The organism is Paraburkholderia sp. TE9906 (genome assembly GCF_056279605.1).
Genome location: NZ_JBWCCT010000003.1, coordinates 454,056 through 511,726 on the forward strand (window position 1 = coordinate 454,056; position 57,671 = coordinate 511,726).

The 57,671-nt window shown below is 63.7% G+C and carries 43 protein-coding genes, 2 tRNA genes and 3 pseudogenes (2 of these 48 cut by a window edge); 22 read left to right on the top strand and 26 right to left on the bottom strand.

The window, feature by feature from the left end; all coding sequences use genetic code 11:
- The 4 genes from ACZ9H4_RS09870 to ACZ9H4_RS09885 all read left to right on the top strand — a co-directional run.
- Positions 1-1,512, top strand: the 3' portion of a protein-coding gene (locus ACZ9H4_RS09870; RefSeq protein WP_476119038.1) for a glycosyl hydrolase 2 galactose-binding domain-containing protein. Its footprint begins 1,032 nt before the window's first position; the window shows 1,512 of its 2,544 coding nt (coding positions 1,033-2,544); the start codon falls outside the window, past its left edge; it ends in the stop codon at positions 1,510-1,512.
- A gap of 629 nt (positions 1,513-2,141) precedes the next feature.
- The gene (locus ACZ9H4_RS09875; RefSeq protein ID WP_006048767.1) at positions 2,142-2,876 is read left to right on the top strand and encodes a Crp/Fnr family transcriptional regulator; all 735 of its coding nucleotides are present in this window, start codon (positions 2,142-2,144) and stop codon (positions 2,874-2,876) included.
- Positions 2,877-2,912: 36 nt separating this feature from the next.
- Positions 2,913-4,298, top strand: a complete 1,386-nt coding sequence (locus ACZ9H4_RS09880; RefSeq protein ID WP_476118913.1) for an undecaprenyl-phosphate glucose phosphotransferase — start codon at positions 2,913-2,915, stop codon at positions 4,296-4,298.
- A gap of 2 nt (positions 4,299-4,300) precedes the next feature.
- Positions 4,301-5,254 (top strand): glycosyltransferase family 2 protein, encoded by a 954-nt coding sequence (locus tag ACZ9H4_RS09885; RefSeq protein WP_408154312.1) that lies wholly within the window; start codon positions 4,301-4,303, stop codon positions 5,252-5,254.
- Positions 5,255-5,585: 331 nt separating this feature from the next.
- On the opposite strand, the gene ACZ9H4_RS09890 is transcribed toward ACZ9H4_RS09885, so the two are convergent.
- The 6 genes from ACZ9H4_RS09890 to rnr form a co-directional block, all read right to left on the bottom strand.
- Positions 5,586-6,008 (bottom strand): helix-turn-helix domain-containing protein, encoded by a 423-nt coding sequence (locus ACZ9H4_RS09890; protein WP_408143024.1) that lies wholly within the window; start codon positions 6,006-6,008, stop codon positions 5,586-5,588.
- Positions 6,009-6,051: 43 nt separating this feature from the next.
- The gene (locus tag ACZ9H4_RS09895; protein ID WP_476118915.1) at positions 6,052-6,162 is read right to left on the bottom strand and encodes a type II toxin-antitoxin system HigB family toxin; all 111 of its coding nucleotides are present in this window, start codon (positions 6,160-6,162) and stop codon (positions 6,052-6,054) included.
- Between the two features lie 382 nt (positions 6,163-6,544).
- Positions 6,545-7,762: a glycosyltransferase family 4 protein gene (locus ACZ9H4_RS09900; protein ID WP_408154316.1), complete on the bottom strand. Its 1,218-nt coding sequence runs from the start codon at positions 7,760-7,762 to the stop codon at positions 6,545-6,547.
- A 533-nt stretch (positions 7,763-8,295) separates the two neighbouring features.
- A complete protein-coding gene (gene rpiA, locus ACZ9H4_RS09905) occupies positions 8,296-8,991 on the bottom strand; it encodes a ribose-5-phosphate isomerase RpiA (protein WP_476118916.1) in 696 nt (231 codons plus the stop codon).
- Between the two features lie 72 nt (positions 8,992-9,063).
- Complete coding sequence (gene rlmB / locus ACZ9H4_RS09910; RefSeq protein WP_121319478.1) at positions 9,064-9,807, bottom strand: 23S rRNA (guanosine(2251)-2'-O)-methyltransferase RlmB; 744 nt, start codon at positions 9,805-9,807, stop codon at positions 9,064-9,066.
- Between the two features lie 195 nt (positions 9,808-10,002).
- Positions 10,003-12,507 carry a ribonuclease R gene (gene rnr, locus ACZ9H4_RS09915; RefSeq protein ID WP_476118917.1) on the bottom strand — a complete coding sequence of 835 codons (2,505 nt, stop codon included), beginning with the start codon at positions 12,505-12,507 and terminating at the stop codon, positions 10,003-10,005.
- Positions 12,508-12,812: 305 nt separating this feature from the next.
- On the opposite strand from rnr, the gene ACZ9H4_RS09920 reads away from it, so the two are divergent.
- Together ACZ9H4_RS09920 and ACZ9H4_RS09925 are read left to right on the top strand one after the other, a co-directional pair.
- Positions 12,813-12,899: transfer RNA gene (locus tag ACZ9H4_RS09920), tRNA-Leu, on the top strand.
- 230 nt (positions 12,900-13,129) lie between these two features.
- Positions 13,130-13,216, top strand: a tRNA-Leu gene (locus tag ACZ9H4_RS09925).
- A 176-nt stretch (positions 13,217-13,392) separates the two neighbouring features.
- Here the strand turns inward: ACZ9H4_RS09925 and ACZ9H4_RS09930 are convergent.
- Together ACZ9H4_RS09930 and ACZ9H4_RS09935 are read right to left on the bottom strand one after the other, a co-directional pair.
- Complete coding sequence (locus tag ACZ9H4_RS09930; protein ID WP_476118918.1) at positions 13,393-14,727, bottom strand: chloride channel protein; 1,335 nt, start codon at positions 14,725-14,727, stop codon at positions 13,393-13,395.
- A 218-nt stretch (positions 14,728-14,945) separates the two neighbouring features.
- Positions 14,946-15,311, bottom strand: a complete 366-nt coding sequence (locus ACZ9H4_RS09935) for an MAPEG family protein (protein WP_476118919.1) — start codon at positions 15,309-15,311, stop codon at positions 14,946-14,948.
- Between the two features lie 412 nt (positions 15,312-15,723).
- Here ACZ9H4_RS09935 and ACZ9H4_RS09940 point away from each other — a divergent pair, with 412 nt between their 5' ends.
- From ACZ9H4_RS09940 to ACZ9H4_RS09975, 8 genes and pseudogenes are all read left to right on the top strand, one after another.
- On the top strand, positions 15,724-16,971 hold the full coding sequence (locus tag ACZ9H4_RS09940) for an MFS transporter (RefSeq protein WP_408143014.1): 1,248 nt from the start codon (positions 15,724-15,726) through the stop codon (positions 16,969-16,971).
- A gap of 357 nt (positions 16,972-17,328) precedes the next feature.
- Positions 17,329-18,231 carry a TetR/AcrR family transcriptional regulator gene (locus tag ACZ9H4_RS09945; protein WP_476118920.1) on the top strand — a complete coding sequence of 301 codons (903 nt, stop codon included), beginning with the start codon at positions 17,329-17,331 and terminating at the stop codon, positions 18,229-18,231.
- Between the two features lie 419 nt (positions 18,232-18,650).
- Positions 18,651-21,149 (top strand): annotated as a pseudogene (locus tag ACZ9H4_RS09950) (acyl-CoA dehydrogenase).
- A 172-nt stretch (positions 21,150-21,321) separates the two neighbouring features.
- On the top strand, positions 21,322-22,758 hold the full coding sequence (locus tag ACZ9H4_RS09955) for a 3-oxoacyl-ACP reductase (protein WP_476118922.1): 1,437 nt from the start codon (positions 21,322-21,324) through the stop codon (positions 22,756-22,758).
- Positions 22,759-22,760: 2 nt separating this feature from the next.
- Positions 22,761-23,705 (top strand): MaoC/PaaZ C-terminal domain-containing protein, encoded by a 945-nt coding sequence (locus ACZ9H4_RS09960; protein ID WP_476118924.1) that lies wholly within the window; start codon positions 22,761-22,763, stop codon positions 23,703-23,705.
- 170 nt (positions 23,706-23,875) lie between these two features.
- Positions 23,876-25,177, top strand: a complete 1,302-nt coding sequence (locus tag ACZ9H4_RS09965; protein WP_476118926.1) for an acetyl-CoA C-acetyltransferase — start codon at positions 23,876-23,878, stop codon at positions 25,175-25,177.
- A 136-nt stretch (positions 25,178-25,313) separates the two neighbouring features.
- Positions 25,314-27,158 (top strand): AMP-binding protein, encoded by a 1,845-nt coding sequence (locus ACZ9H4_RS09970; protein WP_476118927.1) that lies wholly within the window; start codon positions 25,314-25,316, stop codon positions 27,156-27,158.
- 90 nt (positions 27,159-27,248) lie between these two features.
- Positions 27,249-28,274, top strand: coding sequence for a DUF1571 domain-containing protein (locus tag ACZ9H4_RS09975; RefSeq protein ID WP_476118929.1), 1,026 nt, complete (start codon positions 27,249-27,251; stop codon positions 28,272-28,274).
- On the opposite strand, the gene ACZ9H4_RS09980 is transcribed toward ACZ9H4_RS09975, so the two are convergent.
- From ACZ9H4_RS09980 to ACZ9H4_RS10000, 5 genes are all read right to left on the bottom strand, one after another.
- On the bottom strand, positions 28,271-28,699 hold the full coding sequence (locus ACZ9H4_RS09980) for a hypothetical protein (protein ID WP_408143000.1): 429 nt from the start codon (positions 28,697-28,699) through the stop codon (positions 28,271-28,273). The two genes, ACZ9H4_RS09975 and ACZ9H4_RS09980, sit on opposite strands and share 4 nt — an antisense overlap.
- 55 nt (positions 28,700-28,754) lie before the next feature.
- Entirely contained in the window at positions 28,755-30,332 is a 1,578-nt protein-coding gene (locus ACZ9H4_RS09985; protein WP_408142998.1) for an FAD-binding oxidoreductase, read from the bottom strand.
- Between the two features lie 99 nt (positions 30,333-30,431).
- Positions 30,432-31,292: an anti-sigma factor family protein gene (locus ACZ9H4_RS09990; RefSeq protein ID WP_408154336.1), complete on the bottom strand. Its 861-nt coding sequence runs from the start codon at positions 31,290-31,292 to the stop codon at positions 30,432-30,434.
- Complete coding sequence (locus ACZ9H4_RS09995; protein ID WP_408142994.1) at positions 31,289-31,834, bottom strand: sigma-70 family RNA polymerase sigma factor; 546 nt, start codon at positions 31,832-31,834, stop codon at positions 31,289-31,291. The genes ACZ9H4_RS09990 and ACZ9H4_RS09995 overlap by 4 nt, the downstream gene beginning before the upstream one ends.
- A 14-nt stretch (positions 31,835-31,848) precedes the next feature.
- On the bottom strand, positions 31,849-31,989 hold the full coding sequence (locus tag ACZ9H4_RS10000) for a hypothetical protein (protein WP_408154338.1): 141 nt from the start codon (positions 31,987-31,989) through the stop codon (positions 31,849-31,851).
- Between the two features lie 305 nt (positions 31,990-32,294).
- Between ACZ9H4_RS10000 and hfq the strand changes: the two genes are divergently transcribed.
- On the top strand, positions 32,295-32,804 hold the full coding sequence (gene hfq / locus ACZ9H4_RS10005) for an RNA chaperone Hfq (protein WP_408142990.1): 510 nt from the start codon (positions 32,295-32,297) through the stop codon (positions 32,802-32,804).
- A 32-nt stretch (positions 32,805-32,836) separates the two neighbouring features.
- On the opposite strand, the gene ACZ9H4_RS10010 is transcribed toward hfq, so the two are convergent.
- Positions 32,837-33,034: a hypothetical protein gene (locus ACZ9H4_RS10010; protein ID WP_408326088.1), complete on the bottom strand. Its 198-nt coding sequence runs from the start codon at positions 33,032-33,034 to the stop codon at positions 32,837-32,839.
- 279 nt (positions 33,035-33,313) lie between these two features.
- Here ACZ9H4_RS10010 and ACZ9H4_RS10015 point away from each other — a divergent pair, with 279 nt between their 5' ends.
- Positions 33,314-33,517 (top strand): hypothetical protein, encoded by a 204-nt coding sequence (locus ACZ9H4_RS10015; protein ID WP_408326091.1) that lies wholly within the window; start codon positions 33,314-33,316, stop codon positions 33,515-33,517.
- Between the two features lie 337 nt (positions 33,518-33,854).
- On the opposite strand, the gene ACZ9H4_RS10020 is transcribed toward ACZ9H4_RS10015, so the two are convergent.
- Together ACZ9H4_RS10020 and ACZ9H4_RS10025 are read right to left on the bottom strand one after the other, a co-directional pair.
- Positions 33,855-34,577 (bottom strand): DUF2968 domain-containing protein, encoded by a 723-nt coding sequence (locus ACZ9H4_RS10020; RefSeq protein ID WP_408142985.1) that lies wholly within the window; start codon positions 34,575-34,577, stop codon positions 33,855-33,857.
- 48 nt (positions 34,578-34,625) lie between these two features.
- Positions 34,626-35,109, bottom strand: a pseudogene (locus ACZ9H4_RS10025) (sigma 54-interacting transcriptional regulator); the annotation flags it as partial.
- Positions 35,110-35,115: 6 nt separating this feature from the next.
- Between ACZ9H4_RS10025 and ACZ9H4_RS10030 the strand changes: the two are divergent.
- Together ACZ9H4_RS10030 and ACZ9H4_RS10035 are read left to right on the top strand one after the other, a co-directional pair.
- Positions 35,116-35,640: pseudogene (locus tag ACZ9H4_RS10030) on the top strand (hypothetical protein); the annotation flags it as partial.
- Positions 35,641-35,894: 254 nt separating this feature from the next.
- The gene (locus ACZ9H4_RS10035; protein ID WP_121318598.1) at positions 35,895-36,380 is read left to right on the top strand and encodes a DUF2147 domain-containing protein; all 486 of its coding nucleotides are present in this window, start codon (positions 35,895-35,897) and stop codon (positions 36,378-36,380) included.
- A 148-nt stretch (positions 36,381-36,528) separates the two neighbouring features.
- On the opposite strand, the gene ACZ9H4_RS10040 is transcribed toward ACZ9H4_RS10035, so the two are convergent.
- From ACZ9H4_RS10040 to typA, 6 genes are all read right to left on the bottom strand, one after another.
- The gene (locus tag ACZ9H4_RS10040) at positions 36,529-36,990 is read right to left on the bottom strand and encodes a transposase (protein ID WP_408142943.1); all 462 of its coding nucleotides are present in this window, start codon (positions 36,988-36,990) and stop codon (positions 36,529-36,531) included.
- 170 nt (positions 36,991-37,160) lie between these two features.
- Complete coding sequence (zapE, locus tag ACZ9H4_RS10045) at positions 37,161-38,258, bottom strand: cell division protein ZapE (RefSeq protein ID WP_408154344.1); 1,098 nt, start codon at positions 38,256-38,258, stop codon at positions 37,161-37,163.
- Positions 38,259-38,347: 89 nt separating this feature from the next.
- A complete protein-coding gene (lpdA, locus tag ACZ9H4_RS10050) occupies positions 38,348-39,778 on the bottom strand; it encodes a dihydrolipoyl dehydrogenase (protein WP_476118933.1) in 1,431 nt (476 codons plus the stop codon).
- A 150-nt stretch (positions 39,779-39,928) separates the two neighbouring features.
- Positions 39,929-41,203: a 2-oxoglutarate dehydrogenase complex dihydrolipoyllysine-residue succinyltransferase gene (gene odhB / locus ACZ9H4_RS10055; protein WP_408142938.1), complete on the bottom strand. Its 1,275-nt coding sequence runs from the start codon at positions 41,201-41,203 to the stop codon at positions 39,929-39,931.
- Between the two features lie 139 nt (positions 41,204-41,342).
- A complete protein-coding gene (locus tag ACZ9H4_RS10060; protein ID WP_408154346.1) occupies positions 41,343-44,204 on the bottom strand; it encodes a 2-oxoglutarate dehydrogenase E1 component in 2,862 nt (953 codons plus the stop codon).
- A 400-nt stretch (positions 44,205-44,604) separates the two neighbouring features.
- Complete coding sequence (gene typA / locus ACZ9H4_RS10065; RefSeq protein WP_476118935.1) at positions 44,605-46,431, bottom strand: translational GTPase TypA; 1,827 nt, start codon at positions 46,429-46,431, stop codon at positions 44,605-44,607.
- 331 nt (positions 46,432-46,762) lie between these two features.
- Between typA and ACZ9H4_RS10070 the strand changes: the two genes are divergently transcribed.
- From ACZ9H4_RS10070 to ACZ9H4_RS10085, 4 genes are all read left to right on the top strand, one after another.
- Positions 46,763-47,278 carry a MarR family winged helix-turn-helix transcriptional regulator gene (locus tag ACZ9H4_RS10070; protein ID WP_408154348.1) on the top strand — a complete coding sequence of 172 codons (516 nt, stop codon included), beginning with the start codon at positions 46,763-46,765 and terminating at the stop codon, positions 47,276-47,278.
- 49 nt (positions 47,279-47,327) lie between these two features.
- A complete protein-coding gene (locus ACZ9H4_RS10075; protein ID WP_408142930.1) occupies positions 47,328-48,836 on the top strand; it encodes an efflux transporter outer membrane subunit in 1,509 nt (502 codons plus the stop codon).
- A 71-nt stretch (positions 48,837-48,907) separates the two neighbouring features.
- Positions 48,908-50,134: an EmrA/EmrK family multidrug efflux transporter periplasmic adaptor subunit gene (locus ACZ9H4_RS10080; RefSeq protein ID WP_476118936.1), complete on the top strand. Its 1,227-nt coding sequence runs from the start codon at positions 48,908-48,910 to the stop codon at positions 50,132-50,134.
- Positions 50,135-50,168: 34 nt separating this feature from the next.
- Positions 50,169-51,737 carry a DHA2 family efflux MFS transporter permease subunit gene (locus ACZ9H4_RS10085; RefSeq protein ID WP_476118937.1) on the top strand — a complete coding sequence of 523 codons (1,569 nt, stop codon included), beginning with the start codon at positions 50,169-50,171 and terminating at the stop codon, positions 51,735-51,737.
- A gap of 145 nt (positions 51,738-51,882) precedes the next feature.
- Here the strand turns inward: ACZ9H4_RS10085 and truB are convergent, their stop codons facing one another.
- From truB to nusA, 4 genes are all read right to left on the bottom strand, one after another.
- On the bottom strand, positions 51,883-52,818 hold the full coding sequence (gene truB / locus ACZ9H4_RS10090) for a tRNA pseudouridine(55) synthase TruB (RefSeq protein WP_408326102.1): 936 nt from the start codon (positions 52,816-52,818) through the stop codon (positions 51,883-51,885).
- Between the two features lie 94 nt (positions 52,819-52,912).
- The gene (rbfA, locus tag ACZ9H4_RS10095) at positions 52,913-53,278 is read right to left on the bottom strand and encodes a 30S ribosome-binding factor RbfA (RefSeq protein WP_121318621.1); all 366 of its coding nucleotides are present in this window, start codon (positions 53,276-53,278) and stop codon (positions 52,913-52,915) included.
- Positions 53,279-53,464: 186 nt separating this feature from the next.
- Entirely contained in the window at positions 53,465-56,428 is a 2,964-nt protein-coding gene (infB, locus tag ACZ9H4_RS10100; RefSeq protein WP_408142922.1) for a translation initiation factor IF-2, read from the bottom strand.
- A gap of 94 nt (positions 56,429-56,522) precedes the next feature.
- A protein-coding gene (gene nusA, locus ACZ9H4_RS10105) for a transcription termination factor NusA (RefSeq protein WP_408142920.1) crosses the window boundary here: on the bottom strand, positions 56,523-57,671 show its 3' portion. 327 nt of this gene lie beyond the right edge of the window; 1,149 of the gene's 1,476 nt are visible here — the last part of the coding sequence; its start codon lies off the right edge, out of view; its stop codon occupies positions 56,523-56,525.

Consider the following 57,671-nt stretch of genomic DNA (forward strand, 5'->3'; position numbering starts at 1 on the left):
GCCGCCGGCATGAATATGCTGCGCGTGGGCGGCACGATGGTGTACGAGTCCGACGCGTTCTACGCACTCGCCGACGAATACGGCCTGCTCGTCTGGCAAGACTTCGCGCTGGCCAATTTCGACTACCCGAACGATGCCGCCTTCCGCGCATCGATCGAACGGGAAGCCACGCAGTTTCTGACCCGCACACGACGCTTCGCGGCGCTCGCCGTATTGTGCGGCGGCAGCGAAGCCGACCAGCAGGCGGCCATGTTCGGCCTGCCGCTTTCGATGCGCGCGCAAGCCGTGTTCACGGAACTGTTACCCACGATCGTCGCATGCGAACGGCCGGACGTGCCGTATGTCCCCAACTCGCCTGCGGGCGGAACATGGCCGTTTTCGACCGACGAAGGCGTGACGCACTACTACGGGGTAGGCGCGTACCAGCGCCCGCTTCACGACGCACGTCGCGCGCAGGTGCGCTTCGCCGCCGAATGCCTCGCCTTCGCCAACGTACCCGACGACGCGACCTTGCACGACGCGCTCGGCACGATCCATTCGCACGATCCGCGCTGGAAGGCCGCCGTGCCGCGCGATCCTGGCGCGGGTTGGGATTTCGACGACGTGCGCGACCACTATCTGCGCACGCTGTACGGCGTCGAGCCGGCGCAGCTGCGCTATGAAGACCCCGAGCGTTATCTGGATCTGTCGCGCGCGGTGGTGGCGGAGGTGATGAGCGAGGTGTTCGCCGAATGGCGACGCGCGGACTCGACCTGCGCGGGTGGATTGGTCTGGCAATTGCAGGATCTGCGCGCGGGCGCCGGCTGGGGTGTGATCGACGCCACAGGGCGGCCCAAAAGCGCGCTACACGGCCTCGCGCACACCCTGCAACCCATCCAGATCACGCTGACCGACGAAGGGCTCAACGGCCTCGATATTCACCTGATCAACGAGCGCGCGCAAACGTTTAGCGGACGACTGGACCTGGTCTGCCTGCGCGACGGCAGCGTGAAGGTCGTGTCAGCGAGTTGCCCCGTCGAGTTGCCGCCGCGCAGCGCGCAACGTCTTGGCGCGGCCGCGTGCCTCGGCCAGTTCTTCGATTTTACGCACGCCTACCGATTCGGCCCGCGTGCGCATGATGTCACGCTGGCGACACTGCGCGACGCGGCGAGCGAGGAAATCGTTTGCGAGGCGTTCCATCTGCCCGAGCGGCGCATGAGCGAGCGTCACGACCTCGGTCTGACAGCGTTCACGCAGCGCAGTGGCGACGGCTGGCAGCTCGTCATCGAAACGAAACGCTTTGCGCGCTTTGTTCATATCATCGACCCACACTATCGTGCCGCGCGCGACTGGTTCCACCTCGCGCCGCATCGCCCCGTCATCGTGCCGCTGATTCCTCTGACGTCACTCGCGTCGCAAGAACGAATCGTTGCGCACGCATCCAGCTCCGTGGTTAACGCTGATGCAACATGCGCGACACCCGCGGGTGAAGTGCGCGCGATCAATGCGATATCCGCCACGTTCTACCGCTAGATGTCGCGCTGATCTAGGTATGGCGTGCGAGGCGCATAAAACCTCACACTTCGCGAACCCATGTGTTTGTCTGGGCGAATCACTGTTGGTTTTTTTGCGACTTCCGGACCTGCGGATAAGCACTCCGTGCGGCAGCGCACGCAGCGTGTTGAACACATCTGAATCAATTCCGGCACATCGCGGACATCGCATCACAACGCGCGTGGTGGGGCGACTTCAACTCTGAGACACCTGCTCCGGGAACCCCGTCAATACGCTCCAGGCCAATACCATCAACGGCTTCGGTCGTTTGAAAGGAGCCCGCGAAACGCGGACCTCCAGGCGATGCGTTGTACAGATTTGAAACAAAAAGTCACATTTGGCTTCGCGCGCCGCTAAGGTTTGGTTCGCTGCGCCGCACCAGCGCTCGCTTTGCGTAGCGTTGGCACACTCCTCGCTAATAGCTAAGCGCAACGCAGCGTCACCGCAGCAGGGTCCACAAAAACGGCGGCGACGCACCAGGCCAATACGGGGCCGAGTCTGTCCATCCTTCACTGCTCGCCAGGCAGTGTGTGATTTCATCACGGATGCGGACATCGGATCAAAAACAGAAAGCCGCCCTCAACGCGACTTTCACGCGAGGACCGATCATGTTGACACTTCAATCCGATCTGCACGGTAACCACTTGCTTGGAGCATTGCCGTCGCACGAATGGCAAGCGCTAGCTCCCCATCTCGAACTGGTTCATCTGCGCACAGAGCAGTTACTGTGCGACTCGGGTCAACGCATTCATCACGTCTACTTCCCGACCACCGCGATCATCTCGATGCTCTCGACGATGGAAGACGGCAGCTCGGTCGAAATCGCCGCGGTCGGCCGCGAAGGCATGACCGGCGTACCGGTGCTCACCGGCGGCGAAACCATGCCGAACCGTGTGCAGGTGCAATGCGCCGGCTTCGCATACCGGATGAGCGCACAGGCGCTCAAACAGCAATTCGCCCGCTCGGACTTCCTGCGCCGCCTGATGCTGCTGTACATGCACGCTCTGCTCACGCAAGTCGCGCAAACCGCTGCCTGCAATCGGCACCACGCGCTGAACAAGCAGCTGTGCCGCTGGCTGCTGATCGAAGTGGATCGCGTCGCGTCGAATGATCTGACGGTAACCCAGCAACTGATCGCCGACATGCTCGGCGTGCGCCGCGAAGGCATTACCGAAGCTGCCGGCAAGCTGCACGATGAAGGCCTGATTCATCACAGCCGCGGCCACATCAAGGTGCTCGATCGCAAGGGGCTCGAAGCGCGTGCATGCGAATGCTACGGCCTCGTCAAGCGCGAATTCGACCGTCTGCTGCCGCGCCTGCGCCAGGCCGAAACCGTCGAATAAGCAAGGTGCCGCCCGATCACCATAATAAAGAAAAATATGTTCAGGAATACTACACGGGTTCTCGATGCGATTTTCGTGATTGCCGGAAGCGTGCTCGGGCATTGGCTGCGCTTCTCGACGCCGATCGAGTTGTCGGACACCGAGCGTCTTCTGATCGCCTTCAACTGCCTGCTCGTGTTGCTGTTGTTTCCGGGCTTCGGCGTGTATGAAACGTGGCGCGGCAAGGCTTTGGCGCCAGTGCTGGCGAGAATCTCGGCGGCGTGGCTGGTGGTGGTCGCCACCGGCCTCGTGCTGGTGTTCACGCTGCATCGCATGGATGCGGTGTCGCGGCTGTGGTTCGGTTACTCGACGCTGATCTCCGGCGCGATGATCATCGCCACCCGCTGCATCACGCACCTGGTGTTGCGCAGCGTGCGGCGACGCGGGATGAATTTCCGCACCGTCGCGATCGTCGGCGCGCCCGGCTTCTCGCGTACGCTGCTCGCGCATCTCGAACATGCGCCGCAAGCCGGCTTCAAACCGGTGTGCGTCTTCGATACCAGCATCGAAGGCGCCGCCAACTATGGCACGCGCCTGAAGCGCTTGCCGGTGCTGACCGATCTCGATGCGTTCGTCAGCAAGGTGCGCACCGAACGCGTCAGCGAGGTGTGGCTCGCGCTGCCGCTTTCCGAAGAACATACGATCTATCGCTTCACGCATATCTTCAGACACGACTTCGTGAACCTGCGCTTCATTCCCGATGTACGCAGCCTCTCGCTGTTCAACCACGCGCTCGTCGACGTCGTCGGACTACCCACGCTCAATCTGAGCGCGACGCCCTTCTCGCCGCCGCAGATGTGGCCCAAGCTGATGTTCGACCGTCTGTTCGCGGCGCTCGCGCTGCTCGTGCTCGCGCCGGTGTTCATCGTGCTCGCGATCGGCATCAAGCTCGGCTCGCCGGGGCCCGTGTTCTTTCGCCAGACGCGCAAGGGTGTCGACGGCGAGCCGTTCGGGATCTACAAGTTCCGCTCGATGACCGTTCACCACGAAACGCACGGCCAGGTCACCCAGGCTTCGCGCAACGATGCGCGCGTGACGAAACTCGGCGGCTTCATGCGCCGCACCAGTCTCGACGAGCTGCCGCAGTTCCTCAACGTGCTGCTCGGCCAGATGTCGGTGGTCGGCCCGCGCCCGCATGCGGTCGAACACGACGATCTCTATAAGGATCAGGTGTACGGCTACATGCACCGCTACCGGATCAAGCCGGGCATCACCGGCTGGGCTCAGGTGAACGGCTATCGCGGCGCCACCACCAAAGTGGAAAAGATGGAAGCGCGTGTCAAGTTCGACCTCTTCTACATTCAGAACTGGTCGTTCTGGTTCGACATGAAGATCGTGTTCATCACCATCTTCAAGGGCTTCGTCGGCCGCAACGCATTCTGACCATGCCAGTGCGGCAACCGTTCGTGAAAGTGTCGGTGATCGTGCCGACGCATCGGCGCACGGCCGACCTGGCCCGCTGCCTCGCCGCACTCGACGCGCAGGAGCGCCGCGCGGACGAAGTGATCGTGGTGGCGCGCCACGACGACTACGCCACACTCGACTGGCTGCGCACACGCGAAGCCAACCGGCCCGATCCGCGCCGCTTCGTCGTGCTGATGCGCAAGCCGGGAATGGTTGCCGCGTACAACCTCGGCATCGAAAGCGCGAGCGGCGATGTGCTCTGCTTCACCGAAGACGACGCCGCGCCGCACAGCGACTGGATCGCGCGCATCGCTCGCGCGTTCAACGACGATCCCACGCTCGGCGGCCTGGGCGGCCGTGACATCGTGCATGAACGCCACGGCATCCTGCAGGGTCACACGCCGCGTGTGGGCCTCGTGCGCTGGTATGGCCGGATCATCGGCAACCACCATATCGGCCATGGCGAAGCGCGCCGGGTCCAGGTACTCAAAGGCGTCAACATGGCGTTTCGCCGTGAGGCGATCGGCGCGCTGCGGTTCGACTCGCGCTTACGCGGCCACGGCGCGCAAGCTCACTGCGAGATGGCGTTCAGTCTGGACGTGCAACGGCGCGGCTGGACTCTGATCTATGACCCGTCGCTGCTGGTCGAGCACTTCCCCGTGCAGCGCAGCGACGAAGGCCCGCGCTCCGCTTTCAACGACGCGGCCTTCTACAACGCGTCATTCAATCTCCGGCTCATCATGTGCGAATACCTGAGCCCGCACGGGCGATGGGCGTTCGTCGCTTACTCGACGCTGATTGGCGAGCGCGCTGACCCGGGCTTTCTGCGTGCATTGTCGCTGGCGTTCGAACACGGCGGCGTGGCGCTTGCGCTTCGTAAATGGCGAGTGGGCCTGCGCGCAATGCGCGGCGCGTGGCAGGAAGCGATACGCTGAATGAGCGAAGCATCCGCTTCGCGCGAGTGCCCCACCCATCATTTTCAATCCGAGCCGGTAGCAGCGGCATGTCCGCCGTGCCGCCACGAACCTGTTCCACGACGTGGGCCGGCATAGGCGACACAAGCGGTGACACAAGCGGCTGCGCCGGCGTGAGCCACGGCGCACTCATCCACGCTCTCAAACGGTCGCCGCGTCATTGCCGTCGCGCCGATGCCAAAGGCACGATTGCAAGCCCGCCGACGACCGCGCGGATGGAACGGGTCGAAGAGCGAGCCGGCCGGCTAATGCTCCACAGCGCGCCCGGCACGAAGCCGGCATTGCGCGATCTTCACAGAAACGCGCTGACGTCGATATGAAAACGCAAGGCAAGTGCCTTCGCCACCTTCTTGCTGATGGCGCGCCGCCCCGCGAGAATATCGCTCACGACGGTGGGCGACGCGATTCCTATCAGATCCTTCTGCTTGAGTCCGTGGGTCTCCAGCAGATGCCGCAATACTTCGCGTGGCTCTGCCTTGGGAATCGTCACATTGTGCGTTTCCCAGCTTGCGACCAGCTCCTTGACGATCGCGAACAGATCGGCCAGCGGATCTTCCTCGTTGCCGTTCAGCTGATCGGCGAGCGAGTTGGCGAGCCGCACCATCTGCTGATAATCCTCTTCGGTACGAATAGGCGTGATCGGCAACTGGTTTTGCAGCGCGACCCAAGTTTGGGCAACGTCGGGAAAAGGTCCCGGAAGGCGATCGGCGTTCATGAGTTTAGATTCTTCCTCGTCCAAAGGTCGTACTCCGCACGCGTCATACATGACGAACGAATAACGACAGCCTGTTGTAGTGAATCGCCGCGACGATCCTGAACCGGTTGGCGCCTACATCGAAAACGATGTATTGCGGCGGCACATGGTCCACACTGGCGAACGTCTGCTTCAGGTCGTTATAGCCACACGCAAGGTAAGCCTGCGCCAGTGACTACCACGTCAATAGCGCACTGCGCGCACCCCGGATGTCGCTTTATAAAGTCCAGCAACGCCTTCTTTGAAATGACCCACATCGTCTTCCCCCGCACGTACCCGCGCGTCGAAGATGCGCGTTCACCTGCAAGGCCAAACGGAGCGGATTGACAGCGATAGCCGGTCGGACGGCATAGTCCGGACGGCCATGTGCGGCCTACTGCGGTACGACGAAAGTCTATTTATTCGCATATTGTGAATTTCTCAATATGCGAATAAATAGATACCCCTAGCCAGCTGTGGATCGTGCCGAACCACCCGGCACAATCCGCCCAGGCGCATCACGGCCCCCAGTTACTTCTGGATGTAGGCTTCTCGGACCATCCAAGGTCTTCGGTCTCCAGATCGTGCTCGCCCACCTCCACCGTTCCCACGCGCTGACGCATGCCGGCGGCGGCAATCGTGCGGGTGACCTCGGCCATGAACGCGCGCCGGAACACCGCTGCCGAAAACCGTTCGGCATTCGCGCGGCAAGCGGCCGGTGTGATGCCTTCACGCAGCCGTTCGAAGCGATCGATCGCCTCGCGCATCGACACGACCGTTTGGGATCCGAAATATATGCCGGTGGGATGCGCGTCGCCGAGCGGCGTCAGCATGTCCAGCGCGTCGCCCTTGCCGAAGGCAATCACCGGCGTGCCGCAAGCCTGCGCTTCGAGCGGAACGATGCCGAAATCTTCCTCGGCTGCGAATACGAAGGCCCGCGCGCGTTGCAGATAATCCCTCAGAACCTCGAACGGCTGATGCCCGAGGATCGTCACGTTCGGCCCGGCTTTCGCGCGCAGCGCCGCTATCTGCGGCCCATCGCCGATGACGACCAGCTTGCGCTGCGGCGTCGCATTGAAGGTCTCGACGATCAGATCGAGGCGCTTGTCCGACGCCATGCGCGACACGCTCAGATAGAAATCTTCCTTTTGCGCACGCACTTCGAATTCGTTCACGTCGACGGGCGGCGGAATCACCGCGGCCTCGCGCCGGTACGTTTTCATCATGCGCCGTGCCGCACAATGCGAGTTCGCAATCAGGCTGTCGACACCGCTCGTCGAACGCGTATCCCAACTGCGCAGATAATGCAGCCACGTGCGGGCTGCCCACGACTTCGGCCCGTGCGTCAACTTCGCTTCACGCAGATACTGGTGCTGCAGATCCCACGCATAGCTCATCGGCGAATGCACGTAACTCACATGCGTCTGCCCCGGGCCCACCGGCACACCCTTGGCGAGCATGCGCGAACTCGTAATAATCAGGTCGTAATCCGAGAGATCGAACTGCCCGATGGCGCGCAGCATCAACGGCAAATACGCGCGATAGCGGCGCCGTGCGAATGGCAGGTGCTGAATGAACGACGTCGTGACGGACTTACCGCGCAGCGGCCGGCGGTCATCGAGAAAATCGACCAGACTGAAAAGGTCCGCGTCGGGAAAGCACTCGATGATCTGCTCGAGCACTTTCTCCGCACTGCCGGTTGCGACGAGCCAGTCGTGCACGATCGCCACTTTCATGACCTCTCCTAGCTGTCGGGAAAAAAGCACCTCTTGGGCCTAACAACGAGTGTATGTGCCGCATTAATTACTGTGCGTGCGCGCGCCCACATTCGACGCGCGACAGTGCGCGAATAATCGGCTGGATGTTCGTATGCCAATGCGAAGCCGGGGATGTTGCATACAGCGGCGGAGGACGCGGCTGGCCTCGGGCCATGGGTTCGCGCGGACGGGAAGGATGATGGCGATGCGCCTGCGTACGCCGACTGGGCAGAGCCGGTTCGAGGCGTTGGTCGCCGAAGAGATGGGTGTGACAGAGGCGCGCTGCTCGCCGCAATGATCAGGACATTGCGCACCGATCGGACACTCACATAGCGTCTCACGGAGCGACGCGCGAAACGATACGCGGCGTACGTCTGCGGCAACGCAATGTCGGCAGCGGACGGCACGGCAACCAGCCAGGCCGCGCGCCAGAGCCAACGGTGCTTACAAAAGCGAATCGCGCGCAAACCCGCAAAATGCAGGTTCACGCGCGATGGCAGAACGACCGTCGATCAGCCCTTGCGGTACTCGATCGTCTCGACGCCGGTATCCGTGCCGAGCAGGCACAGGTTCGCGCCACGGCTTGCGAACAGGCCCACGGTGACCACACCCGGCCACGCATTGATGTGCGTTTCCAGCGTGCGCGGGTCGCTGATGCGCAGACCCTTGACGTCGATGATCTCATTGCCGTTGTCGGTGATGAACGGCACGCCCTCATTCGTCACACGCACCACCGGCACGCCGCCGAGCGCGGTGACGCGGCGGCCGATCGCGGTGCGCGCCATCGGCACCACTTCGATCGGCAGCGGGAAGGTGCCCAGCGTGTCGACCAGCTTGCTCGCATCCGCGATGCAGACGAACACGTCCGACACCGACGCCACGATCTTTTCGCGCGTCAGCGCGCCGCCCCCGCCCTTGATCATGGCGCCGCTGCCGTCGATTTCGTCGGCGCCGTCCACGTATACCGGCAGCGAATCGATTTCGTTCAGGTCGAGCACCTTGAAGCCGTGCGATTGCAAACGCGCGGTCGTGGCGAGCGAACTCGACACCGCGCCGCGATAGCGCGCCTTGTTCGCGGCCAGCGCGTCGATGAAGCAGTTCGCGGTCGAGCCGGTGCCGACGCCGATCACCGCGCCTTCGGGCACGTTGGCGTTCACGTAGTCGGCGGCGGCCTGGCCGACCAGTTGTTTGAGTTCGTCTTGGGTCATGGGAGAGGCTGGCGAGCAGTTAAAGCGATAAAAACCGCTAGTTTACCGGAGTGATGCGCGAGCGCCGGGCGATTACTTCTTCACCGCCCGCTGCCGCACCGCTTCGAACAGGCACACGCCCGACGCCACGGAGACGTTCAGGCTTTCGACCGTGCCCGCCATCGGAATCTGCATGACCACGTCGCAGGTGTCGCGCGTGAGGCGGCGCATGCCCTCGCCTTCGGCCCCCATCACGAGCGCCACCGGACCGTCGAGTTCGGTGTCGTAGAGGCTCTTGGTGGCCTCGCCCGCCGTGCCGACGACCCATACGCCCGCGTCCTTCAGTTCGCGCAGCGCGCGCGCCAGATTCGTCACCGTGATGTAAGGCACAGTGTCGGCCGCGCCGCTCGCGACCTTCGCGGCGGTCGCATTCAAACCGACCGCGCGATCACGCGGCGCGATCACCGCATGCGCACCGGCCGCATCGGCCACGCGCAGGCAGGCGCCGAGATTGTGCGGATCGGTCACGCCGTCCAGCACCAGGATCAGCGGCGAACCGTTGATGCCGTCGAGCAGTTCGGCCAGGTTCTGCGCGAGCGGCATGTCGCCCGCGCGGGCCACCACGCCCTGGTGACGCTCGGTGTGCGCGAGGCCCCACAGACGCGTTTCGTCGGCGGCGATCAGACGCACGCCAGCTTCCTTCGCCGAGTGCAGGAATTCGGTCATGCGACGGTCTTTGCGCGTCGCGTCGTAATAGACATCTTCGACCGTCGACGCATCGTGCCGGATACGCGCGGTCACTGCGTGGAAACCGTATAAAACCTTGAGACGTGCCATGACTGAACAACCTTTGATTGAGCGCGATTGCAACGCGCGCTGCTGTGATGAATACGAGTCTGAGTACTTCGCGTGAATACTTTGCCTGCCTGGCGCGCTCGTGCGCTTACCTGCGTGCCACGATAAAACGCAGACCGCGCGCAACCGGCACGTATGAACGTACCCGATGCGCGCGGTTCAGGCGGTGAAACCGCTTCAGCGCTTCTTGCGTGCCTGCGGTTTCGACGCCGCTTTGGCCGCGGCGCCATGCTTCTTCGCCGCACCACGCGCCGCGCGCGCTTCCTTGACCGCGAGGGTTTGCGCGGGCGCGGCCTTCTTGCGCCGCGCGCCGCCCGGCGCCGTCGCACCGGCTTCGGCTGGCGGCAGCGAACGCACGCGCGCGCCGCCGCTCTCACCGGCGCCCTTGTCGGCCAGCGCCGCGCGCGCAGCGGGCGGCTTGATCGGCGTGTCGCGCACGAGCCGGAAGTCGATCTTGCGCGCGTCGAGATCGACGCGGCTCACCTGCACCCGCACCCGATCCGACAGACGATAACGAATGCCGGTGCGCTCGCCGCGCAACTCGTTCTTGATCTCGTCGTACTGGAAGTAGTCGGAGCCGAGTTCGGTCACGTGCACGAGGCCTTCGATAAAGAGCGAATCGAGCTGCACGAAAATGCCGAACGACGTCACGCCGTTCACCATGCCGCCATACTCTTCGCCGAGCTTGTCGCGCATGAAATAGCACTTCAGCCATGCTTCGACGTCACGCGACGCTTCGTCGGCGCGGCGTTCGTTGGCCGAGCAATGCAGTCCGAGCTCTTCCCAGATCGCGACGTTGTTGCCGCGCTGGCGGCCGCGCTTTTCGTCGTCGGCCTGCTGCATCGCGCGGGCGCGCGGCGACAGCGCCGTATTCAGTTCGACGCCTTGCGGCGGCTCCGGCTGATACTTGCGGCCCTGCAGGATCGCGTAGATCGCGCGGTGCGTGAGCAGATCGGGATAGCGGCGAATCGGGCTCGTGAAGTGCGCATACGCCTCATACGCGAGACCGAAGTGGCCGATGTTCTCCGGGCTGTAGACCGCCTGCTGCATCGAGCGCAGCAGCATGGTTTGCAGCATCTGCGCATCGGGCCGTTCGCGGATCTGCGCCATCAGCGCGGCGTAATCGCTCGCGTGCGGTGTGTCGCCGCCGGCGAGCGTCAAGCCCATGCCGCGCAGGAAGGTACGCAGATTCTCGAGCTTTTCCGCGGTCGGCCCGGCGTGCACGCGGAACAGACCCGCATGCTTGTTGCGTTTGAGGAAGTCGGCCGCGCAGACGTTCGCGGCCAGCATGCATTCCTCGATCAGCTTGTGCGCGTCGTTGCGGGTGCGCGGCACGATCTGTTCGATCTTGCCCTGCGCGTTGCAGACGATGTACGTCTCGGTCGTATCGAAGTCGATCGCACCGCGTTTCTGGCGCGCCGCGAACAGCGACTTGTAGACGCCGTACAGATTCTGCAATTGCGGCAGCAATGCGGCGCGGCGCGCGGCCTCCGGACCCTTGGTGTTTTTCAGCACCGCGGCGACTTCCGTATAGGTCAGACGCGCGGCCGAATGCATCACGCCGGGATAGAACTGATACGCCTTCACTTCGCCACGCGCGGTGACGATCATGTCGCACACGAGCACGCAACGATCGACGTGCGGGTTCAGCGAGCACAAGCCGTTCGACAGTTTCTCCGGCAACATCGGAATCACGCGGCGCGGGAAATACACCGACGTGCTGCGTTCGATCGCGTCGGCATCGAGCCCGCTCTTCGGCAGCACGTAGTGCGACACGTCCGCGATCGCAACGATCAGGCGGAAGCCCTCGCCACGGCCGACCTGCACCGGTTCGCAGTACACCGCGTCGTCGAAGTCGCGGGCGTCTTCGCCGTCGATCGTGACGAGCGGCACGTCGCGCAGATCGATGCGGTGACGCGCGTCGACCGGACGGACTTCGTCGGGCAGCTTCGAGGCTTCGTCGAGCGCGTCCGGGCTGAACTCGTGCGGCACGCCGTACTTGCGCACCGCGATTTCGATTTCCATGCCGGGGTCGTCGATATCGCCGAGCACTTCCACCACGCGGCCGAGCGGCTGCGAATGACGGCTCGGGAAATCGGTCAGCTCGACCACCACCACCTGGCCGACTTTGGCCTTCTTGGTGTTCTGCGTGATCAGGATGTCGTGGCCGATGCGCTTGTCTTCGGGCGCGACGATCAGCGCGCCGTTCTCGTTGAGCAGGCGGCCGATCACGCGCTTGTTGGCGCGATCCGTGACTTCGACGATATGCCCTTCCGGGCGGCCGCGCCGGTCATAACCGACGATGCGCGCGAGCACACGGTCGTTGTGCATGACCTTCTGCATCTCGGCGGTGGGCAGGAACAGATCGTCCTGGCCGTCGTCGCGAATCAGAAAACCGAAGCCGTCGCGATGACCCTGTACACGGCCCGCGACGAAGTTCGACGGATGCGTCAACTGATAGAGATTGCGCTGGTCGAGCCGGATCTGGCCGTCGCGCTCCATCGCGCCTAAGCGCTTGAAAAATCCTTCGCGCTCCTGGCGCTTGATCGACAGGGCTTCGGCGATGTCGTTCGCGGCAAGCGGCGTTTCACTCGTGCGCAGGACGCCCAGAATTTCTTCGCGGCTTGGAATCGGATACGGAAATTTGCTCAAGGGCTTGTCGATGATTTTTTCTCGTTGCATGGACGTCGGTCGGCGATGTAGCTCGGCTGAAGAAGCGTTTGCGTTGCGCTTGAATTGCACCTGCAAATGCACAGAAAAGACTGCTCGGGTCCGGCTCGTTCAAGGCTGAGTCGACGGGCGTGTGTGCACCGTGCCAACGAACTACTGCGAGGCATTCTAACACCCGTCTTGCGCGCCACGCGGTCCGTCAACGCTCGCCGGGAGGCGCGTGCGGGCCCGTGGGCGAGATGTTTAAGCAAGTTTGGAGAAACGCTTGACAGGTCCTAATCTGTCGCTATAATGGCGGTCTTTGCTGTTCATCACCTGCCCAGGTGGCGAAATTGGTAGACGCACTAGGTTCAGGTCCTAGCGGTGGCAACACTGTGGAGGTTCGAGTCCTCTCTTGGGCACCAGATTCAAAATTAGAGCCACCTGCGGGTGGCTCTAATTTTTGCAGGAAGCTACGTGGTCCGATTCGCTCGTTTGAGCGATCAGTTTGCGTAGTTGGCAGGACGGTGGTTGGGTAGTGAAGCATCGCTTCGTTGCACGACTTAACCGCGCGGTTGATAAAGCGATGTTTGTTTGAAGTAGGGATTGACACGCTGAATCAGCTTGCTAAAATAGCGGTCTAGCTTGAAGACGTGCCCAGGTGGCGGAATTGGTAGACGCACTAGGTTCAGGTCCTAGCGGTGGCAACACCGTGGAGGTTCGAGTCCTCTCCTGGGCACCACCCTCTTCAAGTGAAACGAGACACCCCGTTGAGCCTTCGTGCTTCGCGGGGTTTTTTGTTTTTGGCGATGCCTTTTGCGTGCGTGCCGTGAGTCGTTTTGCAGAGGCGGTTGCATCCTTCGCGCTTCTTGCGACGACATCGCACCACGCCAATGTCGCCGCAGAATGCAATCCGCTTTATCGCGCGCCTCTACCCGCTCCACCCCAGTTGAAACTCACACCAGACTGCAACGCCGGCGCCCACTTCGTGCAAGCCTGAAAAGCCAGCAGCGCACCGCCGACCGCAAACAGCACGGGAATCAAAAATTCCTGATTCACGCGCGTAAATTCGAAGACGAGCACCACCGCCGTAATCGGCATCTGCATCGACGCAGCAAGAAACGCCGTTGCGCCCACCACTGCGAATGCGCCTAACGGCGCGCCCGGCCAGAACAGACTCCACAGTCCGCCAAGCACGATCGCGAGCAACGCGCCATTGGCGAGGCCCGGCGTCAGCAAGCCGCCCTCGGCGCCCGCGCGCAAACTGCTCGCGGTGATCACGACCTTCAGCACCAGCAACATCGCGGCGAGACTGATCGTCAGGCCGCCGTCGAATGCGAGTCCTGCGGGGCCTTTGCCATTGCCGAGCAGCTGCGGAAAATGCATCGCCAGCACGCCGACAATCGCGAAGTTCAACACCGACAACACGGGCAAGCGCCAGTCCTTCGGCGCAGCGGCGCGTGAGCGCTTCATCAGTTCCGTAAAGCACCACGCCGCCGCACCGAAAACCGGACCGCACACGATGGACCATGCCACCAGCGACACACCAAAGGTCATCGACGGAACGAGGTATTGATGCTCGTTGCCCAGCCCCAGTTGCGCCACCAGCGCCGCGATCGACGAACTCACGATGGCCGGCACCAGCGCCGGCCATCCGAAACTGCCGAGCAAGACTTCGAGCACGAACACCGCGCCGCCGAGCGGCACGTTGTAGACCGCGGCCAGCCCCGCCCCCGCGCCGCATGCCACCATGATCCGGCTCTGCGCAACCGACAAACCCGCACGACGCGACAACCATCCGGCCAGCGCCGAACCGATCTCGCGCGGCGCGACTTCGCGGCCAAGCGGCGAACCCAGCGCGACCGTGACGATCTGCAGCAGTGCATGGATCGTCGTGCTCGCCAGCGGCATCTGCGGCTCGTCGGATTTGATGGCCGCGCGAATGCTCACCAGCGGCCGCCCGAAACGATACAGCGCCCACCAGCCGAGCCCCGCGATCAGTCCGCAAATCGTCAGGACCAGCACGCGGCGTTCGGGCGACGCGTCCGTCACGCCTTGCAGGAAACTCTCGGCGCTGATCACGTGCGTGACGCTGTAGCCGTAGGCGAGGTGCTGGATGCCGTGCAGCAACAATGCGAGCAACATGCCGCCGAGACCCGCGCCGAGCCCCGTCAGCAAGGTCACCGTGGCAACGACCGCTATCGGACCATGCTCACGCCGCACGGACTTCGAAGTGATGGATTTGACTGACATGACGCGTCGGCGAAGAGCGAAAAAGAAGGATGGCAACGATCTTATGCCGCGACGCAACATGAATCAAATTGATTTTTCTGCTTTATTGATGCGGGTGGCGCATAGATAAGCGTCGAGCCAGGCGCCTGCTCGCCTTGGCAGTGGCGACGGGCCCCACCAGCGCCACTTCGCGCGATACGATGACGCGCCCCCCTCGCCCCCAAGCACGCTCATCCCGCTCACACGAAGAACATCGACACCACACACGCGAAGCCGACGAACCAGACCAGCGAGCGAAGCGACGCCAGATTCGCCACATAGAGCACGCCATGCAGCACCCGCGTGACGACGAAGGTCATCGCCAGCCAGTTGATCCACGGGTTCGGACCGCCCGCCTGCCCGGCCACGACGATCGCCGCGGTAAACATCGCCAGCGCTTCCCACGCGTTCTGATGCGCCGCATGCGCCCGCGCGCGCCAGCCGTCGACACCGGCGAGATACGCGCAAGGCGCGCGGTTGTCGTAACGCTTGCTGACTTTCGCCAGCATGGTCCACGGAAAAGGCAGCAGCGCCACGATGAACAGGCAAAGATGCGGAATTGTCATTTATCAGTCTCCCTTGTATGCGCGCGGCGAACCCCGCGCGGGCCGCCGTTATACCTGCGCGCGCCGGCCGTCGCCAGTCTGAATCCGACGAGTGCCGCCTCTACCGAACGGGAAAACGAATCGGTCGAATTACCTTGACTCAGCGTTTTTCAAGTCAAATATACATTACAAATAACAAACATTGAGACTCACACGTCCAATACAATAATTACATTTATCCGACATTCAGCATGCACCAGGGATTCAGCCTTGAATTCGCTCCAGGTATTAATACGGATAAAAGCAGCCTCAACCATGCAAGCGTTTAACGGTCGGCGTACACTCCCCGCAAGCCCTTGTCCTATAGGGCGTACGGGGCTACGGAGCCGCCCGTCGTAAAACACGGGTTATTGGAGACTGAGGGGAACAATCAATGAGCTGGACTCGGGAACAGAGAAACGTCACGATCGCCGCCTATCTCGGCTGGACGCTCGACGCATTCGATTTCTTTCTAATGGTGTTCGTATTGAAAGATATCGCGGCGGAATTCAATACGACTATTCCGTCGGTTGCCGTCGCGATTATGTTGACCTTGATGATGCGCCCGGTCGGCGCGTTGATTTTCGGCTGGCTTGCCGACAAGTACGGCCGCCGCCCCACGCTGATGCTCAACATCGCGTGCTTCTCGCTGTTGGAACTGCTGTCCGGCCTCTCGCCGAATCTGATGACGCTGCTCGTGCTGCGCGCGCTGTTCGGCATCGCGATGGGCGGCGAATGGGGCGTCGGCGGCGCACTGACCATGGAAACCGTGCCGCCGAAGTCGCGCGGCATCGTCTCGGGTCTGCTGCAGGCGGGTTATCCGAGCGGCTACCTGCTCGCGTCGATCGTGTTCGGCGTCTTCTATCAATACATCGGCTGGCGCGGCATGTTCTTCGTCGGCGTGCTGCCCGCGCTGCTCGTGCTGTACGTGCGCGCGCACGTGCCGGAATCGCCGGCCTTCAAGACGCTCGAAAAGAAAGCGCGGCCGGGCCTGATCGCCACGTTGAAGCAGAACGTCGGGTTGTCCATTTACGCGATCGTGCTGATGACCGCGTTCAACTTCTTCTCGCACGGCTCACAGGATCTGTATCCGACCTTCCTGCGCGTGCAGCATCAGTTCGACGCGCATACGGTGTCGTGGATCACGATCGTGCTGAACATCGGCGCGATTTGCGGCGGTCTGTTCTTCGGCTGGGCATCGGAAAAGATCGGCCGCAAGCGCGCGATCTTCATCGCAGCGTTGATCGCGTTGCCAGTGCTGCCGTTGTGGGCGTTCTCGAGCACGCCGGTGCTGCTCGCGCTCGGCGCATTCCTGATGCAGATCTCCGTGCAGGGCGCGTGGGGCGTGATCCCGGTGCACCTGAACGAAATCTCGCCCGACGAAATTCGCGCGACCTTCCCCGGCCTCGTGTATCAGCTCGGCAATCTGATCGCGTCGGTCAACGGTCCGCTTCAGGCGGGCGCTGCCGAAGCGCACGGCAACAACTACGCGCTGGTGATGGCAGTGGTGATCGGCATCGTCGCCGTGGTGATTGCCGCGCTGATTCCGTTTAGCCGCGAGCGCCGCGGTATCGACATGACGCAGTCGGCCAAGGAGATCGCCGCGCACTCGCCAGGAAGTGCCGTTGCCGGACAACTTTAAGCGTTCGAACTGAACGGCTATTTTGCCGGCGCATTCTCAGGCGCAATAGCCGCAAAGGCGGTTCGAACCGCCACGGCGCGAAACACGCGTCACGCCGTACACGCAAGGCCAAACTCACGCAGCAAGCAATACGAGGCCGTTCCGATTCACATCGGAACGGCCTTTTTTGTTTCCGCGCGATATGACGCGTCGCGCATGGACGAAAGGCCACCCTCGTCAGGTCTTCTAGAGGAGTTAGTCGACTTTGACCCCTTGATCGCACAGACCATCCTTCCCTATCCTGAAAAACGACTGTTTCAAATTTCAATTTGAATCGCTTGTTTGCGGGCCGGGCGCCCGGCAACTGGGAGACGCAACATGGCAGTTCGCACAACAGGCCGGCATGCCGGCGATACAAAGTCCCGCATTCTCGACGCCGCCGAAACGCTGTTCATCGAATGCGGCTACGAGGCCATGTCGCTGCGCCAGATCACTTCGCGCGCCGAGGTCAATCTCGCAGCGGTCAACTATCACTTCGGCAGCAAGGAATCGCTGATTCACTCGATGCTCTCGCGCCGCCTCGACCACCTCAACGAGGAACGGCTCAAGCTGCTCGACCGCTTCGACACGATGCTCGGCGCGCGTCTGACCTGCGAGCACGTGCTCGGCGCGATGTTCATTCCGGCGCTGCGGCTGTCACGCGATCCGCGCGTCGGCGGCAAGGCCTTTCTGCGTTTGCTGGGGCGCGCCTATACCGATCCGTCGTCATTCATTCGCGACTTTCTGAACGGGCATTACGCATCGGTGGCCGTGCGCTTTTTCGATGCGTTCCAGCGCGCGCTGCCGCATCTGCCGCGCGAGGAACTGGGCTGGCGCCTGCACTTCGCTATCGGGGCATTGTCGGGCGTGCTGGCCGGCACCGATACCGACAGCCTGATTTCCGAGTTCTCGCAGGGCAAGTCGATGAACGATCTGCAGCTGATCGCACGTCTTGCGTCGCTGATGGTGGCCGCGCTCAAGGCGCCGCTGCCGGACGGTTCGCAACTGGCCACGTTCGCGGCCGTGCTCGGCGATGCAAGCGAAGGCGGTGCGCAAGCTTGCGCTGACGGCGGTGCTGAGCGCATCGGCGAATGTCGGTCGTCGGATGCTGGCCCAAGCCCGGTTGCGCCAGAAACGCAAAGCGGCACGGGCGAATCGGCGGACGGTTCGTCCGAGGGTGAACGCCGTGGCGGCACCATCGAAGCGGCTTCGTTTCCGTCCGCTTTGCACGGCTCGGCATAGAGAGGCGAACCGCGGGCTGATGCGGGCTCCCCTGTCGCGGGCCGTCCGCATCGGCGCGTAAAACATGCTGCCATATCGCGCAATATGACAAGGATGCCGAAGTTTCAAAGCGGTAATCGATATCGGCCCATCGGGCTATCGGGCATCATGAATCCAGCAGATCCGAACAGCACCTCGAGGCCCCGCACCTGAACGACGTCCGCTCCGGAACGGGCAAGAGGACGCAAACGGCCAGACAGCGACTGGGACAGCGTCAGGAACGCCATTCGCTAGCGACGCAAGCACGACTCGAAACACCCCTGACGCACGGCAAAGCCACCGCACCGCCGCAGGTAGAAGAGCAGAAGATCAACAAGAACGCGAACCGTCCGCGCCTCGTGAACGCGTGCGCACACACCATCGAAACAGGAGGAAACGTCATGCCGTGGTTCAGCCTGGTACTCGTCATTGCCGCACTCGCGCTCGTCTACGTTCAGGCGCGTGCGTCGTGGTGGCTGGCCGTCATGATCGTCTGGGTGGCCGCCGTGCACGTTAGCGGGGCGGCGGGTCCCGCTCTCACGACGCTGCTCGCGATCGTGTTCGTCCTCCCTGCCCTCGTGCTCGCGCTCAAGCCGCTGCGCCGCGCATGGCTGACGAAACCGGTGCTCGAGATCTTCCGCAAGATCCTGCCGGAGATGTCGCAGACCGAGCGCGACGCGATCGAAGCCGGCACCGTCTGGTGGGACGCCGAACTGTTCTCGGGACGCCCGCATTGGGACACGCTGCTCGGCTACGGCCCGGCCACGCTGAGCGCCGAAGAGCAGGCCTTCCTCGACGTCGAATGCGAGCAGTTGTGCGATCTCGCGAACGACTGGGAAACCACCATGGTCTGACAGGACCTGTCGCCGGCAACCTGGCAGTTCATCAAGGAACGCGGCTTTCTCGGCATGATCATTCCGAAGCAATACGGCGGCAAGCAGTTCTCCGCGTATGCGCATTCGCAGGTCATCATGAAGCTCGCCACGCGCTGCTCGGCCGCAGCCGTCTCGGTGATGGTGCCGAACTCGCTCGGCCCCGCCGAATTGCTGATGCACTACGGCACCGAAGAGCAGAAAAACCACTACCTGCCGCGCCTCGCGCGTGGCGAAGACATTCCCTGCTTCGCGTTGACTAGCCCATACGCCGGTTCGGATGCCGCCGCGATTCCGGATGTCGGCATCGTCTGCAAGGGCGTGTTCGAAGGCCGCGAAACGCTGGGCTTTCGCGTCACGTGGGACAAGCGCTACATCACGCTAGGGCCGATCGCAACCGTGCTCGGTCTCGCGTTCCGTGCGCTCGATCCCGACCGCCTGCTCGGCGGCGACGAAGAACCCGGCATTACCTGCGCACTGATTCCGACCGATCACCCCGGCGTGAATATCGGCCGCCGTCACTGGCCGCTGAACGCGGTGTTCCAGAACGGCCCGAACTCCGGCAAGGACGTGTTCATTCCGCTCGACTGGGTGATCGGCTCACGCGCGCAGGTCGGCAACGGCTGGCGCATGCTGATGGAGTGTCTCGCGGCGGGCCGCGCGATTTCGCTGCCGTCGTCGAATGTCGGGATGGCGAAGATCGCCGTGCGCGGCACCGGCGCGTATGCCGCGGTTCGCCGCCAGTTCCGCACCGCCGTCGGCAAGTTCGAGGGCGTGCAGGAAGCGCTCGGCCGCATGGGCGGCAACCTTTACGTGATGGACGCCGCGCGCCGCCTGTCCGCGCAGGCGGTGGACCTCGGCGAAAAGCCGTCGGTGATCTCGGCGATTGCGAAGTACCACATCACCGAGCGCGCCCGCATGGTCATCAACGACGGCATGGACGTCGCCGCCGGCAAGGGCATTTGTATGGGGCCGTCGAACTTTCTCGCGCGCGCCTATCAGCAGGTGCCGATCGCGATCACCGTGGAAGGCGCGAACATTCTCACGCGTTGCCTGATCATCTTCGGCCAGGGTGCGATCCGCTGTCATCCGTACGTGCTGAAGGAAATGGCCGCGACGCGCGAAACGGACCACGCGAAGGCGCTGCGCGATTTCGACACAGCGTTTTTCGGCCACGTCGGCTTCACGCTGTCGAACGTGGTGCGCAGCTTCGTGTATGGCATCACCGGCGGCGCTTTTATCATCAAGCCGCGTGCCGCTCACGCGCCTTTGCACGGATATTACCGCGCGGCCACGCGCGTCTCGACCGCCTTCGCGCTGCTCGCCGACGTCTCGATGTTCGTGCTCGGCGGCGATCTGAAACGCCGTGAGCGCCTCTCCGGGCGACTCGGCGACGTGCTCTCGCAGCTGTACCTGATCTCCGCCACGCTCAAGCGTTTCGAAGACGAAGGCCGTCAGCAGGACGATCTGCCGCTGGTGCGCTGGGGCGTCGAGGATTCGCTGTACAAGGCGCAGCAGGCGCTCGACGGCGTGCTGGCGAACTACCCGAACCGCTTCGCCGCGGGCCTCGTGCGGGTGCTCGCGTTCCCGTTCGGCCTGCCGTATCGCGAGCCGTCGGACCGGCTCGGCGGCGAAATCGCCGAGCTGATGCAAACGCCGGGCGCAGCGCGCGAGCGGCTCGTGTCCGACTCGTACGTGCCGCATCCGGATGTCGACGCGCTCGGCTGCGGCGAACGGGTGTTCGAGCTGAACCCGCGCTTCACGCAGATCGACCAGAAGCTGCGCGAGGCGGTCAAGCAAGGCCTGCTCGCACCGATGCCGCAAAGCCTCGCGCACCTCGGCGCCTGGACCGAGGCTGCCGAGCAGCAAGGCCTGATCGACGCCGACGAGCGGCGCGTGCTCGACGACTACGCCCACTATGGCGCGCAGGTCGTAAAGGTCGACGATTTCCCGGCCGATTTCGACTTGCTCGCCAATCTGCAAAAACGCAAGGAGACGCTCGACAAGGCGCTGGAACTCGCGGCCTGAGTGCCTGAATGCAAGCCCTGGCGTGTGAAAAAACATCGCGGGAAGGCCCACCGGATATGCCCAACTCAGTGCACACTGACACAGGTCCGATGCCACAGGGGCTTCCTTCGGTCGTCGGGGCATACCCTCGGGAGACTTCCTCGGGGGCGCCTCCAGCGGAGCAACCAAAAACATGAACGACTCGTATCTGAAGTTCGTCAACTCGCCGTTCGGTGCGCGCCTCGCGCGCTCGCTCGGCTTGCCGAAGCCCGAGGTGCTGCGCCGCTATCGCGCGGACCGGCCCGAGTTCGAGGGTCTGGTCGCCATCGGCGCGGGCCGTGAGCCGCGGCTGCTCGACGCGCTCGCGAACCTGGTCGCGAGCATCGGCGTGACGAGCGTTGCGCATGAAAGCGCCGGCCTGTGGGTGCCGCTCGCGCATCGGCACGGCCTGCTGACCGGGCGCTTCGAACCCGCCGAAGCCGGCTCTCAAGGCAGGCTCGCCGCGCTGCTGTTCGACGCGAGCGGTATCGAAGACAGCAGTCAGCTGGCGCCGCTGCATGGGTTCTTCCACGAGACGCTGCGCTCGCTCGGCAAGTGCGGACGGATCGTCGTGCTCGGGCGGCCGCCGCAAACCTGCGCGAGCCCGCGTCAGTGGACCGCGCAGCGCGCGCTGGAAGGCCTCACGCGTTCGCTCGGCAAGGAAGCGCGGCGCGGCATCACGGCGAATCTCGTGTATGTCGCGCAAGGCGCGGAAGGTGGTGCGGAAGCGACGCTGCGCTTCTTTCTCTCGCCGCGTTCGGCGTACGTGTCGGGCCAGGTGGTACGCATCGACCCAGGCGCCCCGGGTCGCCCAGCCGACGCCGCAGCCGCCGCCAGCGTGCCCGCCTTCGACTGGTTGCAGCCGCTCGCGGGCCGGCGCGCGGTCGTCACCGGTGCCGCGCGCGGCATCGGCGCGTCGATTGCGAGCGTGCTCGCGGCCGAAGGCGCGCACGTGATCGGCATCGACATCCCGTCGGCGCGCGACGCGCTCGACGCGACGCTGCGCCAGCTGAACGGCACCGCCCTCGCGTTCGACATCGCCGCGCCGGAAGCGCCCGCGCAGATCGCCGCCGCGCTCGACGAACAGGGCATCGACATCGTCGTGCACAACGCCGGCATCACGAAGGACAAAACCATCGCGAAGATGACCGATGCCGCATGGCAAAGCGTCATCGACATCAATCTGGGCGCGCAGGAGCGCATCGACGACGTGCTGCTCGCCGCCGGCATCCTGCGCGACGGCGGACGGATTATCGGCGTGTCGTCGATCAGCGGGATTGCGGGCAACCTCGGCCAGACCAATTACGCGACCTCGAAGGCCGGCGTGATCGGCCGGGTGCAAAGCATGGCGCCGCAACTACGCGCGCGCGGCATCACGATCAACGCGGTCGCGCCCGGCTTCATCGAAACGCAGATGACCGCAAAGATTCCGTTGACGATCCGCGAAGCGGGCCGCCGCATGAACTCGATGAGCCAGGGCGGCCAGCCGGTCGACGTCGCGCAAACCATCGCGTGGCTCGCGCATCCGGGGTCGACCGGCGTCACCGGCCAGATCGTGCGCGTGTGCGGACAAAGCCTGATTGGAGCGTGACCATGCGTGAACCGGGGGACCCCTTCGGAGACGGTTTTATCTCGAGCGCCACGCGGCCTGATGCGGTGCGGCCCAAGACCGTCGTCGTCGACACCTTGCCCGCGCCGGCGAAGCTCTATGCGCGCGCGTTTTCGGGCATCGTCAAGCGTGGGCGTTCGACGCAGGCACCGCAATTGCCGCCGCTGCGCCTCGTGCGCCCCGCCGTCGCGCTCGATCCGGGGCCGGTCTGGCGTTATGCGCGCGTGTGCGGCTTCATTCCCGAGCATGGCGTGCCGCTCACCTATCCGCATCTGCTCGCGTTTCCGCTGCATCTGCTGATGCTGACCGATCCGGCGTTTCCGTGGCCCGCGCTCGGGCTCGTGCATCTGGCCAACCACGTGCGGCTGCGCCGCCCGCTCACGTACAAGGACCTGCTGCGCGTCGAGGTGGAATTCGGCGCGCTGCTGCGTCACGACAAGGGTCAGGCGTTCGTGCTGCACACCCGCATGTACCGGCGCGGCGAGGCCGTGTGGGACGGCGACAGCGTCTATCTGAAACGCGCGGTGCCGGCGAGCGGCAACCCGCTCGATCCGCTCGAATTCGGCCCGCAGGCGCTGCAACGCATCTCGCGCTGGCAACTCGCGCCGCAACTGGGCCGCGACTATGCGAGCGTATCCGGCGACTACAACCCGATCCACCTCACCGCGCTGTCGGCGAAGGCGTTCGGCTTTCCGCGCGCGATCGCGCACGGCATGTGGACGCTCGCGCGCGCCGCCTCCGCGCTGCAACCGCCGAAGCCGCTCGCCGAAGCCACGCTCAGCGCCGAATTCAAGCTGCCGCTGCTGCTGCCGGGCGAAGCGTCGTTGTGGAGCGCGTCGCCGTCGCTGATCGAGCGCGATATCGAAGTGCGCGACATCGCCGGAGAAAAGCCGCATTTGCGCGGCCGGATGCAGTGGCGGCTGCAATGACGCATGGGCCTGTTCTTGCGCGGGCGCGCGGTGGAATTAAAGCCGCCGGCATTCGTTGTTGTATCAGGATGTCGCATTCGCCGATCGCCGATCGGCTAACGGCTAACGGCGGCATCGGCAGCACCGTTCGCATCACCCGATAACCGGAACACGACCCAAAGGAGCCGAGCATGCCCAACCCGCTACCCGCCGTGCGCCGCGTCGCCATCGTCGGGGGCAACCGGATCCCGTTTGCCCGCTCGAATACCGCGTACGCGAGCGCGTCGAATCAGGACATGCTGACCTTCACGCTGCAAGGGCTGATCGACCGCTACGAGCTGCACGGCGAACGTCTGGGCGAAGTCGCGGCGGGCGCGGTGATCAAGCATTCGCGCGACTTCAATCTGACGCGCGAAGCGGTGCTGTCCACGACGCTCGCGAAGGAAACGCCCGCTTACGACGTGCAGCAGGCATGCGGCACCGGCCTCGAAGCGGCGATTCTCGTCGCCAGCAAGATCGCGCTCGGGCAAATCGAGGCGGGCATTGCGGGCGGCGTCGACACGACGTCCGACGCGCCGATCGGCGTCAACGAAAAAATGCGCAAGATCCTGCTCGAAGCGAACCGCGGCAAGAGCGCCGGCCAGCGCGTGGGCGCGCTGAGCAAGCTGCGCCCCGGCATGTTCTTCAAGCCGCTGCTGCCGCGCAACGGCGAGCCGCGCACCGGATTGTCGATGGGCGAGCACTGCGAACTGATGGCCAAGCGCTGGAACATTTCGCGCGAGGCGCAAGACGTGCTTGCGTACGAGAGCCATCGCAAGCTCGGCGAAGCGTACGCGCGCGGCTTCGTCAACGATCTGATGACGCCGTACCGCGGCCTCGCGCGCGACAACAACCTGCGCGCCGATCTGACGCTCGAAAAACTCGCGAGCCTCAAGCCCGTATTCGATCGCGACGCCGGCACGCTGACCGCCGGCAACTCGACACCGCTCACCGACGGCGCCTCCGCCGTGCTGCTCGCGAGCGAGGACTGGGCGGCTCGCCGCGGGCTGCCGGTGCTCGCGTATCTGAGCTGGTCGGAGACGGCCGCCGTCGACTTTTTCGACAAAAAAGAAGGCTTGCTGATGGCGCCCGCCTATGCGGTGCCGCGTATGCTGGCGCGCGCGGGTCTCACGCTGCAGGACTTCGATTTCTACGAAATCCACGAAGCTTTCGCCGCGCAGGTGTTATGCACGCTCGCGGCGTGGCAGGATGACGAGTATTGCCGCACGCAGTTGGGCCTCGCCGGCCCGCTCGGCGCGATCGATCGGATGAAACTGAACGTGAACGGCAGTTCGCTCGCCACCGGTCATCCGTTCGCGGCGACCGGCGGGCGCATCGTCGCCGACCTCGCGAAGCTGCTTGCGCAACTCGACAAACCGGCCGGCGCCGCGCGCGGACTGATCTCGATCTGCGCGGCAGGCGGCCAGGGGGTGGTCGCAATTCTCGAACGCTGAACCGTGCGGACGTTTCTGCATTGTTTTGCGGCGCATTCCGCTTCACTCGCTGCCGACCGCGTGTTTAGCTTGCTTCGATGACTGGCGACGAATCCAACACACAAACAGATGAAGCTACGGCTTCAGGAGACGACCAATGACCCAGCCTACTCAAACCCCTCTCCCGTCCGCCGCCGGGCCCGCGGCAGCGGCGACCGCCGCGGGCGGAGCCCCCGCATCGGCGCCGGATGCGCGCACGCCGGACGTGATGCCGAACCCCGCCGCGTACGCCGCGCCCAACACCGACGGCATCTGGTACGCGTCGTATCCGGCGGAAGTGCCGCACGACGTCGACGTCACGCAATACGCGTCCCTCGTGCAGTTCTTCGACGAATGCATCGCGCAGTTCCGCGAGCGGGTCGCCTACGTGAGCGTCGGCGCGAATCTGACGTACGGCGAGCTGGGCCGCAAGGCCACCGCGTTCGCCGCGTATCTGCAAAGTATCGGCGTGAAGCCCGGCGAGCGCGTCGCGATCATGCTACCGAATACGTTCCAGTACCCGGTGTCGCTGTTCGGCGTACTGAAGGCCGGCGCCGTGGTGGTCAACGTGAATCCGCTCTATACGGTGCGCGAACTCGCGCATCAGCTGAAAGACAGCGGCGCGCAAACCATCATCGTGTTCGAGAATTTCGCGAAGACCGTCGAAGACGCGCTGCCCGGCACCAAGGTGAAGAACGTGATCGTGACAGGTCTCGGCGATCTGCTCGGCGACGGCCTGAATCTGAAGGGGCGTCTGCTCAACTTCATGTTGCGGCACGTGAAGAAGATGGTGCCCGCGTACCACCTGCCGCAAGCGGTGCCGCTGCTCGATGCGCTCTCGACCGGCTACTCGCGTCCGTTGACGCCGGTGCGCGCCACCCACGACGACATCGCGTTCCTGCAGTACACCGGCGGCACCACCGGGGTCGCGAAAGGCGCGATGCTCACGCACAGGAACATGATCGCCAATCTGCTGCAGGCGAAAGCGTGGTCGGAGCACCAGTTGAACGGCGACATCGAAACGGTGCTCACGCCGCTGCCGCTCTATCACATCTACTCGCTGACCGTGAACGCGCTGATCTTCATGGGACTCGGCGGGCGCAACATCCTGATCGCCAATCCGCGCGACATCAAGCGCGTGATGATGATCATCCGCCACGAGACATTCACTGGCATGACCGCCGTCAACACGCTTTACAACGCGTTCCTCGACAACGAGGAATTCCGCAAGCGCGACTTCTCGAACCTCAAGCTCGCGATGGCGGGCGGCATGGCCACGCAAAAAGCGGTGGCCGACCGCTTCAAGGCCGTGACCGGCAAACCGATCATCGAAGGCTATGGGCTCACCGAATGCTCGCCGATCGTGTCGATGAACCCGGTCGATCTGAGCAACATGCGCGAGTTCGAAGGCTCGATCGGCTTGCCCGCGCCGTCCACGCACGTGCGCTTCAGAAAGGACGACGGCAGCTGGGCCAGCATCGGCGAAGCGGGCGAGCTGTGCGTAAAGGGACCGCAGGTGATGAAAGGCTACTGGAACCGCCCGGAAGAAACCGCCAAGGTGATCGACGACGACGGCTGGCTCGCCACCGGCGACATCGGCGTGATGGACTCGCGCGGCTTCATCCGTCTGATCGATCGCAAGAAGGACATGATCCTGGTGTCGGGCTTTAACGTCTATCCAAACGAGGTCGAAGACGTGATCGCCGCGCTTCCGGATGTGCGCGAAGTGGCCGCAATCGGCGTGCCCGACGCGGCGCAGGGCGAGCGGGTGAAGGTGTTCGTCGTCAGGCGCAATTCGTCGCTGACCGCCGAACAGGTGATCGCACATTGCCGCAAGAATCTGACCGGCTACAAGGTGCCGAAGCTGGTCGAGTTCCGCGACGAGCTGCCGCAAACCAACGTCGGCAAGATTCTGCGCCGCGCGCTGCGCGATGAGGAACTCGCGAAGCAAAAGCCTGCCTGACAGGCAATGCGCTTTTGCGCGACCGGCGCGCACTCGTGTGAGTCTCGCCTGAGTCTCGCGTGACCATCGCGCGACATTACGGAGAGATTCATGACGCACCGCCTGCCCGCACGCTCATGCCACCCTTCGGCCTTCACGCGCTTCGCCAGGGTGGCGACGCTTGCGCGGCGGAGCGCCGCGTCATCGCGTGCGGTGCAGTCGCGCAAGTTTGTGGCACACGCGGTGATTGCCGCCGTGACGCTCGCCGCCGTGCTCGCCCCGGGGCCGGCAGCGTTCGCGCAGAACGACGACACCCCGCCCCCGCTCGATACCGCCAGCGCCGTCAAGGCGCCCACCACGCCGTCCTCGCAGGTCGGCAAGCTCACACTGGATCAGCAGGTCAAATGGCTGCGCGCCGCGCAGCAGAGCCGCACGCTGGAGAAGCTCGACGACGCGCAACTGGTCACGCTGTTCCAGTCGCTCGATCCGCTCGCGCTGCCGCGCTATATCAATGAAGGGCCGAACGGCTACCCGTCGTACGAGTTCACGATGTCGCGCTCGGAACGCATTCGCGGCCAGTGGCCCGACAAGCCCGATCACATGCTCGTGCGGCTCACGCGCGACCCGCTGCGGATCTACGCGAAGTGGCTGCCCGACGGCGCGCATGCGGGCCAGGAAATCCTCTATGACGAGTCCAAACGCAGCGACGAAATGTACGGGCACCTCGGCGGCATCATGAACGTGATGCCGTTGTGGACCTCGCTGGACGGCACGCTCGCGCGCTCGCAATCGAACCATCAGTTGCGCGATCTCGGCACCGAGTACATCGCCGGCCAATACCTGGCCGAAGGCAAGAAATACACCGAGGCCGGCTTACCGCGCTCGACCCAGGTGGAAGTCAAAACGCTCGACGGCGTGCGCGTGGTGGCCTTCACGTTCGAAACGCCCACCGGACAGCCGCAGTTCTATGCAAAGAAGGAAACGCTCGGGCTGGACCTGCGGCATCCGTACTTCCGCACCGTCGAGTCTTATGACAACGACGGCAAGCTGTTCGAGCGGATCGTCTTCGAAACGATCACGCCGAAGAGCTTCGACGACGCGACTTTCGATCCGAAGAACAAGGCGTACAAGTTCTAGTTGTCACTTCGGCGCGCGCTGCGCGGCGCGAATGCGAACGCGACGTGCGCGTGACGCGAGGCCAATCCGCCATGCTGCGCCTCGCTGGGTTCGGCCAGATGCGCTGAACGGATAGCGAGTTCCTTGAGCACGAAGTAGTCGCAGGCGCGTGTCACGCCGATCAACGCGCGCCGCCCGCCCATCGGGTTCTGAGCGAGAAGCGGCGCGAGCGTCGTGTACCAGAGCGCGCCGATATCGTCGCCGGTGTCGAAAACCGGCAGCTTCATGTGCGCCGCGTATCGCGCGAACGACGGGCCGCAGGCCAGCGTCGAATCGACGATCGCCAGCGTGCCGCTCTGCGCAGCCGCGCTCGCGAGCCACGGCCATGCACCGCCTGTCACGCTCGACAGCCATGCGCCGGTCATCATGAAAGTGCGTCGGTCCATATTGGGATCCAGCCGCTGTGTGTATGGCGGGCCGCGCCAATGCGCTCGCCCTCCGTCAGGTGTAGCCGCGCCGCGCGCGCCATGCTTGCGGCCAGATGCCCTGCTTGCCCGGTGCGAGAATGCCGTTCGGGTCGAGCGCGTCCTTGATCGTTTCCGACAGCCGCAGCAGCGCACCATCGTTGAAGCTGTATTGGGCCGCTGCAAAATCCATATACGCGAGATGCGTCCGGTACTGGCCATAGCCTGCGGCGCGCGCATCGCTCATCAGCGAGCGCAGCAGCGCGCCGGCCTGCTCGACCTGGTTCGCGTCGTCGCGGTCGAAGATCGCCGCGAAGATGTGATGCAGATGCCGCACACCCGCCGTGAAGCCGCCGTAGTAGTCGAAGCCGTATTCCGCGGCGCGCGCCTTGACCATCGTGTATTGACGCAACGCGTCGCGCCCGGTCGCCGGACACACCGGCGCGAAGTCCACGTGCGCGCCCGCGCCGCCGCGCCAGTCGAGCATGCGGAAGGCGGTCATCGCGGGAATGCCGGCGAGGTTGCGGTCGCCGCCGCCGGTGGGCTGCGCGTCGCCCGCATAGCGCGCGGCGAATTGCTTCGCCTGCGGCACGCGCGCGAAGGCGCGCTGCACGATGGCATGGCGCGCGTCGATCAGCTCGGGCGTGCCGTACAGCGCGAAGTGCAGATTCCAGCGGCCGACGTTCAGCTTGTCGAGCATCGCGGCCACCGCGCTCTCGGGCATCGCGCCCCGGCCTTCGTACCACTGCGCGCGCGCCGACAAACCCGCCGCGCGGCGCAAGCCGCCTTCGATCACCACGTGGTTGCGGATCGTTTCATCGAGCCGCAAGGGCCGCAGAATCTCCACGATCGCTTCGAGATCGGCCTCGTGACGAAACTGGATTTCGCCGAGCAGATACGCGGGCGGCGCGGGCATCAGCCAGACCCCGAGCTTGGTGACGACGCCGTAGTTCGACTGCATGAACATCGCATCGAACGAGGGTCCGTAACCCGGCTGGTACAACTGCCAGGCGGTGCCGATGTCGATCCCGCCCATCCCGGTGCGCAGCACGTCGCCGTTGGCGAGCACCACTTCCATGCCGCACTGGGTCGCGGCGTGGTCGCCGTAGTCGGTATAGCCGAAGCCGCGCTCGAGCGTGTTGCCGATCACGCTGCCCCAACCGGCCGCGGGCGGATCGACCCACAGCCTGTAGCCCTTGTCGCGCAGATGCGCATACAGATCGAAGTAGCTGACGCCCGGTTCGACCAGCGCGTACGCAAGCGTCTCGTTCACTTCGATGATGCGGTTCATGCGCTGCAGGTCGAGCACGACCGAGCCCGCGAGACGCGGCGCGGCGCCGCCATAGGCAAAGTTGCGGCCGGTGGAGACGGTCCACAACGGAATGCGATATTGGTTGGCGATGCGCAGCACCGCGCGAATCTCGTCGACCGAGGCGGGCAGCAGCGCGGCGCTCGCCGAAAACGCCGCGCGCTCGCCGGGCGCGAACGGATCGAGATACGCGGCGAGCCCCGCTGCGGACGTCACCACCCGCGCATCGCCGACGATCGCACGCCAGCCCGCGAGCGCGCGATCGAACTGGGTGGCGGAAACGTTCGGTGGCAGGGTCGGCGGCAAAGCGTTTTCTCCGGCGGATGAAGGACGCGGCGGTTGGTCTTCTTCGCGGGCGCGCCGGTTGTGTGCTCACCCGCTTCTCGCAGTCGGTCGTGCCGGCCGCTATTGCCAGGCCTCCGGCTTGCCGCCGAGCGCGCTGCACACGTCGATCGCGATCGAGCGCAGCTTGCCTTCCGCGATCTGCCCGGACAACGCATAGCCCATGCCGTCATTGATCCAGTAAAAGGTGCGGCGGCTGCCGTCGCGCAACAGGCGGAACGCGGTTTCGTCGCGCGCGGTGCCGGTCACGTACAGCGTGAGGCGCGCGCCGCTGCCGTTCTCGTACATGAACTGCGCGGCCGGCCCCGCCTCGCCGGGCAACAATCGACCGCCCACCAGCGAGTAACCGTACTCCTGCAACGACGGCACCGACAGCGGCCGGTTCAGTCGTTTGGACAGCCAGCTGATCAGATGCTCTTCTTCGCTCGCGGCGACTTCCACCGGATGACGCCGCTCCGGCGTGTACACCGCGTACGCGATGTCGGCGCGCTGCGCGAAGCTCGGCGGCTGGCCGCCCAGGCCGCCCCACGCGCCGCCCGTCAGGCGCGGCGCAAGCGGTCCCAGCGCAAGGGCGAGCCCCGCGCCGGCCGCAAGCCAGCATGCCGCGAGACCCACGCGTTGCCACCACGGCGGCGTGCGGCGCACCACGATGAAGGCGGGCTCGTCGGCCTCGGGAAACTCAGTGCGCTCATGGCGCGCATCCGATTCGCTGCGGCCGCTGCGCTGCGGCGCTCCGCACAGCGCGCGCAGCGCGGCTTTCTGCGCGCGCCACGCGGCCACCCGTTCGGCCGCCTGCGGATGCCGCTCCAGTTGCGCCTCGATCTCGGCGCGCCGCGCGCCCGGCAATTCGCCGTCGACAAACGCCGACAGCGCTCGCAGATCGAGCCCTTCGGGCAGGCTGGAATCGTAGTCGTCGTTGTTCATGACCGATTTCTCACCACTTTCAACGGCACGGTCTTGCGCGCCGGACCCTTGCCCGACCCTTCAGCCGGATCTTCCGTCAACAGCACGCGCAGGTGCTCACGCGCGCGCGAGAGCCGCGACATCACCGTGCCGATCGGCACGCCGAGCGCGCTCGACGCTTCCTGGTAAGACAGCTCTTCGACGCCAACCAGCAGCAGCACTTCGCGCTGCTCGACCGGCAGGCAATACAGCGCGCGCTGCAGATCGCGCAGCACCAGACCGTCGACCTCGCCTTGCGGCGCTTCGAGATTGCGCCACGGCGCGCTTTCGTCGTCGACGGCGATTTCGCGATGGCCGCGCAACTGGTCGATATAGAGATGCCGCAGGATAGTCAGCAGCCATGCGCGCAAATTGCTGTTGGGCCGGAACGCCGACCAGCGCGCGAGCGCACGCTCCGCCGTATCCTGCACGAGATCGTCGGCCCAAGCGCGGTCGCCCGTCAGCGCGCGCGCATAGCGGCGCAACTGCGGGAGCCACGCGATCACTTCCGCTTCGAAATTCACCCGGCAGACTAAGCTCAGTAGCCGCCGCCGCTACTGTTGCCGCTGCTGCCCGACGCGCTGCTGTCGGTCGCGGACGTGCAGCCGCTCGTCGCGAGCGAACCGAATGCCAGCGCCAGCAACACGAAGAACGCGGACACAATGCGGGATACTTTCATGGTGAGTCTCCTGAGGAGCGTCCGGCGCTATAGGTTGCCGGAACCAGTCGGCTGCGCGCGGAATGCAACGCTGCCATGTATGACTAAACGCAGGCAGCCCACGATTTATTCCGCGTGAGCACGGCCCACCCCTCTTTTTCCGCCATTGCTCAGCAGATTCGTAACTCAACGTTACAGTCAATAGTTATCGGATGCTTCCGCGCGCACAAGCCGTTATAGTGGACGCAGTTCGCCCACCCGGCGCGTTCTGCCCCCACACAGGGTAGAATTGCGGCGAACCACCGTCTTTCTAACCTGAATTGTCCATGGCTTCCGCAGAATCGCACCCGCAAAACGACTTCATGAACGCTGCGCGCAAAGAACGAAAGCGCGTCGAGATCTACCTTGTCAACGGCATTCGCTTGACCGGGTGCATCGAGTCGTTCGATCAGTACCTGGTGATGCTGCGCACGCCTGTCGGCCTGCAAGGCATCTACAAGCGCGCGATCTCGACGATCCAGCTCGACACCGGCACGCGTCCGGCTCCGCGCGCGGGGCGTCCCTCGCATGGCGAACACACCACGCGCGGCCCGCATGGCTCGCGTGAGCCCCGCGATCATCGGGAGCCGCGTGAACCACGTGAACCGCGCGAGTCGTATGGCGCATCGTCGGACCGCCCTTCGTCCGATCGCAACAGCGGCAACGCCGACGCTCCGGTGGTCGTGACACGCCGCCGGCGTCTGTTCGGCACGGGCGGTGACGGCGGCAACCACGGCGGCGGCAATCATGGCGGCAGCTCCGGCAATGTTGGCGGCAACAACGGCGGCAACGAATAAACCGCCGCCGCGGCGCTCGGCTACGATGTCGGCTAGCCGAGCCGCTGCAAAATCTTCTCCAGTTGCATCACCTGCTGCTCAGTCAGCTCGAACCCGCATTTGACCGCCAGCACGCGACGGCGCCAGTACACGGCGTCCAGCATGCGCAGCGCCGGTTGTTTCGTTGCCCACTCCAGATGGTCCAGCTCCGCTTCCACGACGTGTGAGGCGCTCAGGCGCCGTGCGCGCACAGGGTGTTTTCCCGTCCATGTTCGTTCGTTGCCTTGTGGTTGGCTGAGCCTGTCGGCTCTCCTCTCGAGCGGGCGCTGCCGGTTCGCACGTTGCGCTCTGCCATGCCGGGCCATGCGGCCGGCTGATGCTTTTGTTTTGCCGCTTCGCTGTCTGGCGACACACGGAAAACGAATCGATGCCGGGCGGTTTCAAATGATGTTTATATGCCGATGCCGCTCTGTATCGCGTGCATGCTTGCGCTATGCTGAATAGTCGACTCTCTTCTAATGGAGCATGTCATGACCAGCAAGAAGCATCACGCATCACAAGCGATTTCTCAGCCGATGGAAACGCCGCAATCGGCTCAGTCGGCCGATCGCCGTCTTGATGAAGCGCTGGAAGAAAGCTTTCCGGCAAGCGACCCGATTGCCGTCGATTTGACAGATCCGCATCACGCGCCGGCCGAGGCGGTGTCGTCGGAAACGGGGAAGAAGCGGCATTAGAAGCCGGTGGTGATCGGAGAGTGGCTGAAGATGCGAGACGCGCAGCAGGCTCGCCGAAGATCGTCTGCGTTTCGTTCGCGCGACGACACATTCCGCATGAGCGCCCCGTGAACCGAGGGGCCTGCGGACAAACGCGGGGAACGCCTACTTCAGAAGACCGGAAACCGCGGCGACAACGAACACCGCGAGCATGACCAGGAAAGGACGCCGAAGGCACTGACAGGCGACGAATATTCCACCGCCGCAATACCCCGAAAACAGCGTCCCCGCCGATGAGTCAGGCGGCGCTCCACCGCCGCCCCGCCCTTCCCATCCGACGATCTTCAAACCATCGCCTTCAATGCGAAGACAGCCCGCTTTCCAGCTGACGCTGAAGATCGCGTACCTGGCGCTGCGCGGCGCGCAACTGGTCTTGCGCGGCCAGCTTCTGCTGAGCCAGCGCCGTGGTTTCGGCACGCTTCTGTTCCTGCTGCGTCGCGACGATGCTCTGCTGCTGACGTGCGATCTCGAGGTCGGCCTGCAAGCGGCTCGCACGGTCCTGCGACAACGCGATCATCCGCTGCGTGAACGCCTTCTGCGCCTCGAGTTGCGTGCGGCGAATCTCGACGTCCGACAGTTGCACCGTCTGACGCACGAAATCCTTATAAATCATGTCGGCACGCGCGGCGTCCTGCGTCTTGATCACACGCCAGAAATTTTTCTGCTGGAACAGCGCGATGTAGTACGTCATCTCCTTGCCGTAAAACAGCATGCTCGCGCCATAACTGCCGTTGTAGGTGGTGCGCAATTCGCTGAGCTCCGACCCATGGATCATCTGCTGCAATTCCGCCACATTGCCTGCGGCGGACTGCCGGCTTTCGTCCGGGGTCAGTGCTGTGGTCTCCGCCTGCCCGCCCGGCACAGGGGCCGGTAACGCAGTGGTCGTGCCCGGCTGGGAAACGACAGCGGCGCTCGCGCTATTGGTCTCGACCGCCTGAGCTTGAGCCTGCACCCCTTGCGCGGCTCCCCATGCGATGAATGCGGCCAGGGCAATCTGCCGTACCTTCGACTTTCGGTCCATGTAATTCCTGCTTGAACAGTTTTTGTTTTAGTACAAAACGTCTGATTATTACTCACTTTCGCGCGTTTCGGGCTCTCCATCAAAAATTTGGTACTTACGCATCTTCTCCCCCGCTACCTCGCGGCTGATACCCAGGCAGAGTGCCGTGTCCTCACAGCGCCAGCTGTTCGCATCGAGCGCGGCCAGCACGCGGTTGCGTTCCGCCATGTCCCATTTGCTGCGGTCCATCAGCACCTCGGCCGCACTCTCCGCCGGCACCGGCTGAGCGCTGCGCGCGAGCGCCAGCAACCGCTGCAGGCGCGCCGCGTCCGACGCGCCGATCTGGCGCACCGTCACGCAGATCCGCTGGGCCAGGTTGCGCAACTCGCGCACGTTGCCGGGGAAAATAAGCGTCGGCGAGTCAGTACGGCAGGACCGGCAGCCCCGGGAGCCGCTCGGCGCCGACGATCTGTGCAATGAACGCCTTGAAGATCGCAATCTTGTCGACCGCGCTGCGCTCCTCCAGCGACGGAATCTTCTGCTCGATCACCGATCACCGATCACCGATCACACCGTCGCCGACCGGCCGCTGCGGCGTGCGACCTTCGAGCGTTACATCAACGTGCTCGGCCTGCTGCCGGGCATCAAGGTCGCGGCCAACGTACCGCCACCGCAGAACACCGACGGCGCCACCACGCTCAAACTGAACGTGGAGCGCAAACCGTTCGACATCAGCGTCGGAGTCAACTTCAATCAGCCTGGTGTGCAAGGTCATCAACCGGGTGGACCGTCGGGCGATTCGGGCTGGGGCGCCATGTTCGAAGTCAATCGCGGGTTGGCGCCCGGCTTCACCTATCTGCGCACCTTCACGCCGTCTATCTGGTTCGATATGGCGCGCGTCAATCTGCACGCAGGCACGCCGTCGCCGTCGAGGCTCTCGTCGATTGCGTTCGGCTTCCGTATTTCGAACGCGAAGTACTACAGCCTCGATCTATCGGTGGCGCTTTCGACCGGCGCGTCGCCGGTCGAAAGCGCCTCGCGCAGCCCGCGCATCAACGCGACGTTCTCCTACCCGTTGAATTGACGCTCCTCGCCAGCGCCGCGCGCTGATTAGAGGCTCCCCTATCAAACGGCGCGCGCGCTTTCACGTATTCTGCGCTGACGATGCGGTCGGCGACCTGCCAGCAGGCAGGCCGCGCGTTGCCGATCGCCGCCCGAATCGAAGCCAGACCTGAGAGGCATGACGAGGCATTACGGCAGACATCACCCGATAACCGCCCGAGATGCCAATAACGCCGCGCGACCATGATCGCGCCGTCTTTTATCAAGGAGGAAACAATGACGCAATTCACTCAACGCGCCCGCGCCATCGCGCTTCGCACGGCCCGACACGCCGCGCTCGCCGGTGTGCTGCTTGCCGGGGCCGCGACTGCCATGGCGCAGACCGACACGGCGGTGGGCACGTGGAAGACCATCGACGATCACACCGGCCAGCCTAAAGCGCTCGTGCAGATCACCGACGATGGCAGCGGTCAGTTGAGCGGCAAGGTGATCAAGGGTCTCAATGCGAACGATCAACCGGACCGTCGCTGCACGGCGTGTACCGACGCGCGCAAGGATCAGCCGATTCTCGGCATGACCATCATTAGCGACATGAAGAAGGACGGCGACGGCTGGGACCACGGGCAGATTCTCGACCCGGAAAACGGCAAGCTCTACAAGTGCAAGATGCACCTGGAAGATGGTGGAAACAAACTGGTGGTGCGCGGCTATATTGGCGTGGCGCTGCTGGGGCGCTCGCAGACATGGGTTCGCCAGCAATAGGGGGCGATGTGGCTGAGCGTTGGCCCGAGTTTTCAGCCAGCTGAACTTTGGCTCGTACGCTCGTCAGGCTGAATGCAAAAGAAACGGCCGGCGATTGCCATCGCGCGGCCGTTTCTTTCTGTTGGGTGAAACCGGCGCATTAAAGCCGTCATGCGGCACGCTTGAAAGGCGATGTGTACGCGAACGGCGACGACGGCAGCGGGTTGCCTCGCGCCGGGTTGTACACGGCCGGCGCGGCAACAGATACGGAGGCTGGGACGGTTGCCCCTACGGCGCGCTTCTCTGCCGCGCTCACGTGCCTGCGCATACGCGATTCCATCAGATTACAGAGGTCTTCGCTCGCCGTGCCAAGCAGTTGCTCCGTCACGCGCTTGAGCACGCCGGATTCGTACCAGATCTTGAAGCGACGATGACACGTTTGATACGAAGGGTAGCGGCGCGGCATAGCCGCCCAGGTCGCACCGCTGTACATGACCCACAGTACCCCGTTGAGTACCGAACGGGTATTGGCAAGCGGCCGTCCACGCAACTCGGAGCGCGGACGCAGTTCCGGCAGCAACGGCGCGACACGTTGCCATTCTTCATCAGTGATATCGTGGTGCGGATTCATGGCTTCTCCTTTATCAGACCAACAACAAAAGATAGCCAATTGCCCGCACGGGCAACATCAGATCAATCTGAATCTTGAAAACACAGCGTGTGAGCAGACTGATTAGAACGGCTCACGATCTAACGTAGCCGCTCCTCCGCTTCGCGCGAGCGAAGCCGGTCAGGACCAACTCAGGTCAGCGACGTATCGACAATACGGCGCGGCGTATCGAGATACTCCTTCGACTGCATCTCGACAATCCGCGACACCGTGCGCGTAAATTCGTTGGCCATCGGGCCGTCGACATACAGTTGCTCGGGCGGCACGGCCGCGGACATCAACAGCTTCACCTTGTGGTCGTAAAACACGTCGATCAGCCACGTGAAGCGGCGCGCTTCCGAGGCCATACGCGCCGACATCTGCGGCACGCCGGAGAGGATCACCGCGTGAAAACGGCTCGCCAGTTCGAGGTAGTCGTTCTGCGAGCGCGGGCCGCCGCACAACGTCGCGAAGTCGAACCACACGACGCCGTCCGCGCGGCGCAGCGCCTTCAACTCGCGCTTCTCGATGTGCAGGAGCGGGCTTTCGTCGGGGACCGCGGCGAGGCGCGCGAACGCGTCGCGCAACGCCTTGTCGGCGGTGGCGCCGAGCGGCGAGTGATACACCTCCACCTGCGCCAGCGTGCGTTGCCGGTAGTCGATACCCGCGTCGACGTTGATCACGTCGAGTTTCTCCTTGATCAGCTCGATGGCCGGCAGCATGCGGTCGCGATGCAGGCCGTCCGGATACAGCGTGTCCGGATCGTAGTTGGACGTCATCACGAACTGCACGCCGTTCTCGAATAACTTGTCGAGCAGACGGTACAGGATCATCGCGTCGGCGATGTCCGACACGTGGAATTCGTCGAAGCAGATCAGGCGGTAGCGCTTCGCAATCCGGCGCGCCAGCTCGTCGAGCGGATCGGCCATGCCCTTCAGGTCTTCCAGTTCGCGATGCACTTCGCGCATGAACTCGTGGAAATGCAGACGTGTTTTGCGATGCAGCGGCACGATCATGTAGAAGCTGTCCATCAGGAAGCTCTTGCCGCGCCCGACGCCGCCCCACATGTACACGCCGCGCGGCAGGTCCGGACGATTGATCAGTTTCTTGAACGCATTCGAGCGGCGCGATTTGTACTCGACCCACTCTTCATAGCACCGCTGCAGCCGGTCGACCGCCGCGCGTTGCGCCGGGTCCGATTGATATCCGCGCGTCTGCAGTTCTTTCTCGTAGTATTCGGTGACGTTCATGGTGTTGCTGCAAAAAGAAAGGCGGGAGGGATTGAACCCGCCCGCCTTTGTGGTGATGCCAGAGTACGTTCAGTCAGGCGTGCGCGTGATTACATGTTCAGCGCGCGCTTGTCGACGGCCAGCGCCGCTTCGCGCATGACTTCCGACAGCGACGGGTGCGGATGGCAAATGCGGCCGAGGTCTTCCGACGCCGCTTTGAATTCCATCGCCACCACGGCTTCCGCGATCAGGTCCGATGCGTTTGCCGAGATGATGTGCACGCCGAGCAGTTCGTCGGTCTTCGCGTCGGCGATCATCTTGACGAAACCATCCGCCTTGTTGATGCCGAGCGCGCGGCCGTTCGCCATGAACGGGAACTGGCCCGTCTTGACCTCGCGGCCTTCCGCTTTCAGCTGCTGTTCCGTCTTGCCAACCCACGCGATTTCCGGTTCGGTGTAGATCACCCACGGAATGCAGTTGTAGTCGATATGCGGCTTCTGACCGTCGATGATTTCCGCGACCAGCACGCCTTCGTCTTCAGCCTTGTGCGCGAGCATCGGGCCACGCACCACGTCGCCGATCGCGTACACGTTCGGCACCGCCGTCGCACAGTGATCGTCGACGTCGATGAAGCCGCGCTCGTTGGCCTTCAGGCCGATCGCTTCGAGACCGAGGTTGTCGGTGTTCGGCACGCGGCCGATCGACACGATCAGGCGGTCCGCGTCGATCGTCTTCGCGTTGCCGTCCTTGTCCGTGTAGGCGATCGAGACGCTCGTGTCCGTCGTCTTGACTTCGCCGACCTTCACGCCGACCTGGATGTCGAGACCCTGCTTCTTGAACTGCTTGGCCGCTTCTTTCGAGAGTGCCTGGTCAGCCGCGCCGAGGAATTCCGGCAGCGCTTCGAGCACGGTCACTTCCGCGCCCAGACGGCGCCACACCGAACCCAGTTCCAGACCGATCACGCCAGCGCCGATCACGGCCAGCTTCTTCGGAGCCGTGTCGAAAGCCAGAGCGCCTTCGTTGTCGGCGACGATCTTGTTGTCGACCGGAATGTTCGGCAGATGGCGCGCCTTCGAACCCGTCGCGATGATCACGTTCTTTGCCGTGACCACTTCGGTTTCGCCTTCGCCGCTCACTTCGATCTGCACGCCGGCGTCCGTCTTGCCGGTGAACTTGCCGTGGCCCTTGAGCCACGTGATCTTGTTCTTGCGGAACAGGAATTCGATGCCCTTGGTCATCTTCTCGACGATGCCGTCCTTGCGGGCCATCATCTTCGCGATATCGACCTTCACGTTGTCCACGGAAATGCCGTGGTCCGCGAGGTGATGCGATGCGTTTTCAAGCTCTTCCGACGACGCGAGCAGCGCCTTCGACGGAATGCAACCGACATTCAGGCACGTGCCGCCGAGCTTCAACGCGCCGGCAGGGTTCTTCCATTTTTCGATACATGCGACGGTCTTGCCGAGCTGCGCTGCGCGGATGGCGGCGATATAACCGCCAGGGCCTGCGCCGATCACGACGACGTCAAATTCTTTGGACATGACAATCCTTTCGATGACGGAACGGCGCGCGGCCACGTTTCGTGGCGCGTGCCGTTCCTGTACTGCGGAATGCTAAAGACGTACTGCTCAGATGGCGCCGACTTGCCTGATATCAACCAGACGAACAAGCCGGCGGCGCCGGGACGGCGATTACAGGTCGAGCAGCAGGCGAGCCGGATCTTCCAGCGCGTCCTTCATCGCGACCAGCGACAGCACCGCTTCGCGGCCGTCGATGATACGGTGGTCGTACGACAGCGCCAGGTAGTTCATCGGACGGATCACGATCTGGCCGTTTTCGACCACAGCGCGTTCCTTCGTCGCGTGCACGCCCAGAATGGCGGATTGCGGCGGGTTGATGATCGGGGTCGACAGCATCGAACCGAACACACCACCGTTCGAGATCGAGAACGTACCGCCGGTCATTTCTTCGATCGACAGCTTGCCGTCCTTCGCCTTCTGGCCGAACTCGGCGATCTTCTTCTCGATGTCGGCGAGGCTCAGCTGATCCGCGTTGCGCAGGATCGGCACCACCAGGCCACGCGGCGAACCGACGGCGATACCGATGTCGAAGTAGCCGTGATAGACGATGTCGTTGCCATCGATCGACGCGTTCACCAGCGGGAACTTCTTCAGCGCGTGAACCGCCGCCTTCACGAAGAACGACATGAAGCCGAGCTTCACGCCATGTTCCTTCTCGAACTTGTCCTTGTACTTGTTGCGCAGGTCCATCACCGGCGCCATGTTCACTTCGTTGAACGTGGTCAGGATGGCGTTGGTTTGCTGCGACTCGAGCAGACGCTCGGCGATACGCGCACGCAGCCGCGACATCGGCACGCGTTGTTCCGGGCGGTCCTTTAGCCACTGGTCGGCCGATGTCGGCGCCTTGACGTCCGGCAGCGACGGCTTCGCAGCCTTCGGTGCGGCAGCCGGTGCCGGCGCTGCCTTGGCAGCCGGGGCGCCCGCGGTCAGCACGTCGCCCTTGGTGATGCGGCCATCGCGGCCGGTGCCGGCGACGTCGCCCGACGACAGGCCCTTCTCCGCCATCAGCTTGCCGGCAGCCGGCGAAGCAGCGGTGTTCGAACCCGTGGCGACAGCGGCTTGCGCAGCCGGTGCCGGTGCGGCGGCCGCAGCGGCGACCGGAGCCGGCTTGACTTCAGCCTCGACAGCGGCGGCGCCTGCGGTGCCTTCCGTGTCGATCTTCGCGATCACCTGATCGGCGACGACGATGTCGCCGTCGTTCGAGATGATTTGCGCGAGCACGCCGGCCGAGGGTGCCGGCACTTCGAGCACGACCTTGTCGGTCTCGATTTCGATGAGAATTTCGTCAACAGCAACAGCCTCGCCGGGCTTTTTCTTCCACTGCAGCATCGTGGCTTCCGAGACCGACTCGGACAGCTGGGGAACCTTGACTTCAACAATAGCCATTATGAATATCCTGAATACGTATCGGGTGACGGCGCGGGGAACGACGACCGCCTGCGAACCATGACCGCGGATGACCCTTTACCGGATCACCGGACGCGGCGCGGGAAAGCGCAGCGCGCCTTCCCGGTTCGTCTGTTCTTTATTTAGCGATCGACGCGCTCTTGAGGCGGCCGAAAGCGCCTTCGACCAGCGCCTTCTGCTGCTCGTAGTGCTTCGCGTAGTAGCCGACTGCCGGCGAGGCCGAAGCCGGACGGCCGCTGTATGCCAGCTTCTGCCCTTCCTTCATGCCTTCCTTCAGGTGGTGCTCGATGTAGAACCACGGGCCCTGATTCTGCGGCTCGTCCTGCACCCAGACCACTTCGGTCGCGTTGTCGTACTTCTTGATTTCCGCTTCGAACTGCTTGTGCGCGAACGGATAGAGCTGTTCGATACGGACGATCGCGACGTCGTTCGACTTCGATTCGCGGCGATGCGCGAGCAGGTCGTAGTACACGCGGCCCGAGCAGACGACCACGCGCTTGACCTTCTTCGCGTCGATGGTCTCGTCGGTTTCGCCGATCACCGGCTGGAACGAACCCTTCGCCAGTTCCGACAGATCCGACACGGCTTCCTTGTGACGCAGCAGCGACTTCGGCGTCGCAACGATCAGCGGCTTGCGGAACAGGCGGATCATCTGCCGGCGCAACAGGTGGAAAATCTGCGCCGGCGTGGTCGGCTGAACGACCTGCATGTTGTGGTCTGCGCACAGTTGCAGGAAACGCTCGATGCGCGCCGACGAGTGCTCCGGACCCTGGCCTTCGTAGCCGTGCGGCAGCAGCATCGTGAGACCCGACACGCGGCCCCACTTCACTTCGCCCGACGAGATGAACTGGTCGATCACGACTTGCGCGCCGTTCACGAAGTCGCCGAACTGCGCTTCCCATGCGACGAACGTATTCGGCTCAGCGGTCGAGTAGCCGTATTCGAAGCCCAGCACCGCTTCTTCCGACAGCACCGAGTCGATCACCGTGAACTTCGCCTGACCGTCGGCGATGTTCTGCAGCGGCACATAGGTGCCGTCGTTCCAGCGTTCGCGGTTCTGATCGTGCAGCACCGCGTGACGGTGCGTGAACGTGCCGCGGCCCGAGTCCTGACCGGTCAGGCGCACTGCATAGCCCGATGCGACCAGCGACGCGAATGCCAGGTGTTCGCCCATGCCCCAGTCGAGCTTCGCTTCGCCACGGCCCATCGCGCGACGGTCGTTGATGACGCGCTCGACCAGCGGGTGAACCTTGAAGTTTTCCGGGATCGTGGTGACGCGCTCGGCGAGGCGCTTCAGTTCGGCGAGCGGCACAGCCGTGTCGGCTGCGTCGGTCCACTTGCGGTTCAGGAACGGCACCCAGTCGACCGCGTACTTGCTCTTGTAATTCGAGAGCACCGGGTCGATCGTGTGATGGCCTTCGTCCATCGCCTTGCGGTAAGCCTTGACGAATTCGTCGCCTTCTTCCGCGGTGATCACGCCCTGTTGCACCAGCTTTTCGGCGTACAGCGCGCGCGTGCCCGGGTGCTTCGCAATCGTCTTGTACATCAGCGGCTGCGTGACCGCCGGCGTGTCCTGCTCGTTGTGACCCAGCTTGCGGAAGCAGACGATGTCGACGACGACGTCCTTGTGGAACTGCATTCGGAAATCGATCGCCAGTTGCGTCGCCAGAACGACCGCTTCAGGATCGTCGCCGTTCACGTGCAGCACCGGCGCTTCGATCATCTTGACGACATCCGAGCAGTACAACGTGGAGCGCGAGTCGCGCGGGTCCGACGTCGTGAAGCCGATCTGGTTGTTGATGACAATGTGCAGCGTGCCGTGCGTGCCGTAACCGCGCGTTTGCGCGAGGTTCAGCGTTTCCATCACGACCCCCTGCCCCGCGAAAGCCGCGTCGCCGTGAATCTGCACCGGCAACACTTGCAGGCCGCTGTCGTCGCCGCGACGGTCCATACGGGCCTTCGCCGAACCTTCGACCACCGGGTTGACGATTTCGAGGTGCGAGGGGTTGAACGCGAGCGACAGGTGAACCGGGCCGCCCTCGGTCGAGACGTCCGACGAGAAACCCTTGTGATACTTCACGTCGCCGGCCGGCAGGTCGTCGACGTGCTTGCCTTCGAATTCGGCGAACAGGTCGGCCGGCATCTTGCCGAGCGTATTGACCAGCACGTTCAGACGGCCACGGTGAGCCATGCCGATGACGATTTCCTGAACGCCGTTGGCGCCGCCGTGACGCACGACTTCGTCCATCGACGCGATGAAGCTTTCGCCGCCTTCGAGCGAGAAGCGCTTCTGGCCGACGTACTTGGTGTGCAGGAAACGCTCGAGGCCTTCAGCGGCCGTCAGGCGATTCAGGATGTGCTTCTTCTTTTCTTTGGTGAAGTTCGGCGTCGAGCGGATCGACTCGAGACGCTCCTTCCACCAGCGCTTCTGTTCCGGATCGCTGATGTACATGTACTCGGCGCCGATCGTGCCGCAGTACGTATCGCGCAATGCCTTGACGATCTCGCGCAGCGACGCACGCTCGAATCCGAAATACAGATTCGTTGCGCTGAACTCCTGGTCCATGTCGGCTTCGGTGAAGTCGTAGAACGCGGGTTCAAGTTCGGGAATAGCGGGACGTTCGCGGCGCTTCAGAGGATCGAGATTGGCCCATTGCGAGCCGAGGAAGCGATATGCGCCGATGAGGGACTGCACATAAACCTGCTTGCGGGCGGTTGCGAGATCTTCGCCGCCGGCAGCCGTGCGCGGGATGAAGGCATTAGCCTTGGCCCGTTGAGCAAACGATTCGACGATCGGGCCATGGGCCACGTCGTTGGCATTGCTGCCATCCGATGCAGGAACGTTCTGCAACGCGTCGAAATAGCTGCGCCAGTTCTCGGGCACTGACGCCGGATTATCGAGATACGCTTCGTACATTTCTTCTACGTACGGAGCATTGCCGCCGAACAGATAAGAGTTCGACTGGAATTGCTTCATCATTTTTACGCTCACCTTTCTTCGAGTTTCTCGAGAAATAGCGGGTTACAGAACCTTCCGCGACACGGCCTGACCGTTTAGCGGATTGCGCGAATCAAGTCTTGCTTGGAAGGACCTAAAACTTTGCACCCGGGGAGCATATCACAGAACGAATGACGCAGATAGCAGACGGATTGTCGCCCGAGCCCGTTGCGACGGGCTTTCACGACCGATCTCGGCACTGGTTTCGCAGCGCGCAATAGTATTCTGCGGAAACGGGGACGAATAGGCGATGAGCCGCGGCAACCGCATGCAACACGTCCTGTTTCAAGCCTGGAAATGACGAAAGCCACCCGAAGGTGGCTTTCGTCTACAACGCCGCGCAGCGAAGAATCGCCGCGAACCGGTTCAGGCCGAGGCCCGCTCAGTCCACCGCGCCCTTGCGGCTTGCGCTACGGCGCTCGTGCTCCTTCAGATACCGCTTGCGCAGACGGATCGATTGCGGCGTGACTTCGACCAACTCGTCGTCGTCGATGAATTCGACCGCATATTCCAGCGACATCTGGATAGGCGGCACGAGGCGCACCGCTTCGTCGGTGCCCGACGAACGCACGTTGGTCAGCTGCTTGCCCTTGATCGGGTTCACGACCAGGTCGTTGTCACGGCTGTGGATGCCGATGATCATGCCTTCGTACAGCGGCTCACCCGGCGACACGAACATACGGCCGCGATCCTGCAGCTTCCACAGTGCGTACGCGACTGCCGCGCCATCGTCCTGCGAGATCAGCACGCCGTTGCGACGCTCGCCGACCGCGCCTTCCCTGACCGGCTGGTACGAGTCGAACGTGTGGCTCATCAGGCCCGTGCCGCGCGTGAGCGTCAGGAATTCCGACTGGAAGCCGATCAGACCACGCGCCGAAATACGGTACTCGAGACGCGTACGGCCACGGCCGTCCGACGCCATGTCGAGCATTTCACCCTTGCGGCGACCCAGCTCTTCCATCACACCGCCCTGGTGGCCGTCTTCCATGTCGACCGTCAGGTTTTCATACGGCTCGTGCTTCACGCCGTCGATTTCCTGCATCACCACGCGCGGACGCGACACGGCCAGCTCGTAGCCTTCGCGGCGCATGTTTTCAACGAGAATGGTCAGGTGCAGTTCACCACGGCCCGCCACTTCGAAGGTAGTTTCGTCGCCGGTTTCCTTCACGCGCAGCGCGACGTTGTGGTTCAGTTCCTTCATCAGGCGGTCACGAATCTGACGGCTCGTGACGAACTTGCCTTCGCGGCCAGCCAGCGGCGACGAATTGACGAGGAAGTTCATCGTCAGCGTGGGTTCGTCGACGGTGATCATCGGCAGCGCGTCCGGCTGTTCCGGTGCGCAGATGGTCACGCCGATGCCGATTTCTTCGATACCGTTGATCAGCACGATGTCGCCGGCTTCAGCGGAGTCGACCTGGACGCGCTCGAGGCCCTTGAACGACAGCACCTGGTTGATCTTGCGGTTCAGGACCGCGCCATCCGGACCCGAACGCACGGCAACCGCCATGCCCGGCTTGATACGGCCACGCGTGATGCGGCCCACGCCGATACGACCGACGTACGACGAGTAATCCAGCGACGTGATCTGCAGCTGCAGCGGCGCATCTGGATCGGCCGGGCGCACCGGCACGTGCTTGAGCACGGCTTCGAACAGCGGACGCATGTCGCCTTCACGGACGTCCGACGTCAGGCCGGCATAGCCGTTCAGACCCGATGCGTAGACGATCGGGAAGTCGAGCTGTTCGTCAGTTGCGCCCAGCTTGTCGAACAGGTCGAACGTCTGGTTGATCACCCAGTCGATGCGCGCACCCGGACGATCCACCTTGTTGATCACGACGATCGGCTTCAGGCCGAGCGCCAGCGCCTTCTTGGTCACGAAGCGCGTTTGCGGCATCGGGCCTTCGACGGCGTCGACCAGCAGCAGCACCGAGTCGACCATCGACAGCACGCGCTCCACTTCACCGCCGAAGTCGGCGTGGCCCGGGGTGTCGACGATGTTGATGTGCGTGCCTTCGTATTCGACCGCGCAGTTCTTCGACAGGATCGTGATGCCACGTTCCTTTTCGATGTCGTTCGAGTCCATCACGCGCTCGGCGATTTGCTGGTTGTCGCGGAACGTGGCGGTCTGACGGAGGAGCTGGTCGACGAGCGTGGTCTTGCCGTGGTCGACGTGAGCAATGATGGCGATGTTGCGTAGGGCGCGGGTCATAGGAAACCTGGAGACAGTTGGAGTGCGCCGCTTGCTTATGCCGGTTACTACTTTACTGATACCAACCACGACAAGCCCAAAGCGCACTTTTGGGAACCCAACATTGTAGCACGCAAGAATGAAGCTTTCTGGTATTCCCTGATAGACCCGCCCTCTTCCACACAGCGGTGCATGGGACGGCCTGACTCCGTCAGCGCAGACCTACGCGAAGTCGTGTCTATTCCGGCTTGGGAACGGACAGATCCTTGCCTAAGCTGTAATAACGCTTGCCGCGTCAATCAACCGCGTCCTATAATCCTGCCTAGTCAACCATTGCATTCGCACGAGAATCATGACGGAGCCGTCCCCCAATACCACGCCGGACCTGAGCGAGTATCAGCTAGGCGAAAGCGTCGGCTATCTCCTCTCGCGGGTGAAATCGACCATGTCGAACCTGATCACCCAGCGCAGCATGGCCGAGTTGGGCATCACCAGTCAGCAAGGCAGCATCCTGTTCATGGTCGCCAGCGGAAAATGCCTGCTGGCCGCCGAGCTGGCCCGTGAATACGGCATCGACGCAAGCGCCGTCACGCGCCTGATCGACCGCCTGGAGAAGCGCGGACTGCTGACCCGCGTGCGTAGTAACGAAGACCGCCGGGTCGTACGCCTTGCGCTGACCCCGGAAGGCCATGCGATCGCAGCCAGAATGCCGGGCATCTTCAACGGCGTGCTGGACAGCCTGCTGAACGGTTTCACCGCCGAAGAAGTGGGTTTTCTGAAGAGCATGCTGCGTCGCGTGCTCGTCAATTCCGGTGAACAAACGGGACTAACCCGTGATGCAGCAAGCAATTTTGACAGCAAATCGTAAGAAATTGCTTGCAGTGTCCATCATTACATTCCACTCAAAGAGTCGAGCGATGAAATCCCTTTCCCTGTCCGCGCCCGCGCTTTCGAGCCGGGCCGCTGTCGCCGCTGCGGTGACGGCGCTCGCCCTTACGGGGTGCGCGAACTACTTCGGCATGAAGAACGACAAGCAGATCTCGTCGCCGACGCAGTACGAGTCAGCGCGGAGCCTGCCCGGCGAAGGCGGCCAATGGCCGTCGCTCGACTGGGCCCAGCAGTTCGGCGACCCGCAGTTGTCCAACCTGATCGCGGAAGCGCTCGACGGCAGTCCGTCGATTGCGCAGGCACAAGCGCGTCTGGCGAAGGCGTCCTCGTACATCGAAAGCTCGCGCTCGGCGCTGTTCCCGAAGGTCAACGCCAGCTATTCGTGGACCCGCGAGATCTTCTCCGCCAACTCGCTCTACCCGCCTCCGTACGGCGGCACCTGGTATAGCGAGAACAATGTGCTCGCGAGCGCATCGTGGGATCTCGACCTGTGGGGCAAGAACCGTGAGCGCCTCGGCCAGGCCGTCTCGCAGGAAAGGGCCGCTCAGGCGGACATGCAGCAGGCGCGCGTGACGCTCGCCGCGTCCGTGGCGAGCACCTACAACCAGCTCGCGCAGCTGTACGCGTTCCGTGAAATCGCCGAGCGCGAAATCGCCAACCGCAAGGACATCGGCCGCATTACCGACGGCCGCGTCGTGGCCGGTCTCGACACCAACGTCGAGCGGCAAACCGCGACGGGCAACATCGCGACCAGCCAGTCGAACCTGACCGACCTCGACGGCCAGATCACCGTCGTGCGCTACCAGCTGGGCGCGTTGCTCGGCAAAGGTCCGGACCGCGGCCTGCAGATCGCCAGGCCGACGCTGACAGCCGGCGACACGGTCGCGCTGCCGAACAACATCCCGGCCGACCTCGTGGCGCGCCGCGCGGATATCGTCGCCGCGCGCTGGCAGGTCGAAGCGGCCATGCACGACGTGAAGGAAGCGAAAGCCGAATTCTTCCCCGACGTGAACCTCGCGGCCGGCTTTGGTTTCGACGCGTTCGGCTGGGGCCGCTTCCTGACCGCGTCGAGCCGTCAGATCCAGTTCGGTCCGGCGATTCACCTGCCAATCTTCGACGCCGGCGCATTGCGCTCGCAACTGAAGGGCCGTTTTGCCGATTTCGACCTCAACGTGGCGAACTACAACCAGACGCTGATCAACGCGCTCCAGCAGGTCGCGACACAGGTGTCGTCGATCCGCTCAATCGACCAGCAGGAAGGCGACGCGCAACGCGCGCTCGAGGCGTCGAGCAAGGCCTATCAACTGGCTGTGATCCGCTACAAGGCCGGCCTGTCGCCGCAGTTGCAGGTGCTGACCGCCGACCAGAATCTGCTCGCCGCCGAACAGACGGTGACGGGCCTGAAGATGCGCCGCCGCGATATGCAGATCGGCCTCATCAAGGCGCTCGGCGGCGGTTTCGACGCAACACAGACCGGCCTCGTGGTGCCGACCGATGCCCCGGCATCGGCCACCGCCGCGACCGCCGCGGCGAACTGACCACGCGCCGCGCAGCACGCACACCAACATCCGAATAAACGACGACGTTCAAGAGAACCCGGAGCACATCAATGAGCACCCCCCAACAGCCCGCGCCCAACGCACAACCGGCGAACAACGGCAAACGCAAGCGCATGATGACGCTGCTCGTCATCGTGATTCTGATCGCCGCGGTCGCCTACGGCCTGTACTACTTCCTCGTCGCGCGTTTCCATGAAGACACCGACGACGCGTACGTGAGCGGCAACGTCGTGCAGATCACGCCGCAGGTCACGGGCACCGTGATCGCCGTGAACGCGGACGACACGCAAGTCGTCAAGGCGGGCGATCCGCTCGTCGTGCTCGATCCGGCCGACGCGCGCGTCGCGCTCGAACAGGCCGAGGCGAATCTCGCGCAAACGGTGCGCCAGGTGCGCGGCCTGTTCGCCGACGACAATCAATACCAGGCGCAAGTCGAACTGCGTCAGTCCGATCTGTCGCGCGCTCAGGACGACCTGAAGCGCCGTCTGACGGTCGCGCAAACCGGCGCGGTGTCGCAGGAAGAAATCTCGCACGCCCGCGACGCCGTGAAGAGCGCGCAAGCCGCCGTCGACGCCGCCAGGCAGCAACTGGCGTCGAACCGCGCGCTGACCGCTAACACCACGATTGCAAACCATCCGAACGTGCAGGCCGCCGCCGCGAAGGTCCGCGACGCGTACCTGAACCACGCGCGTAACGTCCTGCCCGCGCCCGTGACCGGCTATGTCGCGAAGCGCTCGGTGCAGGTCGGCCAGCGCGTCTCGCCGGGCACCCCGTTGATGGCCATCGTGCCGCTGCACGACGTATGGGTCGATGCGAACTTCAAAGAAGTGCAGCTCAAGCACATGCGCATCGGCCAGCCGGTGGAACTGACCGCCGACGTGTACGGTTCGTCGGTGCCGTATCACGGCAAGGTGGTCGGCTTCTCCGCGGGCACGGGTTCGGCGTTCTCGCTGCTGCCCGCGCAAAACGCGACCGGCAACTGGATCAAGGTGGTACAGCGTCTGCCGGTGCGTATCGCGCTCGATCCGCAGGAACTCGACAAGAACCCGCTGCGCATCGGTCTGTCGATGCAAGCCGACGTGAACATCAAGGACGCCAGCGGCGGCCAGCTCGGCAACGCGTCGAATACCGCCTACCAGACCAACGTCTTCGATAAATACGGCGACGAAGCCGACGCGGAAATCGCCCGCATCATCGCGGAAAACGCCGGCCCGAACGGCGGCACGCCAAAGTCGACTCAGACCGGCGCAGCCGCGAAGCCCGCAGCGAAGAGCTAAGCAGCCACACGACGATTCATAGAAGGCTTCTTTAATGGCTCAGGCTCAGGCTCAGGCGCAAGCCCCTCACCCGCCGCTCGAGGGCGCGCAACTGGTGATCGGCACCATCGCGGTGTCGCTCGCCGTGTTCATGAACGTGCTCGACACGTCGATCGCGAACGTGTCGATCCCGTCGATCTCGGGCGATCTCGGCGTGTCTGCCGATCAGGGCACGTGGGTGATCACCTCGTTCGCGGTCGCGAACGCGATCTCCGTGCCGCTGACCGGCTGGCTCACCGATCGCATCGGCCAGGTGCGTCTGTTCATGGCGTCGATCGTGCTGTTCGTGATTTCGTCATGGCTGTGCGGTCTCGCGCCGACGCTGCCGTTCCTGCTGGCGTCGCGCGTGCTGCAAGGCGCGGTGGCCGGCCCGATGATCCCGTTGTCGCAAACGCTGCTGCTCGCCAGCTATCCCCGCGCGAAGGCGCCGATGGCGTTGTCGATGTGGGCGATGACGACGCTGATTGCGCCGGTGGCCGGTCCGATTCTGGGCGGCTGGATTTCCGACAACATCTCGTGGCCGTGGATTTTCTACGTCAACATTCCGGTCGGCATCATCGCCGCTGCTGCGACGTGGACGATTTTCCGCAACCGCGATTCGGCGATCCGAAAAGCACCGATCGACGGCGTCGGCCTCGGCCTGCTGATCGTCTGGGTCGGCTCGCTGCAGGTGATGCTCGACAAGGGTAAGGACCTCGACTGGTTCTCGTCGACGACCATCGTCGTGCTGGCGCTGGTCGCGGTTATCGCGCTCGCGTTCTTCATCGTGTGGGAGTTGACGGCCGAGCATCCGGTAGTGGATCTGTCGCTGTTCAGCCGGCGCAATTTCACGGGCGGCACGATCGCACTGTCGATCGGCTACGGGCTCTACTTCGGCAATCTCGTGTTGCTGCCGCTGTGGCTACAAACCGATATCGGCTACACCGCGACCGAAGCGGGGCTGGTGATGGCACCGGTCGGTCTGTTCGCCGTGCTGCTGTCGCCGATCACGGGCAAGATCTTGCCGCGTACCGATCCGCGCTATATCGCGACGCTGTCCTTCCTCGTGTTCGCGCTGTGCTTCTGGATGCGCTCGCGTTATACGACCGGCGTCGATACGTATTCGCTGCTGCTGCCCACGTTGATTCAGGGCATCGGCATGGCGGGGTTCTTCATTCCGCTCGTGTCGATCACGCTGTCGGGCTTGCCTGGCAACCGGATTCCGGCGGCATCGGGTCTGTCGAATTTCGTGCGGATCATGTGCGGCGGCATTGGCACTTCGATTTTCCAGACCGCGTGGGATCACCGCACGATCATGCATCACGCGCAACTGGCCGAACAGGCGAACGCGTACAACCCGGTCTTCGATCAGTCGATCCGGCAGATGGGTGCGGCAGGCTTCAGTCAGCCGCAGGCGTATGGTCTCTTCAATTCGATGGCCACACAGCAAGCCGCGCAATTGGGCGTGAACGATCTGTTCTTTGTTTCCGCCGGCATTTTCGTGGCGCTGATCGCGCTGATCTGGATCACGCGGCCGGAACGCGCGGGCGGCGATGCGGGCGCGGCGGCGGCTGCTGCGCACTGAGGCTCCGCTTCAGTCATACAAAGCTCGCGAGATGAAAAAAGGCGGGACCGCTCAGTAGCGGTCCCGCCTTTTTCTTTGCACTTGCAGCAGGCCGAACGCCTTTGCCGGACGCGTGGCCCTCCATGCTCAAGGTGACGCCAGCGATCTAGCTCGCCGTCGTTACCACCAGCCGTTCGGGCGCGAGCACGCCCTCACCTTGCTTCGCGACGCCCAGCAAGCGGCCTTGTCCCGCATACACTCTCACGCGCGGCGCGTTCACGGCATCGCCGGCAATGGTCAACTCGGAAAGCTTCAGGCGTTGGCCGTGCAGAAAGCGGCGCGTGTCGTCTTCGTTCAACCGCACGAGCGGGAATGTCGACAGTAACGCGTCTACCGGCTGCAGCCACGAATCGCGCTCGCTTTCCGTTGCATCGGACAACGCATCGAGCGTCACCGAATTCGCGAGCGTCAACGCGCCGACACCGGTGCGCCGCAGCGCGACCAGATGCGCGCCGCATCCCAGCGCCTCGCCGATATCCTCGGCCAACGTGCGCACGTAGGTGCCCTTGCTGCACGTCACGCGAAATGTCACATCCGGCAGCGCGCAAGCGAGCAATTCGAGCTTGAGGATCGTTACCTGACGCCCTTCCCGCTCCACGGTCTGCCCAGCGCGTGCATATTCGTACAGCGGCTTGCCATCGCGCTTGAGCGCCGAATACATCGGCGGAACCTGGACAATGACGCCGAGAAACTTGGACAGCACAGCTTGCACCGCCGCCTCGTCGCACGCCACTTCTCGCGTGTCGATCGCTTCACCCTCGGCGTCGCCGGTGGTCGTACGAATGCCGAGGCGCATGGTCGCCTCGTAGGTCTTGTCGGCTTCGAGCAGGTCTTGCGAAAACTTGGTGGCTTCGCCGAAACACAGCGGCAGCAGGCCTGTCGCCAAAGGGTCGAGCGTGCCGGTATGGCCGGCTTTTTTCGCCAGATAGAGACGCTTCGCGCGGATCAGCGCGTCGTTGCTCGATAGGCCAAGCGGCTTGTCGAGCAGCAGGACCCCGTCGAGCGCGCGACGCGGCACGCGGGGGCGTTGAGGTGCGGTCATGTCAGAAAGGCGGAGACTTCAATGAATACAAAAACGGCACTGAGCGCATCGCGGCTCTCAGGCATGGCAACGAGCGCGGCCGCTCACGGTGCGCTCAGTCTTCCTTCGCGCGATTGGCATTCGCCTCGTCGATCAGACGCGACATTTCGACGGCGCGCTCGATCGTCTTGTCGTAGTGGAAATGCAGCGTCGGCACCGTATGGATATGCAGTCGCTTGAAGAGCTGATTGTGCAGATGGCCGGCCGCGTGCGTGAGCGCTTCGAGCGTCTGTTGCGGGTCGCCGGTCAGCGTCGTGAAATAGACTTTCGCGTGCGCGTAGTCCGGCGTCAGCTCGATGCTCTGAATCGTGACGATGCCGATGCGCGGATCCTTGACCTCGCGCAGCAGTTCGGACAGATCGCGCTGGATCTGATCGGCGATCTGCACGTTGCGATTGGGAGAAGAACGTTTCTTAGGCATGGTGTTGTGTGATCCGATCTGACGGATGCAAAAAGTGGTTCGCGCAAGCCGAAGTGTTTTTTTTACGCGGCATACAAGCGGCGCGCTTTTCAAAGCATGACCAGGGGCTTGCGCACAGTGGGCCCAAAAACAACGGGCGGAGCGGGCGTCAAAGCCCGCTCCGCCCGTTGAGCCGTGTCGCGTGAATTACAGCGAACGCGCGACTTCGGTGACCTCGAAGACTTCGAACTGATCGCCTTCGACGATGTCGTTGAAGTTCTTGATCGACATACCGCACTCGAAGCCCTGACGGACTTCCTTCACGTCGTCCTTGAAGCGCTTGAGCGAATCGAGCTCGCCCGTGAAGATGACGACGTTGTTGCGCAGCACGCGCACTGACGACGAGCGCTTGACGAAACCGTCCGTGACCATACAGCCGGCCACCGCGCCGATCTTCGGTACCTTGAAGACCTGGCGCACTTCGACCGTACCCGTCACGACTTCGCGCTTCTCCGGTGCCAGCATGCCCGACATCGCGGCCTTCACGTCATCCACTGCGTCATAGATGATGTTGTAGTAGCGAATATCGACGCCGTTGGACTCCGCCAGCTTGCGAGCCTGCGCATCCGCACGAGTGTTGAAGCCGATGATGACCGCCTTCGAAGCCGTGGCCAGGTTGACGTCGGACTCGCTGATGCCGCCCACGGCGCCGTGCACGATCTGCACGCGCACTTCGTCGGTCGACAGCTTGAGCAGCGACTGCACCAAAGCTTCCTGCGAACCCTGCACGTCAGCCTTGACGATGAGCGGCATGTACTGCACTTCGCCTTCGCCCATCTGCTCCAGCATGTTCTCGAGCTTCGCGGCCTGTTGTTTGGCCAGCTTGACGTCGCGGAACTTGCCTTGACGGAACAGCGCGACTTCACGCGCTTTGCGGTCGTCCGGCATGACGATGACTTCTTCGCCTGCTTGCGGGACTTCCGACAGACCCTGAATTTCGACCGGGATCGACGGACCGGCGGACTTGGTCGGCTTGCCGGTTTCGTCGAGCATGGCTCGCACGCGACCGTAAGCGCTACCCGCCAACACTACATCGCCGCGGTTCAGCGTACCCGACTGGACCAGGATCGTTGCAACCGGACCCTTACCCTTGTCGAGCTTCGCTTCGATGACGAGACCCTTGGCCGGCGCTTCGACCGGTGCCTTCAGTTCCAGCACTTCGGCTTGCAGCAACACGTTTTCGAGCAGATCGTCGATGCCCGCGCCGGTCTTGGCCGACACCGACACGAACGGCGAATCGCCACCGTACTCCTCCGGTACGACGCCTTCCGCGACGAGTTCCTGCTTCACGCGTTCCGGATTCGCATCCGGCTTGTCGATCTTGTTGATCGCAACGACGAGCGGCACGCCGCCTGCCTTCGCATGGGCAATCGCTTCCTTCGTCTGCGGCATCACGCCGTCGTCGGCTGCGACCACCAGAATCACGATGTCGGTTGCCTTCGCACCGCGGGCACGCATGGCCGTAAAGGCTTCGTGACCCGGCGTGTCGAGGAACGTGATCACGCCACGCGGCGTTTCGACGTGGTAAGCGCCGATGTGCTGCGTAATGCCGCCCGCTTCGCCCGCTGCAACCTTCGCGCGGCGGATGTAGTCGAGCAGCGAGGTCTTGCCGTGGTCGACGTGACCCATGACCGTGACGACCGGCGGACGCGGCAACGCTTCCGCATCGGACACCTCGCCTTCGACCAGCATCGCTTCCGGGTCGTCCAGCTTGGCCGCCACCGCGTGGTGCCCCAGTTCCTCGACGATGATCATCGCCGTTTCCTGGTCCAGCATCTGGTTGATCGTGACCATCTGGCCGAGCTTCATCATCGACTTGATGACTTCCGAGGCCTTCACCGCCATCTTGTGCGCCAGATCGGCGACCGTGATGGTTTCCGGCACGTGCACTTCCCGCACGATCGGTTCGGTCGGCGCCTGGAACGTGGTGTTCTGATCCTGATGCTTGCCGCGCCCCTTCGGGCCGCCGCGCCAGCCGCGATCAACACCGCCGCTCGAATCGCCACGCGTCTTGATACCGCGGCGCTTCGCTGCGTCGTCCTGCCAGCCGCCCTTGCCGCCGCCCGGCTTCTTCTTGTCGCCGGCGGACGGCGCGCTCGGGGAAGCCGGAGCCGCAGCAGCCGGCTTCTTCGCAGCCGGACGCGCCGGTGCTTCGCCTGCCGGACGCGCGGGCTTGTGCAGCGTGCCCTTGGCTTCCGCGGCCTTGGCCGGCTCGGCGGGCTTCGGTGCCGGTTCCGGCGCCTTGACCTGCGCCTTGCGCGGCGTGTTCATCATTTCGCGAATCGCCCGTGCTTCGGCTTCCGCCGCGGCGCGGCGCTTCGCGATTTCTTCCTGCTCGGCACGCGCTTTCTCGGCGGCCTGACGCGCTGCGTCTTCCGCCTTCTTCGCGGCCTCGCGTTGCGCAGCACGTTCCGCCGCTGCGCGTTCGTCGTCCTGCTCGCTTTCCTTGGCGACGACCGGCTCCGCTGCCTTGGCAGCCGCCGGCTCGGCCTTCGCGACGACCGGCTGCGCGACTTGCGCCACCTGCTGGACCTTCTCGCGTGCCGCCGCCTCGGCCGCAGCCGCTGCGCGCTTCTTCGCCGCTTCCTCTTCCGCACGACGACGCTCGGCTTCGGCAGCCTGCTCACGCGCCTGACGCTCGGCTTCTTCGCGTTCGAGTTGTTCCTGGCGAGCCTTCAGCTCCTGAGCCTGCTTTTCGAGCAGCTCAGCTTCGTGACGAGCTTCCTCTTCACGACGCTGAAGTTCCAGATCGTCGACCTCGGCGCCTTCGGCCGCATGATTCGATGCATCTCCGCCTTCGGCGGAGGTTTCGTCGCGGCGGACGAAAGTGCGCTTCTTGCGCACCTCGACCTGAATGGTGCGAGCTTTACCCGTCGCATCGGATTGCTTGATTTCCGACGTATGCCGTTTCGTCAGCGTGATCTTGCGCTTGTCCGCATCAGTCGAGCCGTGAGACTTGCGCAAGTGGTCGAGCAGACGCGCCTTGTCCGCCTCGGACAGGTTGTCGTCTTCGCTCGCTTTTGTGACGCCCGCTGCCTGCAGCTGCTCGAGCAGCACGCCTGCAGGCATTTTCAGTTCCGCGGCAAATTGGGCTACGTTGTTACTCGCCATTCATTCCTCTTAATGCAAGGACCGATTCCTTGCGGTTAGCATCGTGTCATGCGGCCTAACGGCCGCGTTCAATTTAGTGCGCCATGGTCATTTCTCACTGGAACCAGTGTTCACGTGCTTTCATGATCAACGCCTTAGCGGCATCCTCTTCCATACCGGTCATCTCGACCAGTTCATCCACGGCCAGCTCGGCGAGTTCGTCGCGCGTCTGGACCTGGTGTTCAGCAAGCTTCGCGAGCAGGTCGGCATCGACGCCGTCCAGGCTCTTCAGATCGAGCGCTACATTTTCGACCTTTTCTTCATTCGCGATCGCCAACGTCAACAGCGCGTCGCGCGAGCGATTACGCAGTTCGTGAACGGTGTCTTCGTCGAATGCTTCGATTTCGAGCATTTCGTTGAGCGGCACATAGGCGATCTCTTCGAGGCTCGTGAAGCCTTCGTCGATCAGGATGTCGGCGACTTCTTCGTCGACATCGAGACGCGCCATGAACAGGTCGCGCAATACACCGCGTTCCTGATTCTGCTTCTGCGCAGATTCGTCCGGCGTCATGATGTTGATCTGCCAGCCGGTGAGTTCGCTGGCAAGACGCACGTTCTGGCCGCTGCGGCCGATCGCGACCGCCAGCTCGTTTTCGTCTACGACGACGTCCATCGAGTGCTTTTCTTCATCGACGACGATCGACTGGACCGCTGCCGGCGCGAGCGCGCCGATCACGAACTGTGCGGGATCTTCCGACCATAGCACGATGTCGACGTTTTCGCCACCGAGCTCGTTACGCACCGCCTGCACCCGCGAACCGCGAATGCCGACGCAGGTGCCGATCGGATCGATGCGCTTGTCATAGGCGACCACGCCGATCTTCGCGCGCACGCCCGGATCGCGGGCCGCCGCCTTGATTTCCAGCAGGCCCTGCTCGATTTCCGGCACTTCCATCTCGAACAGCTTCATCAGGAATTCGGGCGCCGTACGCGACAGTTCGATCTGCGGACCGCGCGCGGTGCGATCGACCTTCGCGATGTAGGCGCGCACGCGGTCGCCCACGCGCAGGTTTTCCTTCGGAATCAGCTGGTCGCGGCGCAGCAGCGCTTCGACACGGCCGGTTTCGACGATGAAGTTGCCCTTGTCGAGACGCTTCACCGAGCCGGTCATGATGTGCTCGCCGCGCTCGAGGAAGTCGTTCAGGATCTGCTCGCGCTCAGCGTCGCGCACCTTCTGCAGGATCACCTGCTTGGCGGCCTGCGC

Coding starts and splice junctions, on each gene's coding strand:
- ACZ9H4_RS10000 (WP_408154338.1), bottom strand. CDS start 31,989: ATGAAAGTATCCCGCATTGTGTCCGCGTTCTTCGTGTTGCTGGCGCTG.
- ACZ9H4_RS09945 (WP_476118920.1), top strand. CDS start 17,329: ATGGCAGTTCGCACAACAGGCCGGCATGCCGGCGATACAAAGTCCCGC.
- truB (WP_408326102.1), bottom strand. CDS start 52,818: ATGACCGCACCTCAACGCCCCCGCGTGCCGCGTCGCGCGCTCGACGGG.
- ACZ9H4_RS09960 (WP_476118924.1), top strand. CDS start 22,761: ATGCGTGAACCGGGGGACCCCTTCGGAGACGGTTTTATCTCGAGCGCC.
- ACZ9H4_RS09980 (WP_408143000.1), bottom strand. CDS start 28,699: ATGGACCGACGCACTTTCATGATGACCGGCGCATGGCTGTCGAGCGTG.
- ACZ9H4_RS09930 (WP_476118918.1), bottom strand. CDS start 14,727: ATGTCAGTCAAATCCATCACTTCGAAGTCCGTGCGGCGTGAGCATGGT.
- ACZ9H4_RS10060 (WP_408154346.1), bottom strand. CDS start 44,204: ATGATGAAGCAATTCCAGTCGAACTCTTATCTGTTCGGCGGCAATGCT.
- rnr (WP_476118917.1), bottom strand. CDS start 12,507: ATGCAACGAGAAAAAATCATCGACAAGCCCTTGAGCAAATTTCCGTAT.
- odhB (WP_408142938.1), bottom strand. CDS start 41,203: ATGGCTATTGTTGAAGTCAAGGTTCCCCAGCTGTCCGAGTCGGTCTCG.
- ACZ9H4_RS09935 (WP_476118919.1), bottom strand. CDS start 15,311: ATGACAATTCCGCATCTTTGCCTGTTCATCGTGGCGCTGCTGCCTTTT.
- ACZ9H4_RS09940 (WP_408143014.1), top strand. CDS start 15,724: ATGAGCTGGACTCGGGAACAGAGAAACGTCACGATCGCCGCCTATCTC.
- ACZ9H4_RS09970 (WP_476118927.1), top strand. CDS start 25,314: ATGACCCAGCCTACTCAAACCCCTCTCCCGTCCGCCGCCGGGCCCGCG.
- ACZ9H4_RS10040 (WP_408142943.1), bottom strand. CDS start 36,990: ATGAATCCGCACCACGATATCACTGATGAAGAATGGCAACGTGTCGCG.
- ACZ9H4_RS10075 (WP_408142930.1), top strand. CDS start 47,328: ATGAAATCCCTTTCCCTGTCCGCGCCCGCGCTTTCGAGCCGGGCCGCT.
- ACZ9H4_RS09955 (WP_476118922.1), top strand. CDS start 21,322: ATGAACGACTCGTATCTGAAGTTCGTCAACTCGCCGTTCGGTGCGCGC.
- ACZ9H4_RS09990 (WP_408154336.1), bottom strand. CDS start 31,292: ATGAACAACGACGACTACGATTCCAGCCTGCCCGAAGGGCTCGATCTG.
- ACZ9H4_RS09975 (WP_476118929.1), top strand. CDS start 27,249: ATGACGCACCGCCTGCCCGCACGCTCATGCCACCCTTCGGCCTTCACG.
- ACZ9H4_RS10015 (WP_408326091.1), top strand. CDS start 33,314: ATGACCAGCAAGAAGCATCACGCATCACAAGCGATTTCTCAGCCGATG.
- ACZ9H4_RS10020 (WP_408142985.1), bottom strand. CDS start 34,577: ATGGACCGAAAGTCGAAGGTACGGCAGATTGCCCTGGCCGCATTCATC.
- infB (WP_408142922.1), bottom strand. CDS start 56,428: ATGGCGAGTAACAACGTAGCCCAATTTGCCGCGGAACTGAAAATGCCT.
- ACZ9H4_RS09890 (WP_408143024.1), bottom strand. CDS start 6,008: ATGAACGCCGATCGCCTTCCGGGACCTTTTCCCGACGTTGCCCAAACT.
- ACZ9H4_RS09880 (WP_476118913.1), top strand. CDS start 2,913: ATGTTCAGGAATACTACACGGGTTCTCGATGCGATTTTCGTGATTGCC.
- ACZ9H4_RS10035 (WP_121318598.1), top strand. CDS start 35,895: ATGACGCAATTCACTCAACGCGCCCGCGCCATCGCGCTTCGCACGGCC.
- zapE (WP_408154344.1), bottom strand. CDS start 38,258: ATGAACGTCACCGAATACTACGAGAAAGAACTGCAGACGCGCGGATAT.
- rpiA (WP_476118916.1), bottom strand. CDS start 8,991: ATGACCCAAGACGAACTCAAACAACTGGTCGGCCAGGCCGCCGCCGAC.
- lpdA (WP_476118933.1), bottom strand. CDS start 39,778: ATGTCCAAAGAATTTGACGTCGTCGTGATCGGCGCAGGCCCTGGCGGT.
- ACZ9H4_RS10085 (WP_476118937.1), top strand. CDS start 50,169: ATGGCTCAGGCTCAGGCTCAGGCGCAAGCCCCTCACCCGCCGCTCGAG.
- rlmB (WP_121319478.1), bottom strand. CDS start 9,807: ATGGCACGTCTCAAGGTTTTATACGGTTTCCACGCAGTGACCGCGCGT.
- ACZ9H4_RS10070 (WP_408154348.1), top strand. CDS start 46,763: ATGACGGAGCCGTCCCCCAATACCACGCCGGACCTGAGCGAGTATCAG.
- ACZ9H4_RS09900 (WP_408154316.1), bottom strand. CDS start 7,762: ATGAAAGTGGCGATCGTGCACGACTGGCTCGTCGCAACCGGCAGTGCG.
- rbfA (WP_121318621.1), bottom strand. CDS start 53,278: ATGCCTAAGAAACGTTCTTCTCCCAATCGCAACGTGCAGATCGCCGAT.
- ACZ9H4_RS09965 (WP_476118926.1), top strand. CDS start 23,876: ATGCCCAACCCGCTACCCGCCGTGCGCCGCGTCGCCATCGTCGGGGGC.
- hfq (WP_408142990.1), top strand. CDS start 32,295: ATGGCTTCCGCAGAATCGCACCCGCAAAACGACTTCATGAACGCTGCG.
- ACZ9H4_RS10080 (WP_476118936.1), top strand. CDS start 48,908: ATGAGCACCCCCCAACAGCCCGCGCCCAACGCACAACCGGCGAACAAC.
- ACZ9H4_RS09875 (WP_006048767.1), top strand. CDS start 2,142: ATGTTGACACTTCAATCCGATCTGCACGGTAACCACTTGCTTGGAGCA.
- ACZ9H4_RS09885 (WP_408154312.1), top strand. CDS start 4,301: ATGCCAGTGCGGCAACCGTTCGTGAAAGTGTCGGTGATCGTGCCGACG.
- typA (WP_476118935.1), bottom strand. CDS start 46,431: ATGACCCGCGCCCTACGCAACATCGCCATCATTGCTCACGTCGACCAC.